Source organism: Faecalicatena contorta (assembly GCF_003149105.1).
Lineage (GTDB): Bacteria > Bacillota > Clostridia > Lachnospirales > Lachnospiraceae > Muricomes > Muricomes contortus_C.
On record NZ_QGDS01000015.1, the window covers coordinates 57,672 to 100,443 of the forward strand.

The 42,772-nt window shown below is 39.7% G+C and carries 38 protein-coding genes and 1 pseudogene (1 of these 39 running past the window's edge); 30 read left to right on the forward strand and 9 right to left on the reverse strand.

Features of this window, described 5'->3' with window-relative positions:
• From A8805_RS18090 to A8805_RS18105, 4 genes are all read left to right on the forward strand, one after another.
• A protein-coding gene (locus A8805_RS18090; protein WP_242992472.1) for a sugar phosphate isomerase/epimerase family protein crosses the window boundary here: on the forward strand, positions 1-223 show its end. It extends 650 nt beyond the left edge of the window; 223 of the gene's 873 nt are visible here — the last part of the coding sequence; its start codon lies off the left edge, out of view; the stop codon is at positions 221-223.
• Between the two features lie 30 nt (positions 224-253).
• A complete protein-coding gene (locus A8805_RS18095) occupies positions 254-526 on the forward strand; it encodes a helix-turn-helix transcriptional regulator (RefSeq protein WP_109713767.1) in 273 nt (90 codons plus the stop codon).
• Positions 527-753: 227 nt separating this feature from the next.
• A complete protein-coding gene (locus A8805_RS18100) occupies positions 754-1,944 on the forward strand; it encodes an MFS transporter (RefSeq protein ID WP_109713769.1) in 1,191 nt (396 codons plus the stop codon).
• Between the two features lie 3 nt (positions 1,945-1,947).
• Positions 1,948-2,274, forward strand: coding sequence for an LPS biosynthesis protein (locus A8805_RS18105; protein ID WP_109713771.1), 327 nt, complete (start codon positions 1,948-1,950; stop codon positions 2,272-2,274).
• A gap of 162 nt (positions 2,275-2,436) precedes the next feature.
• Here the strand turns inward: A8805_RS18105 and A8805_RS18110 are convergent, their stop codons facing one another.
• Both A8805_RS18110 and A8805_RS18115 read right to left on the reverse strand, forming a co-directional pair.
• Positions 2,437-3,054, reverse strand: coding sequence for a manganese catalase family protein (locus A8805_RS18110; RefSeq protein ID WP_109713773.1), 618 nt, complete (start codon positions 3,052-3,054; stop codon positions 2,437-2,439).
• Positions 3,055-3,513, reverse strand: a complete 459-nt coding sequence (locus A8805_RS18115) for a spore coat protein CotJB (RefSeq protein WP_109713775.1) — start codon at positions 3,511-3,513, stop codon at positions 3,055-3,057.
• Between the two features lie 460 nt (positions 3,514-3,973).
• On the opposite strand from A8805_RS18115, the gene yedE reads away from it, so the two are divergent.
• The 9 genes from yedE (at position 3,974) to A8805_RS18160 (ending at position 13,936) form a co-directional block, all read left to right on the forward strand.
• The gene (gene yedE / locus A8805_RS18120; RefSeq protein ID WP_109713777.1) at positions 3,974-5,074 is read left to right on the forward strand and encodes a YedE family putative selenium transporter; all 1,101 of its coding nucleotides are present in this window, start codon (positions 3,974-3,976) and stop codon (positions 5,072-5,074) included.
• On the forward strand, positions 5,071-5,274 hold the full coding sequence (locus A8805_RS18125) for a sulfurtransferase TusA family protein (protein ID WP_109713779.1): 204 nt from the start codon (positions 5,071-5,073) through the stop codon (positions 5,272-5,274). Before yedE ends, A8805_RS18125 begins: the two co-directional genes overlap by 4 nt.
• 59 nt (positions 5,275-5,333) lie before the next feature.
• On the forward strand, positions 5,334-5,570 hold the full coding sequence (locus A8805_RS18130; RefSeq protein WP_109713781.1) for a DUF3343 domain-containing protein: 237 nt from the start codon (positions 5,334-5,336) through the stop codon (positions 5,568-5,570).
• A 282-nt stretch (positions 5,571-5,852) separates the two neighbouring features.
• Positions 5,853-7,472, forward strand: a complete 1,620-nt coding sequence (locus tag A8805_RS18135; RefSeq protein WP_109713783.1) for a response regulator — start codon at positions 5,853-5,855, stop codon at positions 7,470-7,472.
• Positions 7,473-7,474: 2 nt separating this feature from the next.
• The gene (locus tag A8805_RS18140; RefSeq protein WP_109713785.1) at positions 7,475-8,974 is read left to right on the forward strand and encodes a sensor histidine kinase; all 1,500 of its coding nucleotides are present in this window, start codon (positions 7,475-7,477) and stop codon (positions 8,972-8,974) included.
• Positions 8,975-9,124: 150 nt separating this feature from the next.
• Positions 9,125-10,189, forward strand: coding sequence for an ABC transporter substrate-binding protein (locus A8805_RS18145; RefSeq protein WP_109713787.1), 1,065 nt, complete (start codon positions 9,125-9,127; stop codon positions 10,187-10,189).
• A 141-nt stretch (positions 10,190-10,330) separates the two neighbouring features.
• The gene (locus A8805_RS18150) at positions 10,331-11,857 is read left to right on the forward strand and encodes a sugar ABC transporter ATP-binding protein (protein WP_109713789.1); all 1,527 of its coding nucleotides are present in this window, start codon (positions 10,331-10,333) and stop codon (positions 11,855-11,857) included.
• Positions 11,850-12,917 (forward strand): ABC transporter permease, encoded by a 1,068-nt coding sequence (locus A8805_RS18155; protein WP_109713839.1) that lies wholly within the window; start codon positions 11,850-11,852, stop codon positions 12,915-12,917. The genes A8805_RS18150 and A8805_RS18155 overlap by 8 nt, the downstream gene beginning before the upstream one ends.
• Positions 12,917-13,936, forward strand: coding sequence for an ABC transporter permease subunit (locus A8805_RS18160; RefSeq protein ID WP_181392905.1), 1,020 nt, complete (start codon positions 12,917-12,919; stop codon positions 13,934-13,936). The genes A8805_RS18155 and A8805_RS18160 overlap by 1 nt, the downstream gene beginning before the upstream one ends.
• Before the next feature lie 67 nt (positions 13,937-14,003).
• Here A8805_RS18160 and A8805_RS18165 read toward each other — a convergent pair whose 3' ends face one another.
• From A8805_RS18165 to A8805_RS18190, 6 genes are all read right to left on the reverse strand, one after another.
• A complete protein-coding gene (locus A8805_RS18165) occupies positions 14,004-15,062 on the reverse strand; it encodes a PTS fructose transporter subunit IIC (RefSeq protein ID WP_109713791.1) in 1,059 nt (352 codons plus the stop codon).
• Positions 15,063-15,377, reverse strand: a complete 315-nt coding sequence (locus A8805_RS18170; RefSeq protein ID WP_109713793.1) for a PTS fructose transporter subunit IIB — start codon at positions 15,375-15,377, stop codon at positions 15,063-15,065.
• A 5-nt stretch (positions 15,378-15,382) separates the two neighbouring features.
• A complete protein-coding gene (locus A8805_RS18175) occupies positions 15,383-15,835 on the reverse strand; it encodes a PTS sugar transporter subunit IIA (protein WP_109713795.1) in 453 nt (150 codons plus the stop codon).
• Positions 15,828-17,753 carry a BglG family transcription antiterminator gene (locus A8805_RS18180; protein ID WP_109713797.1) on the reverse strand — a complete coding sequence of 642 codons (1,926 nt, stop codon included), beginning with the start codon at positions 17,751-17,753 and terminating at the stop codon, positions 15,828-15,830. Before A8805_RS18180 ends, A8805_RS18175 begins: the two co-directional genes overlap by 8 nt.
• A 128-nt stretch (positions 17,754-17,881) precedes the next feature.
• Positions 17,882-18,499 carry a bifunctional 4-hydroxy-2-oxoglutarate aldolase/2-dehydro-3-deoxy-phosphogluconate aldolase gene (locus A8805_RS18185; RefSeq protein WP_109713799.1) on the reverse strand — a complete coding sequence of 206 codons (618 nt, stop codon included), beginning with the start codon at positions 18,497-18,499 and terminating at the stop codon, positions 17,882-17,884.
• 364 nt (positions 18,500-18,863) lie between these two features.
• Positions 18,864-19,451, reverse strand: a complete 588-nt coding sequence (locus A8805_RS18190) for a hypothetical protein (RefSeq protein WP_109713800.1) — start codon at positions 19,449-19,451, stop codon at positions 18,864-18,866.
• Positions 19,452-20,036: 585 nt separating this feature from the next.
• Between A8805_RS18190 and A8805_RS18195 the strand changes: the two genes are divergently transcribed.
• The 16 genes from A8805_RS18195 (at position 20,037) to A8805_RS18270 (ending at position 41,629) form a co-directional block, all read left to right on the forward strand.
• Positions 20,037-20,648 (forward strand): molybdenum cofactor guanylyltransferase, encoded by a 612-nt coding sequence (locus A8805_RS18195; protein ID WP_109713802.1) that lies wholly within the window; start codon positions 20,037-20,039, stop codon positions 20,646-20,648.
• A 20-nt stretch (positions 20,649-20,668) separates the two neighbouring features.
• Positions 20,669-21,496: a formate/nitrite transporter family protein gene (locus tag A8805_RS18200; protein WP_109713805.1), complete on the forward strand. Its 828-nt coding sequence runs from the start codon at positions 20,669-20,671 to the stop codon at positions 21,494-21,496.
• A 44-nt stretch (positions 21,497-21,540) separates the two neighbouring features.
• Positions 21,541-22,026: an NAD(P)H-dependent oxidoreductase subunit E gene (locus tag A8805_RS18205; RefSeq protein ID WP_109713807.1), complete on the forward strand. Its 486-nt coding sequence runs from the start codon at positions 21,541-21,543 to the stop codon at positions 22,024-22,026.
• A 20-nt stretch (positions 22,027-22,046) separates the two neighbouring features.
• Positions 22,047-23,309 (forward strand): complex I 51 kDa subunit family protein, encoded by a 1,263-nt coding sequence (locus A8805_RS18210; protein WP_181392906.1) that lies wholly within the window; start codon positions 22,047-22,049, stop codon positions 23,307-23,309.
• Between the two features lie 94 nt (positions 23,310-23,403).
• Positions 23,404-24,609, forward strand: a complete 1,206-nt coding sequence (gene glp, locus A8805_RS18215; protein ID WP_109713809.1) for a gephyrin-like molybdotransferase Glp — start codon at positions 23,404-23,406, stop codon at positions 24,607-24,609.
• Between the two features lie 88 nt (positions 24,610-24,697).
• Positions 24,698-27,421, forward strand: a complete 2,724-nt coding sequence (gene fdhF, locus A8805_RS18220) for a formate dehydrogenase subunit alpha (RefSeq protein ID WP_109713811.1) — start codon at positions 24,698-24,700, stop codon at positions 27,419-27,421.
• Between the two features lie 215 nt (positions 27,422-27,636).
• Positions 27,637-28,221, forward strand: a complete 585-nt coding sequence (locus A8805_RS18225; protein WP_109713813.1) for an SOS response-associated peptidase — start codon at positions 27,637-27,639, stop codon at positions 28,219-28,221.
• Positions 28,222-28,513: 292 nt separating this feature from the next.
• Entirely contained in the window at positions 28,514-29,230 is a 717-nt protein-coding gene (locus tag A8805_RS18230) for a LytR/AlgR family response regulator transcription factor (protein ID WP_109713815.1), read from the forward strand.
• Positions 29,227-30,555 (forward strand): sensor histidine kinase, encoded by a 1,329-nt coding sequence (locus tag A8805_RS18235; protein WP_109713817.1) that lies wholly within the window; start codon positions 29,227-29,229, stop codon positions 30,553-30,555. The genes A8805_RS18230 and A8805_RS18235 overlap by 4 nt, the downstream gene beginning before the upstream one ends.
• Positions 30,556-30,590: 35 nt before the next feature.
• Positions 30,591-30,740 carry a hypothetical protein gene (locus tag A8805_RS22215; RefSeq protein ID WP_181392907.1) on the forward strand — a complete coding sequence of 50 codons (150 nt, stop codon included), beginning with the start codon at positions 30,591-30,593 and terminating at the stop codon, positions 30,738-30,740.
• A 124-nt stretch (positions 30,741-30,864) separates the two neighbouring features.
• Positions 30,865-34,014 carry a type 2 lanthipeptide synthetase LanM family protein gene (locus A8805_RS18240; RefSeq protein WP_109713819.1) on the forward strand — a complete coding sequence of 1,050 codons (3,150 nt, stop codon included), beginning with the start codon at positions 30,865-30,867 and terminating at the stop codon, positions 34,012-34,014.
• A gap of 936 nt (positions 34,015-34,950) precedes the next feature.
• The gene (locus tag A8805_RS18250) at positions 34,951-35,373 is read left to right on the forward strand and encodes a lactococcin 972 family bacteriocin (RefSeq protein ID WP_181392908.1); all 423 of its coding nucleotides are present in this window, start codon (positions 34,951-34,953) and stop codon (positions 35,371-35,373) included.
• Positions 35,374-35,861: 488 nt separating this feature from the next.
• Complete coding sequence (locus A8805_RS18255; RefSeq protein ID WP_109713825.1) at positions 35,862-38,030, forward strand: hypothetical protein; 2,169 nt, start codon at positions 35,862-35,864, stop codon at positions 38,028-38,030.
• Positions 38,027-38,650, forward strand: coding sequence for an ABC transporter ATP-binding protein (locus tag A8805_RS18260; RefSeq protein WP_109713827.1), 624 nt, complete (start codon positions 38,027-38,029; stop codon positions 38,648-38,650). The genes A8805_RS18255 and A8805_RS18260 overlap by 4 nt, the downstream gene beginning before the upstream one ends.
• Positions 38,651-38,900: 250 nt before the next feature.
• Entirely contained in the window at positions 38,901-40,223 is a 1,323-nt protein-coding gene (locus tag A8805_RS18265; protein WP_109713829.1) for a transposase, read from the forward strand.
• Positions 40,224-40,387: 164 nt separating this feature from the next.
• The gene (locus A8805_RS18270; protein ID WP_109713831.1) at positions 40,388-41,629 is read left to right on the forward strand and encodes an IS256 family transposase; all 1,242 of its coding nucleotides are present in this window, start codon (positions 40,388-40,390) and stop codon (positions 41,627-41,629) included.
• Positions 41,630-41,809: 180 nt separating this feature from the next.
• Here the strand turns inward: A8805_RS18270 and A8805_RS18275 are convergent.
• A pseudogene (locus tag A8805_RS18275) lies at positions 41,810-42,424 on the reverse strand (IS3 family transposase); the annotation flags it as partial.
• A gap of 113 nt (positions 42,425-42,537) precedes the next feature.
• On the opposite strand from A8805_RS18275, the gene A8805_RS18280 reads away from it, so the two are divergent.
• On the forward strand, positions 42,538-42,772 hold a 235-nt coding region (locus tag A8805_RS18280), incomplete at its 3' end, for a transposase (protein ID WP_420319480.1).

The window sequence follows — 42,772 nt, forward strand, 5'->3', positions numbered from 1 at the left end:
TCATATCAATGACTGTGAAGATCTTCCGTTGGGAATTTTGGATCACTGCCACCGCTTAATGCCTGGTTTGGGAGCAATACCGGTAGCGGAGATTGCTAATGCAGTGAAAGCAGTTGGTTATGACGGTCCTGCTTGTCTGGAGCTGTTTAGACCGGAATATTGGAATATGGATGCAGAAGAGGTAATTAAAATGGGAGTGGAGACTACTAATAAATTTCTATAGCTTACACATTGAAACAACAAGCAAAAGGGTATGTTGCAAAAGCAATATGCCCTTTTGCGTCAGTATGTATTTACTGCAAGAGAAAATATCCAGTGTTTCCAGCGGAGTATTGGAATGTCACCGGTAAATTATCTTAATAATTGCAGGATACGCATGGAGGCAAAAATGCTGCTGCAGACGGCTAATCTAATTATGGATATTGGAGAGAACTGTGGTTTTAGCTCCAACAGCTATTTGGGGAAAGTTTTTCGTGAGACCTTAGGCTGTACGCCAAAAGAATATCGAAAGAAATTAGAGAAATAATTTAATAGGTTCTCATTAGTTGTAATAGATATTGCCTGGGGAACGTGGTATAGTAATAAGAGTAGAAAAATCAGTTGTATGTTAGTAAATACAGAGTATACTAGTCTACGGCTTGCAGAACTTGTAATTTAGAAATCTGCAAGTTGTTTTGATTTTGACGCACTGAGTTTATAAGAATAGAAGGAGAGAGGATCCTATATTAAGATGGGAGATCGAGAAAAATTATTATGTATTCACTTTTACTTGTCATTATTTACATAGCATTTATTAGTCTGGGGCTGCCGGACTCACTTATTGGCTCTGCATGGCCTGTAATGCAGACAGAACTAGGCGTTCCTGTTTCTTATGCAGGGATAATTACAATGATCATAGCGTGTGGTACGATTATTTCAAGTCTGCTATCCGACAGGCTCACGAGGAAGCTTGGAGCGGGGCCTGTAACAACAATCAGTGTTTTACTGACTGCAGCGGCTCTTTTTGGGTTCTCCATATCCCACTCCTTTGCGCTTTTATGTTTATGGGCAATACCGTATGGACTTGGAGCGGGAGCCGTTGATGCTGCGCTGAACAATTATGTGGCGCTGTATTATGCATCCCGCCATATGAGCTGGCTCCATTGCTTCTGGGGAGTAGGTGCGGCCGTCAGTCCTTATATTATGGGCTACTGCCTGACCGGTGGTTATGGCTGGAATAAAGGATATCAAGTGGTTGGTATCTTGCAGATTATATTGACGGTAATTCTCTTTATCAGTCGGCCTCTTTGGAAGAGGAGAAATACAGAAGAGGCAGAGGGGGGGATTCCGGCGGAGCCTTTGATTCTATCACAGGCCTTGAAAATCAGGGGTGTTCCCCTGGTTTTGATTACATTTTTTTCATACTGTGCGTTAGAGCAGACAACAGCGCTTTGGGCAAGCAGTTATCTGGTACAGTATAGGGGCGGAGATACCAGTATTGCTGCCCGTTTTGCTTCTTTGTTTTTCTTTGGAATTACATTCGGACGTTTTTTGTGTGGGTTTATTGCGGATAAAGTTGGGGATAAGTTGTTAATCCGCTTTGGTATTATCACATCAATAGCAGGTGCAGTTTTTGTTACACTGCCTGTGAAATCTGATATACTGACATTGAGCGGCCTGATTATTATAGGACTTGGATGTGCGCCTGTATATCCCGCAATTATTCATTCTACGCCATTTAATTTTGGAAGAGAAAACTCCCAGGCAATCATTGGAATTCAAATGGCAAGTGCCTATATGGGTACAATTTTTATGCCGCCACTATTTGGAGTGATTGCTTCCCATATCACTATAGGGCTATATCCACTGTATTTGTTAGGTTTAGCAGTTATTATGCTGCTTATGTCGGAGCGGCTCAACAAGGTTGTAACCACACCTGTAAAGATGGAAACGGAAAGGAGATAGATTATGATTATTGATGGCAATTCAAAAGAAAAGGAAGCAATGGCAGCATTTCATAGAGGAGACAGAGCAGAGGGGCTCCGCCTGCAGGAGGAGTTTGCATCAGCCTTCCGTGAGGAATTTAAAGAAAAGGATCATTGCTCTTGTAAAAAGGCCTGTCGCTATCACGGGAATTGTAAGGAATGTGTAGCGATACATAGAGCGCATCAGGAGCATGTACCAAATTGTATGCGCCCAGTTATCAATAAGAAAATAAAGCTGTTATCGGAACTTACGGAGCATACAATAGCGTATGAGATTGAACCGCCTGAGGAGATATTGAGAAAAGAGTGAAGGCATTTTTACTCTAATATTAAATTTCATTTTACAGCAATATTCTAGCAAAATCAGCAAGCAGAGGGCAAAGCTCAAAATGGCTTTGCCCTCAGTAAATAATGGTATATCTTACATTGTTTTTATGGTTTACAGAAACTTTGAAACTTTATTTTACAAATACTATAACTTACCGTGGAACATATCTTTATCAAATTCTGGGTTAAAATAATAAAAGTTTTTACTGTCCAGCTTATCTTTTGTTTTTTCCAAAGCTTCTCCAAATCTTTGGAAATGAACAATTTCCCTGGTCCTTAAAAACTTTAATGGTTCTCTGACTTCAGGATCTGGAATCATACGAAGCAGGTTATCATATACTGTTCTTGCTTTTTGTTCTGCTGCGAGGTCTTCTGTCAAATCGGTGATGGCATCTCCTTTAGACTGAAATTCTATTGCAGTGAATGGCAATCCTGCTGCCGCTTGCGGCCAAAGTGCTGTGGTATGATCGATATAATACGCATCAAACCCCTCTGTCTTAGCCTGTTCAACCGTTAAATTTTTTGTCAGCTGGTATACCATTGCACATATGATTTCCATATGCGCCAGCTCCTCAGTACCAATATCTGTTAACAGCCCTCCTACATCTTTAAGCGGCATACTATAACGCTGCGACAAATAACGCATAGAAGCTGATAATTCTCCGTCTGGCCCGCCATACTGGCTCATAATAAGCTTTGCAGTTTTTGGACATGTTTTCGTAATTTTTACCGGATACTGAAGTCTCTTTTCATATACCCACATTTATATGCACGCTCCTTCCCATGGCATTGGGCCATCCTGCAAACAAAAGCTTATTTCACCACTCTCACAATACGGAACACATAATTTAGTTAAAGGATAAAACTTCTGTGCAAACTGCTTTCTGAGTTCTGCACACTCTTGTGCTTTTTTATGATAAAGTGTAAGCGCTTCAGTGTCTTTTTCATGTGTGTCCAAATAAAGCGTCAGATCATCCAGAAAAAAACTTACCTGATTGATTTGGGTTATCAATTGTTCCCTATCGCTTTGCTCCTTTGAAATTCCTAAACTTTCCATACCACTTGCAATAGGATTAGTGGTCTCCATTACAGATTCAGCCGCGTAAAATGGCATATTCAAATCTTGAAATATTGTACCCACGTTAAGGGCTTCTTCTTGTGTATATAATCCACCCCACTGTTGTATAGGCACATTTGCAATTGCCAAGTGATTTTCAGACATATAAAAATCTCCTTTCTTGTAAATACTATCTTTAGTAACAAATTTTTTTCGAAAAAAATTACAATATTAGTATCCCTCAAAAAACAGTTTTTACATTGGGAAACTTGTATCAGGTTTACAGTAATTACTATATTTTTGTAGTCCATTGACCAGAAATATAGCTCTCTCTCAAATAAAAGGGGGAAATTACATTATCTACATATTTTTAATTAAAATTGTAACTGCGCTTGTAAAGACAGGAATTTACAGATATAAGTACATAGAAGTCGTCTATAAATCTCTTCTCTTATTAAAACTTTCGATTGGACCGGGAAAGACATGCATCTTATAATAATTATATGGAAAAATATGGAGCAGGGGATAATGTGCTCCAATTTTTCATTTTGAGGCAAAAGAAGAAGCAAATATCGCAATTTGGGAGTCTTCAAACTGTCTGAATTGTGAGGAATGGAGAGAGTGTATGAATTTATCGGATTCAAAGAAAAAATTAGCACTGGCAGGTGTGCTGTGCGGACTGGTTGCTGTATGTCTGGCTGTTTTTGGAAATCCTGCAAACATGGCATTTTGTATTGCCTGCTTCGTTCGTGATACCGCAGGTGCGTTAGGATTGCATCAGGCAGAGGTTGTACAGTATGCAAGGCCGGAGATTATTGGTTTGGTGTTAGGTGCATTTATTATTTCCGTGGCAACGAAGGAATACCGTTCTATGGCGGGGTCTGCTCCAATGATACGGTTTGTGCTTGGCATCATTCTTGTTATCGGAAGTTTGATATTTTTAGGCTGTCCGCTGCGTATGATAATCCGGATGTCAGCAGGGGACTTGAATGCATGGGTAGCATTAATTGGATTCATTCTTGGGGTGGGGACAGGAGTCATTGCTTTAAAGAAAGGGTTCAGTCTTGGGCGTGCCTATGTGATTCATAAGCTGAATGGCGGAGTATTCCCTGCATTAATGCTGGGTATTTTGCTGCTCGCATTATTTACTTCCCTGCTGAAAGCAAGCGAAAGCGGACCTGGAAGTATGCATGCTCCGTTAATCCTTTCATTGATTGGGGGATTGATTTTTGGAGCGGCTGCTCAAAAGTCCAGAATGTGTTTTGCAGGCAGCATCCGTGATGTAATACTGATGAAAAACTTTGACCTGCTGACTGTGATTGGAAGTTTATTTGTTGTAATGTTAATCTTCAATCTTGTAAGCGGCAGGTTTGTGCTTGGATTCAATACTCCTGGTATTATTGCCCATTCGGATCACTTGTGGAATATTCTTGGGATGTATGCAGTTGGATTTGCAGCAGTATTGGCCGGCGGATGCCCTCTGCGTCAGTTAATTCTGGCAGGACAGGGATCATCTGATTCGGCAGTAACAGTGCTGGGAATGTTTGCAGGCGCAGCAATCAGCCATAATTTTGGACTTGCCTCCAGTGGAACATCATTAAATCCTGAAACTGGGGAACTTGTTGCAGGTGCTGTAACAAGCTATGGTAAGATTGCATTAATTATCTGTATTGCTGTATGTTTTATTATTGCATTTACGAATAAGAGGGAAGGTGCAAAATCATGAGAGAAGTAGATGCCAGAGGGCTTTCCTGCCCCGAACCTATGATGCTTACTGCAGAGGTATTGAAAAATACGACAGAACCTGTTAAAATTCTTGTAACTGAACCACACCAGAAGACAAATGTGGAAAAATATGCAAAGGATCACGGCAGGACGGTGGTTTCCAAGGAGACAAAAGATGGATTTGAGATTACTATTTCCTGATTATAAGGAAATAAGATTCTTATAAAAAGCACCGGTTAAATATCCTGCGGACTGGATAGATGAGAAAAAAGGAATTAAAATTAGTTGTTACATTTCATACAACGGCAGATGCTATGGCAATGGAAAAGGCCTGTAAGGCACAGCAGGTGCCGGGGCGGTTAATTCCGGTACCCCGGGCTATCTCTGCAGGATGCGGACTTTCCTGGTGTTCAGATATAGGGGAACGGGAAAAGCTGGTAAGAATTATGCAGGAAATAGAGGTAGAGCGGGAAGCCGTCCATGAATGTATGGTGTAACGTTTTGCTGTAATGACACATCTTTAGGTAAGACAGAAAAGTAGTATAGTTTGAAAGAAAACACAAAGCCAGCTGATTTTCAAGACACGGAAATCAGCCGGCTGTTTTTATGTATATAATAACGCAAAAAGAGTCGATGAATATGTATATCAGAGCATTCGTCCGGCATATTAGAAAATCATAAAAATACACACCTTTTTTGAAAAAAATACAATTGTTGCGTCTAACATATAGCTGTAGAATAGTAATAAGAGTTTAAGGCTCAAAGGAGGAGGCTGTATAATGACAAAAGTATTTCTTGTGGAAGATGAGATTGTTATCAGAAGCGGAATAAAAAACAGTATAGATTGGCAGAAAGAAGGATATGAGTTTTCAGGAGAGGCAAGCGACGGGGAACTGGCCTATCCGATGATACTGAAAGCAAAGCCTGACATTTTGATTACGGATATTAAGATGCCTTTTATGGATGGGCTGGAATTAAGCAAGATGGTAAAGGAAGCGCTGCCTGAGATTAAAATTCTGATTCTCAGCGGCTACAATGAATTTGAGTATGCGAAGGAAGCGATACATATTGGAGTAGCAGACTATCTGCTCAAGCCCATTTCATCCGCCAAGCTTCTGGAGGCTCTTGGGGGTATCGCGAAGCAGATTAAGCAGAAGAGGGAAGAGCAGAGCCTCAAAGAGCAGTATCAGCGTGATAATCAGGAATATATCGAGAATGAAAAAGTGAAGCTGTTCACGGCACTGGCAGCAGGCAATATCTCCATGGGCGATGCAGTAAATGAGGCAAAAGCCCTGGGTATGGACTTAAGTGCACAGGTGTACAATGTCATGCTGTTTAAGGTTTCGATGAGACTCAATGATTACCAGTCGCCGGAACAGGCAATGGATGTTTTTGGTGAAATAGAAGATGTGAATCATGCCGTACCGGGCACATTTTTCTTTAGGCGGGGAGTGGAAGGCTGGGCATTTCTTGTGACAGCGGAGACAGAAGATAACGGGCGCGAAAAGATGGGGCATTTGAAAAAATATCTCTTTTCTGTAATGGAAAAATACCTTGAAATTGAATATTTTGGGGGGATCGGTGAGCCTGTGCGGCGCATCAGGGAATTGGGCAGTTCTTATGAAAAGGCTGGAATTGTTTTCTCAACCCGCTTTGTGAATGATTCCAGGCAGATACTGGACTTGAATGATATTCGGATTCTGCATGAAAAAAGTACGATTAATGTGCAGAGCCTGGATTTGATGGATAGAAACCGTACATTAATGGATAAGTTTTTGGTGAAAGGGAATCTGGAAGAGGTGGAAAGTTTTATTACTGCTTATTTTGAAGAGATGCCTAAGGAAAATCTGGAGTCTTCACTGATGCGGCAGTACATTACTATGGATATGTATATTGTTGCGGGGGCATTTTGCGACAGGCTTGGAATACCAAAGGAAGAACGTACTAAAGACGCAGAGGAGCTGGAGAATGCACTGCGCATGATGACTACTGCCCAGGGGGTGCATAAGTATGTAAGGCAGCTGCTGAAAAATACGATTGAACGGCGTGATATCGTCAGTGGCAGCAGGTATTCGGATATTATTGAAACGGCAAAGGATTATATTGCTAAAAGCTATATGTCGGACGAGGTGTCTTTAAATACGGTAGCCGCTGCCGTGAATATGAGTCCCAGCTATTTTAGTTCTGTATTCAGCAGAGAAGTAGGAAAGACATTTGTAGAATATCTGACAACTGTGCGTATGGATAAGGCAAAAGAACTACTAATGTGCTCACCACTGAAAACCTCAGAGATTGGCTATGAAGTTGGTTATAAGGATCCGCACTATTTCAGTTATATATTTAAGAAAACGCAAAATTGTTCTCCCAAGGACTACAGGCAGAGAGGAAAGAGGGGATAGGGATGAATACACAGAAAAAGATTTTATCTCTAAATAAGCGGATTGCACTTATTCCCTGCTCGGTTTTTATTCCAATGCTGTTAGTAGTCATTTACCTGGTAGTAACTTTGCTGAAATCAGCGGATGCATACAGTGCAATTACGGAAAGCGTTTCTTATGCCAACTTCTATTCAAAAGAGTTCAAAGAGCGCATGGATTACAGCATGTATCTGGCATTTATCAGCAATAAGACAACAGAGGAGCTGGGAGACGGCAAAACGACGGTTAATGGGGTTGTGACAGTTGACCCATATAAATATATAGATGAACTTTCCGGTGTCTGCGATGAATTATCTGATATGGCCACAGCATCTATTAATAAGAAAAAGATTATACAGGTTAATAACAGTCTGAAGTCTCTCAGAAAATGTGTGACCGAGCTGGAGCGCATGATTATGGACAGCAGCAGTACTTATGAAGAGAAACAGGCATATTGGGATGAAAATATAAGTGGAAACAGCGGACTGACTCAGTTGATCCAAGGAGCATTACAGGAGTATGTCTACAATGAAACGAAAAATTTTGAAGCAGCAAAAAATGAGTTAAGGAAGAAGACGGGACAAGCTGTGGAACTTACGGTTTTTGCATTATGTATTACTGTAGTAATTGTGGCAGGGTTATCGGTCATGACAGTACAAAGCGTTACCCGTCCTATAAAAAAGCTGTGTTCCCAGACCAGAAAAGTAGCCAGGGGAGACTTTACGGCTAAGACAAAGATTGAGACTGTAGATGAGATAGCAGTACTCACAGACAGTTTTAATGATATGACAGCGGAAATCGGTATATTAGTTGAGGATATTAAAAAGAAGGAAAAGAATCTCCGGATGACAGAATCAAAACTTATGCAGGCACAGATTAACCCGCATTTCCTATATAATACGCTGGACACCATTATGTGGCTGGCAGAAGAGAAAAAGACAGACGATGTTGTGACTATGGTAAATTCTCTGTCCGAATTTTTCCGGACGACACTGAGCAGGGGAAAAGATTACATTACAGTAAAAGAAGAAAAATCCCACGTGGAGAGTTATCTTGAAATCCAGCAGTTCAGATATCAGGATATTATGGATTTTGAAATTGACATGGCGGAGGAGATTTATCCTTATATGATTCCGAAGCTGACACTTCAGCCGTTAGTGGAAAATGCCCTGTACCACGGAATTAAGAAAAAAAGAGGGAAGGGGCTTATTCGGATTACCGGATGGAAAGATGGCGGACGGATCTATATCAAAGTATCAGATAATGGAATCGGCATGAGCCGGGAGGCATTGGATAAGCTTCGCAGGAGCACATATGGCATTCATATTGAAGATGATGAAGGCGGTTTTGGGCTGGCGAACGTAAACCAGCGCCTGCAGTATTATTACGGTGAGGAATATGGGGTATTCTTTGAAAGTAAGGAGAATGAGGGGACAGAGGCTACTATTATCATCCAGGCAAAAAATATTACCCCTTTTTCGTAAAAAATCCTATTCCTGCCTGCAATACAACTTTAAAATCTTAAAATATCATAAAAAAGTAAAATGATAGTCTGTTTCTTATTTTTTATAAAATCTGTAAGATATAACCAAGATGATTGAAACACAGACAATCAAAAAAGGAGGATTTATAAAATGAAAAAAAGGATATTGACAGCGTTTATGTGTGTTGCAATGTCAGCGGCATTAGTAGTAGGATGTGGAACAAAAGGAAACACAGGTGATGCAGAAACAACGGATACAGGAAGTGACAGCGGAAACAGTGTTATTACGGTAGGGTTTTCACAAGTTGGTGCAGAGTCAGACTGGCGTACTGCAAACTCACAATCTATGAAGAATACATTCAGCAAGGAAAATGGGTATGATCTGATTTTTGATGATGCACAGCAGAAACAGGAGAATCAGATTACAGCAATCCGTAACTTCATACAGCAGGAGGTTGATTACATAGTATTGGCTCCGGTAACAGAGACGGGATGGGATACCGTATTACAGGAAGCAAAAGATGCAGACATCCCGGTTATCATTGTAGACCGTATGGTAGACGTTTCCGATGACGATTTATTTACAGCATGGGTCGGTTCAGACTTCGAACTGGAAGGTAAGAAGGCATGTGCATGGCTGAACGCTTATGCAGAAGCAAAGGGCATGAAAGAAGTTAACATTGTAGATATCCAGGGAACAATCGGTGCTTCTGCCCAGATCGGACGTACAAAAGGTCTGGAAGATGCAGTAAAGGAGTACGGATGGAATCTGCTGGCATCACAGTCCGGTGAGTTTACACAGGCAAAGGGTCAGGAAGTTATGGAATCAATGCTGAAGCAGTATGATAACATTAATGTCGTATACTGCGAGAACGATAACGAAGCTTTCGGTGCAATTGATGCAATTGAGGCAGCTGGCAAGACAGTTGGCCCTGACGGAGATATTCTTGTTATGTCATTTGACTCAACAAATGCGGGGCTGACAGATACATTAAGTGGAAAAATCATTCTTAATACAGAGTGTAATCCACTTCATGGACCACGTGTAGAAGAAATCATCCAAAAGCTGAAAGCTGGCGAGACACCTGACAAGCTTGCATATGTAGACGAAGGAATCTTCTCACATGGGGCTGATGTAGCATCTGTAACAGTAGACGGAAAAGACTACGCAGTAACGGAAGTAACGGAGGACGTAATCTCACAGCGTGCATACTAAAAAATGAATAGACTGGCGTGGTAGAGAACAGGGGCAGATTTACCTGACATACTGCCACGCCATTTTTGTGCTCAAAATCAGAGTGCATCGGAATGAATTTTCAGACACATTCCAGGAAAATGAGAAAGAGGTGAACCCAAAATGGAAAATAATACCGTGTTGACAATGAGAGATATCTCGAAGACATTTCCCGGAGTAAAAGCTCTGCAGCATGTGGACTTTACATTGAGGAAGGGTGAGATTCATGCACTGATGGGAGAAAATGGAGCCGGAAAATCCACACTGATTAAGGTGCTGACTGGGGTGCATGACTTTGAATCCGGCGAAATCAGAATAGATGGGGGTGAGGGAGCAGTAGTGAACCGTTCTCCCCAGGATGCTCAAAACATGGGCATCAGTACAGTTTATCAGGAAGTGAACCTATGCCCGAATCTAAGCGTAGCTGAGAATCTGTTCATAGGCAGGGAGCCGAGAAAAGCAGGGATGATAGACTGGAGAACAATGAATAAAAAATCAACTGGGATATTGAAGGAGTTGAATATAGATGTATCAGCTACCCAGAACCTGGAGGAATGTTCCATTGCAAATCAGCAGATGATTGCCATTGCAAGGGCGGTTGATATGAAGTGTAAGGTATTGATATTGGATGAGCCTACTTCATCACTGGATGATGATGAGGTGGAAAAATTATTTACCTTAATGAAGAAATTGAAAAATGAAGGTGTTGGAATTATATTTGTCACCCATTTCCTGGAGCAGGTATATGCGGTTTGTGACAGAATTACAGTCCTCAGGAATGGCGAACTGGTTGGGGAATATGCAATTAAGGACCTCCCACGTGTCATGCTGGTTGCTAAGATGATGGGAAAAGATTTTGATGACCTGGCAGATATCAAGAATATGGACGGAGAAAAGGACTACCGGAATGCGGAACCGGTCATTGATGCAAAAGGTATTGGCAGGAAGGGGGCAATCAAGCCATTTAATCTGAAAATCCGTAAGGGGGAAGTGATTGGGCTGTCCGGACTGCTTGGCTCCGGCCGGTCTGAACTGGTGCGGGCAATTTATGGTGCGGATAAGCCAGACAGTGGTACGTTGGAAGTGGGTGGAAAGCCTGTAAAAATCAACTCCCCGATAGATGCTATGAAAAAGGGGATGGCATATCTGCCGGAAGACAGGAAGAGAGATGGAATTATCGCTGATTTGTCTGTACGTGAAAATATTATAATCGCCCTGCAGGCAAAACGAGGAATGTTCAAGCCGATGAGCCGGAAAGAGATGGAAGAGGCGGCTGATAAATATATTAAATTACTCCAGATTAAGACGGCAAGCCGGGAGACACCAATTAAGAGCCTGTCAGGAGGTAACCAGCAGAAAGTGATTATCGGCAGATGGCTTCTGACAAATCCGGAATACCTGATCTTGGATGAGCCTACCAGAGGTATTGATATTGGAACGAAAACAGAGATTCAGAAATTAGTGCTTGATTTGGCTGCCCAGGGGATGACTGTGACCTTTATTTCTTCTGAGATAGAAGAAATGCTCCGTACCTGTTCACGTATGGCAATCCTGCGTGATGGAAAAAAGGTTGGAGAGCTGGAAGGCAGCGAACTGTCACAGGATGGCATTATGAAAGCAATTGCTGGAGGTGAACATGAGAATGAATAAGAGATTTGATATAAAAAAGATTACGGGCATGCGTCTGTTTATGCCGCTTGTATGCCTGCTGGCAGTATTATTGATTAATGTCATAACGACACCGGGATTTTTTAAAATATCCGTGAATAATGGCGTTTTGTATGGCTATATCATTGATGTTATTAACCGTGCATCAGAACTTGTCGTACTTGCAGTTGGCATGACACTTGTAACAGCAGCTTCCGGCGGGCAGGATATTAGTGTAGGTGCAGTTATGGCTGTGGCAGCGGCAATTTGCTGTCAGATACTGTCAGGCGGCGATGTATCTACAAATTCATTCCAGAACCCATTTGTACTTGCAGCTATTGTATCACTTCTCGGAGCAGCACTGTGCGGTGCATTTAATGGATTTCTTGTTGCAAGGCTGAATATACAGCCTATGGTTGCAACATTGATTCTTTTTACAGCAGGCCGCGGGATTGCACAGCTGATTACAAAGGGGCAGATTACATATGTTCGTGTGGAAAGTTACAAGTTATTGGGAGGCTATATTGGAAAATGCCCAATCCCAACGCCAATATTTGCCGCGGTTATTGTCATCGGTATTATACATTTTATATTGAAAAAGACAGCTCTTGGCTTATACATAGAGAGTGTAGGCATCAATGCGACAGCATCAAGGCTGGTGGGACTGAATTCTACTATGATTAAATTCCTGACCTATGTTATCTGCGGATTCATGGCAGGAATTGCAGGGCTGATTGCATCAAGCCGTATTTATTCCGCGGATGCCAACAATATAGGGCTCAATCTGGAAATGGATGCTATCCTGGCAGTTGCCCTTGGCGGTAATGTACTTGGAGGCGGAAAGTTCAGCCTGATGGGATCTGTCATCGGTGCATATACAATTCAGGCATTGACCACCACGCTTTATGCAATGAATGTATCTGCCGACCAGCTTCCGGTTTATAAAGCAATTGTAGTTGTTGTTATTGTAACATTGCAGAGTCCGGTCTTTAAAAAGGCTGTTGCAAACTTGAAGATAAAACGCAGCACAAAAAAACTTGCGGCGGAAGGAGGTAACCAATAATGAATAAGTTGAAAAACAGAACGAAATTAAATGGAAGCAGTTACCTGCTTATGATTACGGTCCTTCTTTTTATTGTAATGTATACGGCGGGAATGATTGCATTTAGCGGAAAGGGATTTGCAAAGCCTCAGATGTTCCTGAACCTGTTTATTTCCAATGCCGGGCTTCTGGTAATTGCCATGGGACAGACAATCGTTATGATTACGGCGGGAATTGATATTTCTGTGGGTTCTGTGACTGCACTTGTGTGTATGGTCGTTGCCAATCAGATGGAAAACCATGGCGCAAATGCTTATGTGGCAGTGGCAATGGCCCTGGGGATTGGGCTGGCATTTGGCCTTGTGCAGGGATTCTTAGTTGCCTATCTGGATATCCAGCCATTTATTGTAACATTAGCGGGAATGTTCTTCGGAAGAGGAATGACCTCTATGATTAGTACAGAGATGATCTCTATCAAGAATGAAACATTTTTAAAATGGGCTAACTATAAGATTTACCTTCCAATTGGCTCTTATAGTAAGCGGGGAAATTTCCTGCCGGCCTATATCTATCCCACGGTTGTGATTGCATTGATTGTGCTTGTAGTGATTATCGCAGTTATGAAATATACAAAGTTTGGCCGTTCTGTTTATGCTATTGGAGGGAATGCACAGAGCGCAATGATGATGGGGCTGAATGTCAGGAAGACAAAATTGAAAGCTTATCTGCTGGATGGATTTTTAGCGGGGCTTGGAGGCTACTTATTCTGTCTGAATAGCTGCTCCGGATTCGTAGAGCAGGCAAAGGGGCTGGAAATGGATGCGATTTCATCGGCCGTTATTGGCGGTACACTGCTCAGCGGCGGTGTGGGTGCACCGTTTGGGACGTTGTTTGGAGTGTTGATTAAGGGGACTATATCGAGTCTGATTACCACACAAGGAACACTGTCAAGCTGGTGGGTTAGGATTACATTGTCAGCACTGTTGTGTTTCTTTATCGTGCTGCAATCAGTATTCGCAAGTATGAAGAAAAAGAAATAAAGGCCGGCATAATAAAAGGTCTCCTAGGATTATTGATTTTATCATAGAAGACCTTTTTAATTTTTATCTACGCTGTTTCCGCGCTTTTTTCTTCCGGCAGCGGTTTTTTCAATATTTTCAGCATCAAGGCTGTTACGATTGAACCAGCCAGAATAGCTATTACGAACCAAATCCTGTTTCCGACAACTGGGAGTACGATAAATCCACCATGGGGAACGGGGCAGGTAACAGACCCAATTGTTCCTATAATGGCACCGACCACATTTCCGATAATGGTTGCGGGATAAACCGCCTTCGGATCTTTCAGTGCGTAAGGAATTGCACCTTCCGTAATTCCCAGGCATCCCATGATGCCGACAGCAACACCATTTTCTCTTTCTTCAGGAGTATATTTGTTCTTTGCAATAAATGTGGAAAGGAAAATTCCAATCGGAGGTACTGCAACTAAGATTCTGAATATACCATTCGGTCCCATAACTCCTTCATTAATCAGAGCAAGTGTAAACATGGAAACTGCTTTTGTCACAGGTCCGCCAAAATCAATCTCTGCAAAGATTCCCATAAAGACTGCCATTCCATAGGAACTTGTCCCATTTAGATTGGTCATAAAATCAGTCAATGCTGTCATTAAGAAGGAAATCGGGATTGCTATGATGAAATAGTAAGCAAAACCTATAACAAGTACTGTAGTAACCGGAATGACAATGATTGGCATGATAGAACGGAACGCTTTCCCAACATTCAGCCCCTTCATCCACTTGACCATATATCCTGCAAGAAGACCCAGCAATAAGGCTCCGAGAAAACCGGACTTTACTTCATTTCCATTGATTACGATTGCACTGTTGGCAATATATCCAAGAATAAATCCTGGAGTCAGACCCGGTTTACCGGAAACGGAATATGCAATGTAGCCGGAGAATACCGGAATCATTAAAGTCATACCCGCTTTTCCTAATTGGTTCAAATATGTCATCAATGCACCATTGGGCACCAGCCCGGTTTCTGTCTGCTGCGCTCCCAGCAACGAAATTGCCAGAAGTACCCCTCCTGCAACTACAATAGGCATCATGAAGGAGACACCGCTAAGCAGATGCTTTTGTAATTCCTTTAAAAACTTTTTCATCTATTTTCCCTCCGCCAAAGCTACTGCACGATCTACTAACTGTGCAACCTTTGAGATTGCTTCATCAACATCTGTATTGATAATAGGTTTTCCTTCAAATCGTTCTTCTCCCTCAATTACAACACTGACTGCAAGAATGACTACGTCTGCACTGGCTACATCTTCCTCAGTCAGTTCATTCTCTATTCCAAGTCCACCCTGAGTCTCAATCTTTACCTCAAAACCTCTTTTTTTGCATTCCCGTTCTAAGCACTCCTGCGCCATATATGTATGCGCGATTCCTGTTGGGCAAGCTGTAATTCCAATAATTTTCATAATATTTACCTCACTTTTTCATTAATATCGTTCATTAATTTGTAAATTTCTTCACTGGATTCTGCCGTTCCCAATTCTTCTCTGAAATTGTCATCTATCAGCTTTTTGCTGATTTCAGATAGAAATTGTAAATGTAAATTCCCGGCACTGGCCTCCGGTACGCCAATCAAAAATACCAGATTAACTAAGTTTTCACTTCTGACATCCCATGAAAACTCTTCTTTTGTTCTTAAAAATGCGACAAATGGCTCTTTCACTCCATCACTTTTTCCGTGTGGTATTGCTACTTGAAAGCCTACAGATGTAGGCATTGTTTCTTCCCGGGCTTCTACTGCCTTTTGGTATGTCTCTTTATCATTTAAAAGACCCAGCGCATCTGCCCTATCAATAATCAGGCGTAATGCAGAATCTCTATCAGTAACATCACTATCTAAAAATATTAGCTCTTTCTTAATCAACGTTTATTCCTCCGGCTATATGTGTAATTAGTTCTTCCTTTGTTTTAGCAGCGGAAAGCTTTTCTATAATTTCTTTTGATTTTATCATGGAGAAACCATTTTCAAGCACCTTCTTAGTATTTTTCATATCTTTTTCTGAAAGTGCGAAAAATACAATTACCTTCACTTTGTACTTGGTCCATTTTATCGGCTCATCGTTCACCCAGACGGCCAGACAGGTCTGCTTTACCGTTGACACCGCCCCGTGAGGGAGGGCGCCGCCGAATGCATTGTCGGTTCCGCCTTCGTTCTCTCTTTCAAAAATAGATACCTGAAAACCACTTTCTACCATACCGTCCTGTTCTAATTTTTTGCAGACGGTTTGAATTACTTCTTCCTGCGTGCACTTCCCTTTATGGAAGAAGATATGTTCCCTGCTTAGATATTTTTCTAACTCTTTATTCTTAAAGTTCTGTCCGCTTTCTACAGGAAGCGGTAATTTGCTTTTGTATACTTTTTCAATTTGCTCCAGGTCCTTCTTATTTAGAAGCATTGAAACAACTACAACCAATACATCTTTCACATTTAGCGGTACTGTAGATACGATAAAATCTATATTAGAATATTCAAATGTCTCCACTTCCTCTAACGAAGCAACCTCAATGATATCCAGCGGCGGGAGCACTCCCCTGATTCTGTTTGCAATTAATGTAGAAGTTGCAATTCCGTTTGGGCAGACAACGAGGATTCGTTTGCTCTTCTTTTGTTTTTCCAAAGCATTTTGAAAATGCAGCATTAGAAATCCAACTTCATCTTCAGTCATGGCGATGTTCAGCTCTTTGGTCAGAGAATCCACAACTAACCATGTCAATTCAAACATCAGGCGGAATTCCTTTTTGATTTCATCCAGCATAGGATTCTCGACATAAATGTTATTTGTCAGCCGATGAATCATAGGAATCAGGTGAAGACAGATGTTCTCGTATAGTTCATTGTCATTTCGCAGGTCCACATTAGCACAGCTTGACATCCGGTCTATCATGTCTCTCACGATTTTTTCAAACCGCGAGCCCAAATTAGTAGCCGTTGTTTTGAAAGTGATCCGGTTTGCTTTTAAATATATAGACAGAAAATAAATATCGCTGGTTTCAAATGTAATATCCTGATTTTTCGTAACGAGTTCCAGAAGATCTTTGGCAATTGTATAGCACATCAGGGTCATGATTTGGTCAGAATAAAATTCATTGTGTTCCATGATGTGATGATGATGCTCACTCAGCCGCTGCACTAAAACAAGAAGTACGTTAAATACATTTGAGAGATAGTAATCCGCTACATAATAAATATTGTATTCCCGCAGAGAACTAGTGATATGGTAACAGGCCTCAACCAGCTCGGGATTATAAAATTCGCACAATAGATCGCGCCCTTTTTCTTCGCGGAAACTTAAACCTGCATTTTTCAGCAGATATTCATTACAGGAAATCATCGTTTTCTGCCACTGTGCCTCGCTTCCTTGAAGCAGAGTCCCGTTTTCGGCTCCAATAAGTTCCGCGCAGGAATCATTCAAAATATATTTTTTGATATGGTTTACATCTGCAATAATTGAGCTGGGGCTGACCATAAACCTTTCGGAAAATGACTGGTACGTAATTGTTTTTCCCAGAAACAGCAGTTCCTTTATTAACTGCTTCCTGCGGTACTCAGGGCTGAAAGGGTCCAGATCTGCTGATTCCTGTTCAAATGCTGCAGAACGTAAACGGATTCCCACACCAGGCTTTTTCTCAAAAGAGATCCCTTTTGATTCCAGCCGCTGCAGGTCGCTGTGTATTGTCCGTTTTGAAACCTGAAGTTCCTTAGACAGATACTCAACTGTCATATACCCGGATGTATATTTGAACATTTCTAAAAGCTTTTTTTGCCTCAATGCAACTTTCACTAAAACTGCCTCCTGCTTATGTTACTCATACTTATTGAACTACTAATGTTCAATAAGGTAGGCTTGGTTTTTTCACGCCTTAGTCACATGGATGTTTCCATATGCTGGACCTAGGGTGAGCTGGATGATTAATCACATCTTAATTGCTCCTCAAATCGAGCAAGACTTTCCATCAGGTTCTCTTTGTTTAAAGAAACAATGTCTTCTTTCTTAAAAAGTCCTCCGGCTGTCCCTACATACTGATAACCGGATTCCAATGCCTCTTTTACATTGTCCCGGCTAATTCCGCCGACAGCCATAAGCGGCAGGTCACCCATAGGTTCACACACCTTTTTTGCGTAACTCAGGCTTACCTCATTCGCGGGGAATACTTTTACAATATCTGCCCCATCTGTAAAGGATTCTGCAATTTCAGATGGTGTAAATGCCCCCGGAACAGATATAATGCCATTTGTTTTACAGTAGTATAGCATGTCCTTTGTCATCATTCGAGGGGACAGTACAAATTTGGCTCCCGCTTCGACTGCTTTTAGCAGCTCATCATAAGTCTGGACTGTTCCTGCTCCAATATTGAGCCTGCCTTGAAATTCATCTGCGATTTTTTTGATGGTTTCATATGCACCTTCTGTATTCAAAGTGATTTCCATATTGCAGATATATTTGCTGTCCAGTAATACTTCTGCCACACATCGTACCTGTTCATAGGTATAACCTCGCAGGATCATTGTGACTGGTGATAGTCTCATCTTCTTACCTCCTTTTGTTCGTACTTCTTGAACTACTAATGTTCAAGAAGGTATACTTATTGAACTACTAACGTTCAATATGGTATGAGTTCATGTTACCACGGCAAAGGAATTAGGAAAATCTCATCTTTCTGCAACATCATTGTTGCAAGATGTGGGCATATTTTACAAATAATCCGCGCAATATTAATAATGATTGATAGTTTTTCACAATGTATTTCTAAATATTCGCTTTTTTACTTACAGGGAATAAAAAATGCGTATAATAGGTGGGGAAAACAGCGGCAAAAACGGCTGTTGTGGAATAGTGCAGCATTCTGTAAATAAAGGGCACTTCCGTTGAGTGGGAAGTGCCCTTTTTCTGTCAGAAGCCGGTTTGGAGTTTTTGTGAAAGTTCGCCGTAAACAAACTCAGCAAAAGATTTTTCATCCTGGGGCAGGATTACATCAGCATATTCCATAACTGCCTCTGCCGTTGGTTTTATGACAGAGGCTGTGCTGCTCTGAATCATAACGAAGAAAGCCGGTTTTGATACCAGGCGTGCGCTGTTGGACTCACATAGAATCAGTGCATCTTCCGGCACAAGCTTCAGTGCATCTTCCAGGGCTTCTTTTATATTTTCTTTAAAGGCCCGGATTAGATAAACTTTTTGAGCTCCGGCCTTTTTCAGCAGCATTGTATCTTTTGTACCAGTTCCGTTCTCTTCCCTTATATCAAAGCAGCCTTTCAGACCCTTGCAGATTCCGCAGCCCTGCCCTCCCCTGGGACATATGTCACCATGATTTCTTATAGAAATCAACTTGAATGCGACAATCGGCATTTTATCTTTAAAGGCATCAATAATCTGAATAGCCAATGTTGTTTTGCCGCTGTTTCGACCTGTGGCTCCAATCAGTACCATATGTTTCACTTGCAAAAGCTCTGTATTTTCTATATTTGTCTCTATATTCATATATACTCCTGTCCTGTGAATTCACCATATTGTTTTAATAAAAATAACATTTTTTGCTTTACAATAAACTTATCTTTATGAAATTTTTATAAAAAAACTGGCTTGGAATAAAAAATTTCTTTTATTATAACGCTTTCCGAGCTGAGTTTCAACATGGGGAAAATCCGGAAAACCCTTAAAAAACGTGATTTCTTTAACAAGACTTTTGCTCCTAGATTAGTATAGTAGTTCCTTTTAGGCAGTGAGTGAGAGTATATTAGTTTAAAAAGCTTAAGCAGAAACATAATGAACAATAATTTCGTTAGAAAACTACTTATATTGTCTGAAAATTATAAAGTTAATGTGAAAGAAGATTGAGAAAAATGTAACAAGAAAAAAGCTACATTCCTTATAATTGTGCATTATAAATAAAATAAAAATATATAAGCGCGATTATTTATTAAAAGTTGACATGTTTTAAATGAGATGATATCATAAGAAATAATCTAAAAATTTTTTAGCTTGAGAGCTTATAACCTAAAAAATTTTTAGGTTGTCGTTACCGGTGGAGTTCACAAAAAATACGATTGGAGATTTTCTTCAAAGATGAGTGAAAAAATCAAAAATGTAACAGCCGCCGTTTTATGCGGCGGAAAAAGCAGGAGAATGGGTTTTGATAAGGCATTTCTGATGGATGAGGAGCAGTATTTGCTGCTGCAGACAGTCAGAGAACTGCAAATTCTGTTTGAACAAGTCGTTCTGGTCAGCAATACTAAGGCCAAGTTTGAAGACCGGACGGGTTTCAGGGAGATTCCCATTTTAGAGGACTTTTATATTGAAAAGGGTCCTATAGGCGGAATAAGTACTGCGCTGCAGGAGGTTCAAACGGAATATATTTTTGCTATGGCTTGTGATATGCCTTTACCGGATGTCAGTCTTATAGGGCGGATGTACCGGAAACTTGGGCGGAAACAGGTTTTAGTGTGCAGTCATGAGGGGAAATTGGAACCTTTGTTTGCTTTTTACCATAAATCCTGCCTGCCTGCTTTTGAGGAACAGATTCGAAAGAATGAACTAAGGCCCCGCAGTGCATTTTCTTCTCTGGAAGTTGAAATGTATCATTTAAGTGGCGAGGAGAAAAGAAGTATCGTGAATCTGAATACACCGGGAGATGTTCAGAAGTGGAATGAAAAAACGGCAAAAAATGAAAGAGATTAGTTAGATGGGAGGCCAAACATATGGGATTTTTTAGTCAGACAGAAGTTGTAGATATTTTAGGGGATAAAGCGAAAGCAAAGAAAGAGTTATCTTTTATAAAATTATTTTTACTTTCTATTTTGGGTGGCGCATTTATTGCATTGGGTTTTTTAGCTTGTATACGAGGTTCAGGAACTATACCTGCCGAGTGGGGAAGTTTCGGAACTTTAATAGGAGGCTGCCTTTTCCCCATAGGGCTTATAGGAATCGTGCTGGTAGGAGGAGAGCTGGCTACCGGTAACATGATGACTATGGCTATTGGAATGTTTCAGAAAAAAATTTCTTTTATAGATCTGATTTATAACTGGGTTATGGTTATGTTGGGAAATATGGTGGGATGTATTCTTGTTGCTTATCTCTGGGGGCACGTTGTAGGTATGACAGAAGGTGCTTTTCTCGATAAAACTATGGCTATTGCAAGCGCACGTATCGGTGATGCGCCATTGGTGGCATTTATTTCTGCCATAGGCTGCAATATTTTTGTCTGCATGGGGGTATGGCTTGCTACAAGTGCTAAGGATTATCCGGGAAAGATTCTGGGAGCCTGGTTCCCGGTTATGATTTTTGTAGTAATCGGATTCCAGCACGTTGTGGCAAATGCTTTCGTTATTCCGGCAGCAATCTTCTCAGGAGAGTCTGCTATCACATGGTGGGCTTACTTGCAGAATACAGTGATTGTTTTTCTCGGAAATGCTGTGGGAGGAGCTTTGGCATTTGGTTTGCCCTGTTTTTTGATGTATGGCAGGAAAGAGAGCACTGATACTGAAAAGGTGCTTTCCAAAGCTGCAAATGCTGCATCGGAGAATTAAGAAGTAATGACAGGTAAGAACAAAGTATAGAAAGGATCATTACGATGGATATAAGAGAAAGAAATGAAAAGCTTAGAATTATTCATCAGGATGGAGGAGAGCAGGAAAACATCCTGGAGATTTTAATTGATCTTCAATTCGCTTCGGAGGAAGGATATATCGACGAGGAGACTGCAGCACTGGTAGCACAGGAGTTACATATGACGGAAACCAGGGTCTATGAAATTGTAAGTTATTATGCAATGTTAAAGGAAAAGCCACAGGCAAAATTTGTCCTGAAAGTCTGCAACAGTTCACCCTGTCATTTCTCCCGCTCGGAAGAGGTTATTTTATCTCTGGAGAAAAAGCTTGGTGTACCTATAGGAAAGACCACGGATGACGGTCTTTTCGCTTACCACTACATTCCTTGTGTAGGAGCTTGTGATATCGGGCCTGTAGTTAAGATCAAGGACACCGTATTTGGCAGTCTCGACGATGATAAAATATCATCTCTGATTGATGATCTGCGAAACGGCGAAGTGGTTGTATAGGCGAAAGGAGAGAAATAAAAATGGCATTGAAAGAACCAGTCCTTTTAAAACGAGTGGGAAAAATGACAGACCCCACCTCTGTTGAGGAATTTACGAAATATGGCGGTTTTGACGCATTGAAGAAAGCCGTAATTATGGATAAAGAGACGATTTTGGATGAACTGGATACGGCACAGCTCCGGGGGAGAGGGGGTGCCGCCTATCCCCTGGGACGGAAATGGCGCCATCTATATGGAAGCCAGAATACGCCCAAGTACATAGTCTGCAACGCGGACGAAGGGGAACCAGGAACTTTTAAGGATAAGATGCTTTTGGAAAAAGACCCTCTCAGTGTGATTGAGGGTATGGTAATCGCAGGTTATGTGTTTGGCTCAAACCACGGCTACATCTATATCAGAGGAGAGTACCGCCATATTCAGGCAGTATTTCATCAGGCGGTAAGGAATGCCCGGGCAGCAGGATACCTTGGGAAAAATATTATGGGGATTGAAGGATTTGACTATGATCTTCATATTATTTCCGGCGGCGGCGCTTATGTCTGTGGTGAGAACTCCGCACTCCTCAATTCTGTTGAGGGAAAAACAGGACGTCCCAGGGTAAAACCTCCCCATTTGGCAGATGTTGGACTTTACTTGAAACCTACGCTGGTGAATAACGTGGAATCCTTCGCATGCGTTTCGGCAGTTATCAATATGGGCGGGGAAGCGTTTTTAAATCTGGGAACAAAAGACGGAGGCGGAACAAAGCTCATCTGTCTGTCCGGACATATTAAAAACCCTGGTGTCTATGAAGTTGAACTTGGCATGCCTCTTGACGAAATACTTTACAGTGAAGAATATGGCGGGGGGACCTCCACAGGAAGGCCTATTAAGTTTATTCATTTCGGAGGACAGTCAGGTCCTATCGGGACGAGTGAGCAGATTAAAGACCGGCTGTATGACTACGGGGATTTCTGGTATAACAAGCTCGCAATAGGCTCAGGAGCTATTGTGGTAATGGATACCAGCGTAAATGCTATAGATTATATGACCAGTGTTATGGAATTTTTTGTGCATGAGTCCTGTGGAAAGTGTACTCCGTGCAGGCTTGGCACCACCCGGCTTTTGGAGTTATTTAAAAAATTTCAGCGCCATGGAGGGAAACAGGGCGATATTGAAAAGCTTGAAAAAATGCTGGAACACATTACGAATCTCTCCGCCTGCGGCCTGGGACAATCGGTATCTGTTTCCGCCAGATCTGCTTTAGCAGGTTATAGGGAAGAATTCGAAGCTTGTATCAACTAAGCTGTTACTGATGATACCGTGTGTTTTTGAATACAGAGTATGTGCGGCAGATATAAGGCTCGTCTAAAGCGGGACTGAGAAAGGAGGAAGCGGATTGATTGAATTAGAAGAGGCCCTTGACCTGTTGGTGAACAGCGTAAAGACAAACACAAAAACAGAAAAGCTGGATATTTTATCTGCCTTTGGAAGAATCTGCGCAAAAGATGTGACAGCTGGAATTCCTGTTCCTCATTTTCCAAAATCAGCAATGGACGGATATGCGGTCAGAAGCCAGGATACAAAGGGGGCTTCAATGGAAAATGCGATTTGCTTTCAGATAGCCGGTGAAATATGTGCAGGGGATTATCTTTCTCCGGCAGCAGAACCCTTCACGGCAGTACGGGTCATGACCGGGGGTATAGTGCCGGATGGCTATGACTGTGTGATACGCCAGGAAGATACAGACTATGGGCAGGAACAGGCAGAGGTATATGTGGAAGCAAAGCCCTGGGAGAACTATTGCCGGATTGGAGAGGATATTGAGGCCGGAAGGCACATCATATCCAGAGGAACCCGTTTGAGATCGGGGCATATCGGTATTTTAGCCAGTTTAGGAATTGCGGAAGTTATGGTGTTCAAAACCCCAAAAGTCGGCATCATTTCCACCGGAAATGAACTGGTGCCTCTTAACCGGCCGATCGGAAAAGTCGGAGTATACCCAAGCAGTGCCTATACGATTGCTGCCAGATTGAAAGCGAAGGGCATTGAGGTACCTTTTATGGAAATCTGTGCTGATGATTCCAAAATATTTTCAGATATGCTGGATGAGAAAATCAATCAGGCAGACCTGATTATTACTACAGGGGCAATCTCTGTAGGAAAAAAAGACTTTCTGCCGGAAGCATTGGAAAAAATGGGAGCAGAAAGACTTTTTCAAAGAGTAAATATGCGTCCCGGGACACCTGTTATGGCGTCCAGATACAAAGAAAAGATAATACTTAGCTTATCAGGTTATCCCTTTGCGGCCATGGTTAATTTTCAGATGTTTTTCTGGCCGGTTCTGGCCAGACTGGTGGGAGATGATTCTCTCTCATGGAAAAAAACGAAGAATGTCGTGGCAGAGGGAAGTATTAAAGTTTCCAAAAAGAGACGGTTTCTCCAGGCGTTTACTGATGAGGACGGGGTTCATATATATGACCGGAACCAGCATTCCTCCGTTTTGTCCGAGATTATTCATTCAAACTGTATTATTGACCAGAAGCAGGGAACGGGTATTTCACCCGGTGATACAGTCGATATAATCTATTGGAGTGAAGAATAGACGAAGGAAGACACATATTACTAACATTTAATGATGAAACAATAAGATGAACATAAATAAGATTAATTCAGAAAGGAAGTATGTTTAGATGGTTACAGATTCTGCTATCAAAACGGTTACACTTACCATAGATAATAAGTCTTGTATTGTACCAAAAGGCACAACGATTTTAAAAGCGGCCCAAAGCATAGGCATTGATATCCCTACGCTTTGTTACATGAAGGAACTTGTCCCGGACGGCTCTTGCCGTATATGTGTGGTAGAGATAGAGGGAGGGCGGAAAGGTGGTCTTGTCCCGTCCTGTGCCGAGCATTGTGCCGAAGGCATGGTCGTTTATACCCGCTCCCAGCGGGTTGTAGAAGCACGTAAATTTATACTGGATCTGCTTCTTAGCGACCACACTCTGGAATGTTTTTCCTGTGCACGCAATGGAAGCTGTAAACTACAGGAATATTGCCTTGAATATGGCGTTGAGAGAACCAGTTTTAGAATAGGCAAGCGTACACCATTTGGAAAAGGAGACACCAGCAACCGCTTTTTCGAGTTCCGGCCTGATAAATGTATTATGTGCCGGAGATGTGCACATGTATGTGAAAAGCTGCAGGGGCGTGATGTACTTAGTATAGCCGGGCGGGGCTTCGATACCCATATCTCTACATGTTATGATATTGCACGCACTGATCCGACCTGTGAATCCTGTGGAAACTGTGTCTCTGCATGTCCTACAGGAGCCCTTTCTTCCTACGACCAGAAAAGAAATTACCGCTCCTATGAGGTGGCTTCGACACAGACTACCTGTCCGCATTGTGCGGTAGGCTGCCAGTTCAATCTTCTGACGAAGAATGGCAAGATAGTTGGAGTCGACCCTGTGGATGGTCCGACAAACAAAGGATTGCTTTGTGTGAAAGGAAAATACGGTTCTTATAAATTTGTTCATTCAGGTGACAGGCTGACAACTCCTCTGATAAAGAAGGACGGAAAATTTGAACCGGCCACATGGGAAGAGGCATTAGGCCTTATTGTAAATAAACTTACTCAGATTAAGAAAAAAGAAGGAGCAGATGCAATTGCAGGTTTCTCCTGTTCCCGCTCAACAAATGAGGACAACTATATGTTCCAGAAAATGATGCGGGCAGCGGTAGGAACCAATAACGTAGACAATTGCGCCCGCGTTTGACACAGCCCTTCAGTTGCAGGTCTTGCAACTACGTTGGGTTCGGGTGCCATGACAAACCCGTTTGATGACATTACTGCTCCTGATGTGGATGTCATTATGCTTGTAGGTTCCAACCCGGAGGAAGCACATCCGGTACTGGGAACCAAAATCCGCCGCGCGGTGCGCGAGGGATGTAAATTAATCGTCGTTGATCCCAGGAAGATTGACCTGGCTAAAAACGCTGAGATTCACCTTCAGTTGAAACCAGGAACAAATGTGGCCTTTGCCAATGGCATGATGCATATTATTCTGGAGGAAGGTCTGGAGGATGCAGAATTTATCAAATCCCGTACAGAGGGATTTGAAGAACTTAGAGAAATTGTGAAAGACTACACACCTGAAAAGGTGGCGGAAGTTTGCAATATTGATGCCGGGGAGCTTCGCAAAGCGGCACGTTTGTATGCCAAAGCAAAGAAAGCTCCTATCATGTACTGTCTGGGAGTTACAGAACACTCTACTGGTACCGAGGGGGTAATGAGTTTGTCCAATCTGGCAATGATGGTAGGTAAGATCGGACGTTCCGGATGTGGAATCAACCCCATACGGGGACAGAATAATGTGCAGGGTGCCTGTGATATGGGATGCCTGCCGGGAGACTTCCCCGGTTACCAAAAAGTGAAAAATGAAGATGCGCTGAAGAAATTCTCTGAGCACTGGGGAGTACCACTTAACCCTGCAGTTGGTATTACAGCTACCCGGATGCCCGGTGCGGTAGCAGAGGGCAAGGTGAAGGCGCTGTACATTTTCGGAGAAGACCCCATGCGCACCGACCCAGATATCGGCCATATTAAAAAGATGCTCACAGGCTTAGAATTCCTTGTAGTTCAGGAATTGTTCATGACAAAAACAGCCGAACTTGCAGATGTAGTTCTTCCGGGTGTATCCTATGCAGAAAAAGAAGGAACATTTACTAATTCCGAGAGACGGGTGCAGCGTGTCCGTAAAGCAGTGGAGCTTAATCTGGGAATGAGGCCGGATGTGGAAATATTCTACGACATTATGAATCGTCTGGGATATCCTCAGCCAAGACTTAGTGCCAGTGAAATTATGGATGAAATTTCAGAACTCGTACCTTCTTTCCGTGGTATAAACTATGCCCGCCTTGATGCAGGAGAAAGTCTGCACTGGCCGTGTATGGATGAAAAGGATATGGGTAAAGCTATTCTACATGTTGGAAAGTTTACCAGAGGGCTTGGATATTTCTATCCCGCACAGTATAAGCCATCAGCGGAACTTCCAGATGAAGAATATCCATTTCTTATGATTACAGGGCGTATGCTGTACCACTACAATGCCGGTGCTATGACACACCGCACAGAGGGAATCAGTGAACTTCATTCATCCTCTTATATGGAGATACATAAAGGAGATGCTGAGGCTCTCGGAATTAAAAACGGGGACCGTGTAAAAGTAGCTTCCCGCCGAGGTGAAATTGAGACAAGGGCAGTTGTGGGAGATAAGGTAAACTACGGTGAGGTATTTATGACCTTCCATTTTGATGACGGAAACGTCAACCATTTGACAAATGCAGCCATCGACAGTTTCGCAAATGTGCCGGAATATAAAGTCTGCGCAGTACGTATCCGGCGTGCATGATAAATAATTAAATAAGCACAAGCTTTTAACCTTGTGACTTTATACTGCAGATAAAGCTTGCTTTTGAGGTATAGCATTGAATATATAGGAAGGAGTATTCAATGCTATACTTTTGTATTTATGTTTGATACAATTAGCCAATAAACACCCGGATATGAAATGAAAATATAGAGTTAAAAAACAAAATGTGAAATGTGGGTTCAAAGGAGTACAGCATGTGCGGCAGATATTATATAGGGAAGTCTTTGACATATAGGATGGAGGAGATTGTCGGGGAGGCTGACTGCAGGATTGAAGAGGAACAGTTTAACAGAGATGTTTATCCTACAGATTTGGTGCCTGTGATTGTTGCCGGGCAGCAGGGATTAAAACTGACCTGTCAGCGCTGGGGGTATCCGGGGTATCAGGGGAAAGGTGTAGTTTTTAATGCCAGAGCCGAATCGGTTATGGAAAAGAAGATGTTTCATAATGGAATCCGATACAACAGAGCAGTGATTCCTGCGGGCGGATTCTATGAGTGGAATCAAAATAAAGAGAAGATTACATTTTTGCGAAAAGATTCGCCTGTTATATATTTGGCGGGCTTTTACAGCCGGTTTGAAGATGGAGAAAGGTTCGTTATTCTGACAACCGCAGCCAATGAATCCATGGTAAAAACTCATGACAGGATGCCTTTGATTTTGGAGGAAGACCAGCTGGAGGGATGGATTAGAAACAACGGGATGACTGCAGAGATTTTAAGGCAGATTCCGGTCATGCTGGGTAAAGAGGTGGATTATGAACAGCAGACGTTGTTTTAAAAGGAAAAATAAAGCGTTCAATTCTCAATGAGAAAATGAAAATTTTATCTGAAGTTACAGAACATGCCATAGCATATGAAACTGAACCACCTAAAGAATCATTGGAAAAAGAGTAAGGATTCTACCGTTAAAGGTCAAAAAATTACATTTGAGGGTCAGAAGAGTGAAAAAAAGTAATAAATATGTTATAAATAATTTGCTTATACTGTAAAACAGGAGATGAAAGTTTCAAAATCAGCAATTGTTGAGATGATAAGCATCAAACAGTATTTGTTTGATTAGAGGAGTACATATGATTAGAATAGGTATCGTTGATGATGAAGAACCAATGCTGGGGATTGTCCAGTATTATATTGAAAAATCGATAGAGCCTGGGGATAAGGTAGAAGTTTTTACGTTTTTGAATGGGGATATATTTTTAAATGAAGTGAGACGTGGAAGTAAATTTGATATATTATTTACAGACATTCAAATGACAGTGATGGATGGAATGGAGCTAGGAAGAGAGATAAAGCAGCTGCAGCCAGATTTGTATGTTGTGTTTATTACGTCCCACATGGAATATGCGGCGGAAAGTTATGTGATAGAGGCCTATCAATATATTCTGAAACAGGATATGGAATGTAGGCTGCCAATAGTCGTACGGCGGTTGATTAACAAAATCAGCAAAGATGAGGGCGGAGAATATAGATTGGCAGGAACAACCAATATACAGAAGGTTTTTTATCGGGACATCATTTACATTTGTAAAGCGAAAGGCTCTAAGTATATTCAATATTTTACTGTAGATAATGAATACAAAGAACGTGCAACTTTGGAGCAAATATTTCGTGAATTGCACAGTAAGGAATTTATACTGGTAGAACGCAGCTATATTGTAAATATGAAACATATATACAGAATAAGTGGAAATACGATTTATTTAAAAAATGATATTCAGGTTGCAATCAGCAGGGCGAGGCTTTCAGAAGTAAAGAAAAAAATCAACGAGTACTGGGGGCAGTTATGACAGGGAAAATTGTAATTTTACAGGGACTGCAGACTGCGGTAAGTATTTTTGAAATATGGCTGTTATACCAGATTTTGTACAATACTATTATTGAGAAACAGTATCTGAAGAGAAAAGAAATCTGTGTAATATGGGGTAATATTATTATTTTAGGAGTGCTGTCATCAATTAATCGTAATCTTCTCTTTTTTTCTCATAGCATGTTTATAGTGCTTGTTATAATCACGATCTTTTGTATATGGATTATAAAGAGAAAACATTTAGCTTTAATTATGGGGCTTACACTTACATATTATTCTTTTATAGCCCTATTGGATTTTCTGTTTGCTTTTGCAGGAATATCCTTTTTAGGCAGGTTGTTTAACCACACGGTATATTTTCAGGGAATGACTCTAGAAAAGCTTGTTATATACATATGTTCACGTATCATTGCGGGGACCATAGTTATAGCAATTAAAAAGCAGCATCATATTAAAATGCATATTTTAGAATTCCAGAATATTCTCTTGGTGATTAGTATTATGTTCTGTGTATTGGTAAGGCGATATCAGGTGATTTTAGCCGAAATGGTATTTCGTATGAGACAGATGGAAGGGAAAAACACCATAATTTCACTGATGATAATGATTATAATTGTAAGCTTTATTGGAATCTTGCTCGTCAAAAATAAAATAATACAAAAAGAAAATAATTTTCTTATATTACAGGATGAGATGGAACGGCAGAAATATGAAGACTTATCTTTGGCTTTAGAGAAAAACAGAGAATTGGTTCACGACATTAAGAATCATTATCTTGTTTTAAAAGAATATGAAAGTACAGGTGATTATGAAGGTCTAGGTCAGTACTTAGAAGAAATCAGTAAGGATTTTGTAAAAGTGAACTGGCAGGAGCATACAGGTATCCGGATACTTGACTTAATTCTGTGTCAGAAGCGGATAGAGGCAGAGCGAAAACGAATAGACTTTGAGTTATGGACAAAACCATTTTCAGATTTATCTCTTGTTGACAGTGAAATCTGTGCCCTGTTTGGCAATTTGTTGGACAATGCAATTGAAGCATGTGAGCGAATTGATTCAGGAGAGAAAAAAATTAGTATTAGAATTGAAAAACAGAAGTATCTGTTTTTTATAGAGATCTGGAATACTATCAGTAAGGTGCCAAAGAAGAAAGGTGAGGGGTTCCTTTCTTCAAAATCGAACCGTGATATACACGGATATGGGTTAAAAAGTGTCAAACGAATTGTGGATAAATATGATAGCGTTATTTCATACAAAGTGGAAGGGAAAAAGTTTATTGTAAGTGTATCTTTCTTTGATGTGTGAAAACGTTTCATAAATAAGAGGCAGGAGGGATAAAAATGCATTTGGAACAAAATTTAGATTCCGCAGGGGATTTGTTTATGGAGTTGGATGAACAAAATAAAATAATTCCTGATGAGGATAATGTGGAGATGGGAATTTCTCACACCTCAGGGTGCGGCGTGTTTTTAACTATTTATTGTTGTTAGAGTATGTAATACTAACGGGCAGAATGTTGTCAGAAAACATTCTGTCCGTTAGCATTTTATGCTCTAAGATGTAATTTTTAAGTAATATAATGGATCTTTTCATGTGATTTGAGGGGAGGCGGAAATGGATAAGAATAGAAGTTATCTATCAGAGCGGAAATATACAAATAATATAAAGTTACAGCAAAATGGTAAAAGTCAAAAATATGAGTATTGGAAAAAGATATTGGGAGAAAAATCTTTTGCTTATCTGCTAGAGAATGATAGTAATTTTAATGGATTTATAGAGGATAAAGATTTCAGTGAGTCAGGGGATGTAAGGCCTCAATTTTTTCTGAAAAACAGTGCAAAGTGGAAACTGGGAATTAACACATCATTTTATTATGAAAACAGTGAGGGGAAAGTGCTTTTTGAGGAGTTTTATAACGGATATTTACAACACAGTATTGATAAGTTAAAGACAAATTTTAAAGAAAAAGGGGAGTATTTGACAGAAGAAGCCTATTCAGATTTTGCGATACACTTGGCAGAGCAGCTGCAGGATATTTGTCTAAGGACTCTGATTGCGCAACTGCATTTTTATAAGCAGGCTGATAAATTGCGGGGAATAAGCATTGAGGAAGAGTATGATTATTTCTGCCGAAAGTGTATCGGGACGGAATCATTCGTAAAGCATTTGTTTGCAAAGTACCCTGTTTTATACAGATGCATAGAAGATAAAATAAAGCAGATGGTTCATTATTATACGGAAGTAATAAATCACTTTATAGTGGATAGGAACAAAATCCGGAAATATTTATGTGGAGGAAATCCCGTTCATAAGATAATAGGAATTAAGGGGAATTTTTCAGATACACATAATAATGGCAGACATGTTTTGAGAATTCAATTGAATAATAACATGGAAATTTTGTATAAGCCACGCTCTATGGAAAATGAAAAGGTATATCACCAATTATTGGACTGGCTAAGCCAGGAAACAAAAATAATGCAGTATAAGTATCTTTTCATTTCCGGTTCTGATTATAGTTGGAGTTCTCTTGTTGAATATAAATCTTGTAAATCACAGAAACAATTGAAAGATTATTATTTAAGGCTGGGGGTACAATTATTTCTCACTTATTTTTTAGGTACAAAGGATTTGCATTGTGAGAATGTGATTGCTTTTGGAGAATACCCGGTTTTAATTGATTTAGAGCTGCTGGTAAATATTCCGGGCTCTAAAGAGAGAAAGACGGTAAATAAGGAAATATATCATCAGCTTTCACAGTCTGTATTGTATACAGGCCTTTTACCCTTTTATTATTGGAATCAGAATGGCGAGGGAATAAACAGCAGTGCGATAAATGGTCTGAGCGGGCAGCAGTATCCATTTAAAGTGCCTTTTATTGCAAATGAGAAGACGTCTGAGATGCGAGTCGAATATCATTACCCGGTTTCAAAAAATGTACAGAACTTGGCAAAAGTTGATGGAATATTTTATGAGCCGTACTTACATAGAAAAGAACTTCTGGATGGTTTTATAAAAGCGTATCAGCAGGTGGTTTATAATAAAAGTGGATTCCGCAAACTATTAGAAAAATTATGTGTAGTAAAGAGCAGATTTTTGGCGGCAGATACACAGCGGTACAGTATGATACTATCGAGTTCTTATCATCCGAGTTTGTTGATGGATGGAGCGGCTAGAGAAGTTTTCTTATACACTTTATGGAAAGGAAGAAATCAGCAGGATAAGAAGATTATAAAAAGCGAAGTGGAAAGTTTATTAAAAGGAGATATTCCCTACTTTTACTATTATGTAAACGAAAGAAGACTATTAGACAGCCAAGGGGAAATCGACAAAAATTATTTTTCACATACAGCAATAGGAAAATTATATGATAGACTGGATGCTTTAGGTAAGGAAGATATGCAAAAACAAATGGAATATATTGAATTGTCTCTGAATCTGATGCCTGATGGTAAGGAAGGGTACATAAATAGAGTGTATTCTGTGAAAAGAAATACATCAACAGACTGGAATATAGACACAGAGAAAAAAAGTGTACTGATGAGCAGGAAAATGACCTGGGAACGGCAAATCGTAGAACTGACGAGGCGTATTCTAAATAATGCGATCTGGAACCAGTCCGGTACAGAGGTAAGCTGGTTCACAGTACAATTATCTGCATACGGAAAACCAAACTGGGAAGTGAAACCTATGAATTTCTATTTATATGATGGGTTGTCTGGTATGCTGCTGATTATGTATGAATTGAACGGGCGGCAGCAAAATGAAGAAGCTAAAAAAATTTATGAAACGCTGAGAACTATGCTCTTTCATTATACAGATGCGGGAAACAAATCTTTAGCTCACTTGAATTCCAGAAGTACAGGGGCTTATGAGGGGGAAAGCTCTGTAGTATATGCGTATTTACTTCTGTATCAGATAAGCCATGAAGAAATGTATCTAGAATATGCTAAAAAGCACATCCAGATAGTGGAGCAGTTATTAGATGAGGACAGCAGATATGATTTACTTACAGGCAATGCCGGCGCGGCATGGGTCCTTATTTGCTTAAATGAAGTGACAAATGAGAAAAAATATTTGAAGCTGGCGCAGCGGGCGGTAAACCGATTGAAGAGAACAGCGAAAAAGCAGGAGAAGGGGATTGGATGGATTGTTCAGCCAGAAATGCCGGCGATGTCAGGTATGGCTCATGGGAACAGTGGAATTTTAATATCAGTGATTACTTTGTGGAAATTAACCACTGAAGATAAATATGCACAATTGGCTGAGCAGATATGGCTGTATGAAGAGTCTCTTTATCATTCTGAGAATCATAACTGGGAAGATGTTCGTGCAAGAGATGAAAAAGAAAAGGATATAGGTACAGTTGCATGGTGTCATGGAGCGGCAGGGATTTTGCTATCGAGGATACGATGCTATGAGGTAGTAGAGGATTTGGTATGGAAAGAAAGATTTAAAAAGGATATTTTGAGAGCATATAGAATATTAAAAGAATACTGGAGACGTGACAGCTATAGCCTTTGCCATGGAACGTATGGAAATCTGTGGATATTAGAAATTGCGGAGCAGAACATGCTACGGTACGGAATTCTTGAGAGAAACTCGGAGACAGGGCGTCTGGACGAAGAATGGGATATAGAGGGTGCGGTTAAGCTCCTGCCTCAGGAAAGGATGAATCCGGGACTTTTAAATGGATATGGAGGAATTTTATATTATTTGTTGAGGAGATTAAAAAGTAAAGAAGGTTGTTTTGATAATCAGTAAGGGGAAGGGTAAGTATCAGGGCAAATTTTTTTCTAAGCTCCATTCGAGGTCAGAAAAGTGCAGCTTAGGGTCTAGGGCTTGTTTTAAAGCACCATGATGTTATTATGTGATTATAAAAAGTTCATCCAATTAAGGAGGTGGCTATGAAATATTTGGAGAGATTTTTGAGGGTAATATAATTCTGTTAGTTGTAAATATCCGACACTAAAGAATGTTCCCGTCAAAAGACTGGCATAAAGGATTCTAAATGGATTTCACCCCCACTCCGTGGCAGATTGCTGAATGGAAGTTTTATTTCGGATAAAAAGTTTGTGAGTTTTATCATCTGAACCACTACCGCAAAAATATCATTCGGGATATTACACCACAGAAAAGCAGAACTAAAAGTTTTTACAAAGTTCCGGTTTTTGGCTTTCATCCTATATTTCTGACATTTTTGGTGGTACGGAAGAAACATTATTCAGTTCCTTGCAGAGCAGGGGTCTATTAATAAAGAGATATTGAACGATTGTTCGAAAACCAAGATCAGAAAGGGCATTGATGAAACACTTTTTGCAGTAAATAGAGCACTCTCAAGTCATTAGTATACTTATTTGTCGGCATGGTATTGGAGAATCAAGCAAAAGAAGGGATTAAAAAGTGATTGTCGCTTTAGTCCGAAAACTTCTCATAATCATCTATACCAAGCTAAAACAGGAGACTTTATTGATATTATGCCTTTATGAATGCTGAAAACATTTAGTGTCAAAGAACAATGTTTATTACAAGCCATTTATTTTTGTAGCAAAGAATATAAGTAGATATGTAGAGAAACGGCGGAGGCTCATAGAGTTAAGACATAACAATAACGTGGCCAAACGATGTAAAATGCATTTACATATAGCATGCCCGTTGGTTGCAAACAGCAGGCAAATGATAAAACGAAAGGAGAAAAGTATGAAAAAAAAGATTATTGCAATTTTAGGATGTATGTGTGCATGCTTATTAGTGCAAGGAATCCCTGTTATGGCGGCAGAGCAGAATGACAAAGAGGTTGTATACGCAGAGCAGGAAGTAAATTTGGATGAGTATATGCAGGATCAGACTATGCCTGCAGTACCAACTGTGATTTATGGAGTAAAACCAACTTTGGAGAGGGGGAGGCCAAGTTCCCCTAATGCTGACGGAGGATACTTTTGGGTAGAGTGGGGCGCTGAAAGGCATTATTCCCTATTTGACCATTCTTACAAGGTTCATAGAACATCAGCAGGAAATTCAAAGACGACGGTACGTGGTGATTGGACGGCACAAGGATATAGAGCAAGTACATGGTGCTATTCAACTCTCACAGGTAATACTGCGTACTGGGCAACGCAATAATTAAGGAAATATTTACTGATATATAACCGTTAAGTGCAATAAATTTATCTGATGGTTATCTGGTAAGTTGTGGGTTGAATAAGCCCAGTTAAACCTGGGAAATGTAAGAGATATTAGTCATCTACTAGGCAGGCATCAGGTATATGGTAATTGTTACACAGAGAAGTCATCTTTCCCCTTATATATAGGTGTCTAAGCAACTATTTTAAGAAGGAAAGATGATTTCAATGGTGAAGAAAGTTAAGTCATATACAAATGTGAAAAGGATATGTAAAAATTATATACACAAGTTGGTAAGTACGCTACTTAAATTGAATGCATCGGGCTTTATGTAATTGTTGATCTCTTGGGAGGCTGGTAACAAGTGCAGAATCTAGTGATTTGAACGAAATGGTGTCCGACGCTGTGAGAAGTTGGCTCAGTAACAAGGCTTATAATTAAAATGTGAGCCACTTGTTAGATGGGCACAGTGTTTTATAGGGAGAGTTATGAAGAAGTTTATTAGCTTAGCTTTAATATTGATTTTATCAACAATTAGTTTTCAGGGGTTTATTTTTATCAATAATGAAAACTTTGTTGATCGAGTATTTAAAAAAACAAATATTAAATTTAATTTTATCAATAATGAGAATGAAGCATTTGATTTAGAAGAATTTACGAGAAAGCTTTTTGAGTTTTCAAAAAGAAACGAGGTTAACATCTCTCAATATGAGTTTGTTGATGACGCAATATTGAATATTTATTCCACCAAAAGAGAAATAGAATGGAAACCTGTCAATAAGGGAGTGTTGGATCAGGAAACGTATTTGACAAACCATACACGGAATAAGAGTAACCAAGCTGTAAGAATGTATTTTCCAATTACTAATATGGACATAAATATTTATGATTTTAGTAAGGTTAAAAATGTTGGATTAGGGAATGAATTATATATTAATTCTACGGATTCATTAGTTATTAATAAATTTAAAAATGAATTTTCAATGTATGGTATAGAAGGTATAAGTGCCGTAAATATAAATAACTTATTACTAGTTAATAAATATTTTATTAATGGGGTCATATTCTGCTTTTTAATAACTGTTTTATTTATATTTATTTATTTATTTATGCATAATAAAGAAATTATACTTATGAATTTTTGGGGGTATTCATTACTAAAAATGACAAGTAGTTTTTTGAAAAAGTTTTTTGGGATTTTAGGCATAACATTTTCAATAGTAATAACTATAATGATATTAATAATTTCAAAATCTGCAGGAATTAATCAGGTTCCATACTATTTGCTACGTTTTGTATTTATATATTTAACAATTTTGTTATTCATGTTTATGCTTATTATGCTATTTACTAAAGTTATTTTATTTTATAGTAGAAATGTTGAGGGAACTAAAGGGAAAAAAGCATTTTTATATTCTAAATGGATAGTCATAGTTTTAAAAGTTGGGATTTATTTTTTGTTTTTGTCTACGATAGTAACTGCTTATTATAATGGAGAGAGATTGAAAAGCAAAACAGATGAAGGCAGTTACTGGAATAAAATGGAGGATATATATAGAATTCAGTACAGTCAATTAGATGAATCGGTTGACAGTAATTTAAAAGCGGACAATGATTTGAATTCAAGACTGGAAAAATTTTATCAATTATTAGATAATAAAAAAGGAGCATTTCTGATTGATGCAAGAAATTATTATCTCTTAAAGTATGAAAATAATTTGCCCAAGTACGCTTATGAAGTAAATGCTGATGCGTTTTATATGCGGAATGGGAAAAGAATAACAATAAACGAAAATTATCTAAAGTACAATCCTATTATGGATGCTGATGGTAAAGATGTTATAAACTCTGTGTATCATGATGATAAAGTGTTGAATATTCTAGTGCCTATTCAATATAAAAATTACGAAAATCAGATCATTGAAGAATATATTAATGAATTTTATTTTCAAAAAGTGGAAGTTGATAATATTTATAATAGAGAATTAGGATTCCTAGAAAATGAGACAAAAAAAAATGAATTATCAATAAATTTAATATATGTAAAAAGTAACCAGACATATTTTTCATATAATGCATTATTGGGTGATGATAAAAATTTTATTAAAGATCCCATTGTAGTTATATATACTGGTGGAATGAATAAGTCGTATATTGCAGCACTGGTAACGTCGTCACTCTATTTTGAAAATCATTCGGAAGGAAGAGCATATGAAAGTATAGAAGAGTTAATAGCACAAGCGAATGTGCCAGAAATTAGGCAAGTACGTTCAATTTATAGTGAATCAAATAATCAATTAGTAAGCTTAAAATATGAAACAGTACAGTATTATTTGAATTCAATGCTATTATTACTCTTTCTTATGTTTGTTTTAATTCTCTATATGTGGCTATATTATAGTTTAAACACCGTCACTATTGGAATAAAAAGTGTTTTGGGTTATTCGACATTCAAACTATTTTTAGATGCTTTAATATTAAATGTATTATTAGAAATTATGGTGGGTTTGATAATCTATTTTACATGTGGACAACTTCCATTCGTATTTATTGTAGTTGTGGTTATATTATCATTTGAGATAATATTATCGCAAATAATAATTAGAAGATTTAGCAATAAAAGTATAGGAACAATATTAAAAGGAAGGATGTTATGATTAATTTAAAACATATTTATAAAAGCTATGGCAAAAAAAGGGTTCTTTCAGATTTCAATATGAATATTGCAGAAAATGAGTTTGTAGCTATCGCTGGAAAGAGTGGGAGTGGAAAAACAACGCTTATAAATATAATTGGGTGTATTGATAAACCTGATAAAGGAGATGTGGAGATTAATGGAATAATTAATCCCAACCATAGAATGATTTTGAATTTAAGAAGAAATACATTAGGGTATATTTTTCAAAACTATGTTTTGATGGAAGAAGAAACCGTTAAAAAAAATTTGGAGCTTAGTAAGGCATACAATCCCCTTTGGAGTGTTGAAAGAGTGAATGAAATTTTAGAGCTTTTGGAATTAGATAAATTAATATTATCTCAAAAGGTTTATGAACTGAGTGGTGGAGAACAACAAAGAATTGCCCTAGCAAGAGCCTTGTTAAAACCTACAAATATTATTTTAGCCGATGAACCAACAGGAAATCTGGATGAGGAAAATACAGATAGAATTATTAAGATTTTTCAGTATATGCAAGAAAAAGGTAAAACAATAGTATGTGTTACACATAATGAAAGGATTGTTAATTTTGCAGATAGGAAAATTAAATTAGAGCCTTGACGCGACAGTGTAACTGACATCCTTTTTTTCACCAGCCTATAGTAATGAATTGAAGATGGGTTATCTTACAATGGAGAAAATGAAAGAGATGAAGAAGAGGGGGTACCAAAGCTGGTTTTTAGGCTTTGGTACATGTCCCGGGAGGGGGTGCGGAGAGAGTGTGAAAGTTTGGACCTGTTGACAAACTAACAAAATCAGCCTTAGATATGGTAAAATAGAAGTAGAAAACCATGTCAGGAGGCTGATTTTTATGATGGGAAAACAAGATACACAAATACAAATGGTAATTCTTAATCTTGATGCGATGATTCCATCGAATCATCTTCTGAGACAGATAAAAAACACTGTAAACTTTGACTTTATTTATGAAAAAGCAGCTCCCTACTACGCAAGTACTGGCAGGAAGTCTATCGATCCTGTTGTTCTGTTTAAAATGCTGTTAATTGGGTATTTATATGGAATTAAATCGGAACGAAGATTAGAGGAAGAAGTTTCTCTCAATCTTGCTTATCGTTGGTTTTGTGATCTCGATCTGATGCAGCGTGTTCCTGACCACTCAACTATAAGTCAAAACAGAAGACGTAAATTTCATGACAATAAGCTATTTCAAGAACTATTCAACGGTATTATTCTTCAATGTATCAATCTGGGACTTATTAGTGGTGAAGTTGCAGTTGCTGACGGCTCATTTCTCCCTGCTAATGTTTCCTTACAGAGTTCGATTGAATCTGTAGACTTAATAAAACAATCCACGATTCGCTATCTGGATGAGCTGGAAGAAGAGATGTCCTTACTTCCAGGATATCAGAAACCGAAAATAGTCGAAACACAAAAAAGAACGTTAAAAAGCCAAACAGATCCAGACTGTGGATATATCAATCAAAAAAGCAAAAAAGGACTTGGATATTTGACGGAAATGACGATCGATACCGCAAATGGAATTGTAACAGGAGTGGACTGCTATGCGGCAAACCATAGGGAAAGTGATTTGATCTTAAATCACTTAAAAAAACAAAAAGAAGTACTGGGATATGCTCCGGTGAAACTAGCTTTAGATGGAGGATATGATGTTGGTGCAGTGCATAGAGGGTTGGAACTTCTTGGGGTAGATGGGTATACTGCAATTCGTACCTACCAGAATAATGCTCTAAAAAAGGGATTTGAATATGATGCCGAAAACGACTGCTTTGTATGTGAAAAGGACCAAATATTAGCTTTTGAAAAACTGGTGTATAAAAAAGGCAGCATGAATTATTACCGCCTTTATAAACGCATGCGTAAGGATTGCATAGAATGTGAAAGGCTATCTCACTGTCAAATTGATCAAGGCAGTGTGCGGATCAATGCCAGTGGTAACTATCCAGCATTTCATAGAAATAAGCAAAAATACAAAACATCAGAATACTACCGTGTTATGAGGCTGCGAAAAATTTGGGCGGAAGGTACGTTTGCAGTATTAAAGCGTGAACATAAATTAAATAAAATTCAAAAAAGAGGCATTGGGAAGGCAACGGAAGAATGTCTGTTATCAGCTGCGGCATTAAACTTAAAAAGGATGGTAAAGGCTTTATAAATGGCGCTTTACCATCCCTTTTTCTATGTTATAAATTCAGGGAATTAATGCAAAGATATTGGAAAGCATAAATATGGGGTTTGTCAACAGGTCCAAGTTTTTCTGTAAATAAATGATTATAAGAGTCTTCTATGATAAAATAAAAAATCATAGGAGGCTTTTTTATGGCAAAACAAAAGAAACCTGTACACAAAGTACAAATGACGGAAGGAAAACGTAACATCATTCACCAGCTCTTAGAAGAATACGATATCCAAACAGCTGAAGATATCCAGGATGCGCTCAAAGATCTCCTGGGCGGCACCATCAAAGAAATGATGGAAGCTGAGATGGATGATTATCTCGGATACGAAAAATCAGAGCGTTCAGACAACGATGACTATCGTAATGGCTACAAAAGTAAGCAAGTCAACAGCAGTTACGGATCAATGGAAATCGAAGTGCCACAGGACCGAAAATCTGCCTTCAATCCTCAGGTGGTCAAAAAACGCCAGAAAGATATTTCTGACATTGACCAGAAGATCATCTCCATGTATGCAAAAGGAATGACTACCAGGCAGATATCCGAAACCATTGAGGATATCTATGGTTTTGAAACTTCGGAAGGTTTTATATCCGATGTGACCGATAAGATACTCCCTCAGATCGAGGACTGGCAGAGCAGACCCTTAGATGATGTGTACCCAATCCTTTATATTGATGCAATCCACTATTCTGTACGTGATAATGGCGTTATCCGTAAACTGGCTGCTTATGTAATTCTGGGCATCAATACAGAGGGGAAAAAAGAAGTGTTAACCATCAGTGTTGGAGACAATGAAAGTTCAAAGTACTGGCTGTCGGTATTAAATGAACTGAAAAATCGGGGTGTGAAAGATATACTGGTTATCTGTGCAGATGGTCTCTCAGGGATCAAAGAAGCGATTGCCACGGCATTTCCCAAAACAGAATACCAGCGCTGTATTGTCCATCAGGTAAGAAATACGCTGAAGTATGTTCCTGACAAAGACCGGAAGGCCTTTGCTGCGGATTTAAAAATGATCTATCAGGCGTCAGACGAAAAGAAAGCTTTGGCAGCACTGGACCGGGTCACAGAAAAATGGACGCCAAAATACCCGAATTCCATGAAACGCTGGAAGGACAACTGGGATGCGATTTCTCCGATATTCAAGTTTTCAGCGACTGTCCGGAAGGTCATATACACAACCAATGCAATAGAATCGCTGAATTCCACATACCGGAAACTGAATCGTCAGAGGAGCGTGTTTCCAAGCGATACTGCTTTGTTGAAAGCCCTGTATCTGGCAACATTCGAAGCCACCAAAAAGTGGACCACTACAATCCGGAACTGGGCTCAGGTCTATGGTGAACTGAGTATTATGTACGAAGGGCGGCTGCCAGAATAAAAGAAACGACCCATTCAAAACAGGCGGAAATGCGCCTGCTCTTGACATGCCCTTTCGTAGCTGTTATAAATAAAACAAGGGTGAAAAACTGATTTTTCAAGCCTTTCACCCATTCTTATCATAGAAGATTCTTATTTACAGACTTTTCTTCATAGTCCCGGTGCGGACATAAAGTTGGACTTACACTGATAATCCAAGGTTACGTCTATATTCCACTGGGCTCAATCCCCCAAGTGAAATCTTTATTCGTTTTTCGTTGTACCATTTAATGTAACTATCCAGGTCCTGAACGAAATGTTCTATGGAAATGCCAGCCCATGACTTTCCATAGAACATTTCATTTTTTAGTCTACCAAAAAAACCTTCACAAGCAGAGTTATCAGGTGAACAGCCTTTTTTTGACATAGAACGAGGTAAGCCTGCTTTTTCCATCTGCTCAATCCAACCAGGCCATCTATAGTGACAGCCACGGTCAGTATGTATGACCGGCAACTCGCCTGTTCTTAATCCGGAAATTGCCGCATCAAGCATGCTGTTTACAAGTTCTGCCTTAGGACTTGTTCCTATTGTCCAGCTAACTATCAATCCATCAAAACAATCAACCATTGGCGACAAGTATACTTTCCCGGCCGGAAGGGCAAATTCAGTGATATCAGTTAACCATTTTTTGTTCGGAACATCTGTATGAAAATCTCGGGATATGATATTTTTCACTTCCGGACTGATTTCTCCTTGATAAGACTGATATTTTCTTTTATTTACAAAGCGAACAACCAAAGATTCCTCTTTCATAATGGGAGAATCCCAAAGATTGTGTAAACCTCCAAACTGATGTAAGATAATTACAACAGTTTGGAGGTACTTTTATGCCAAAGAGAACAAGAAATGAATCACCACAGAAACAAGCAATGCGGGAAATGATGAAAGACTATCTGAAAAATAATGATGTCAAAGTAAAGGATGGGGCCGATGTCAACTCTGTTATGAGAGATATGATGTCCGTATTGCTGGAAGGAGTTCTAGATGAAGAACTCAATGAGGAATTAGGCTATTCTAAGTATGATTACCGCAATAAGAACACCGATAATAGCAGAAATGGTCATTCTTCTAAAACCATGCATACCACTTATGGTGACATGGATG

Coding starts and splice junctions, on each gene's coding strand:
- A8805_RS18095 (WP_109713767.1), top strand. CDS start 254: ATGTTGCAAAAGCAATATGCCCTTTTGCGTCAGTATGTATTTACTGCA.
- A8805_RS18100 (WP_109713769.1), top strand. CDS start 754: ATGTATTCACTTTTACTTGTCATTATTTACATAGCATTTATTAGTCTG.
- A8805_RS18105 (WP_109713771.1), top strand. CDS start 1,948: ATGATTATTGATGGCAATTCAAAAGAAAAGGAAGCAATGGCAGCATTT.
- A8805_RS18110 (WP_109713773.1), bottom strand. CDS start 3,054: ATGTGGGTATATGAAAAGAGACTTCAGTATCCGGTAAAAATTACGAAA.
- A8805_RS18115 (WP_109713775.1), bottom strand. CDS start 3,513: ATGTCTGAAAATCACTTGGCAATTGCAAATGTGCCTATACAACAGTGG.
- yedE (WP_109713777.1), top strand. CDS start 3,974: ATGAATTTATCGGATTCAAAGAAAAAATTAGCACTGGCAGGTGTGCTG.
- A8805_RS18125 (WP_109713779.1), top strand. CDS start 5,071: ATGAGAGAAGTAGATGCCAGAGGGCTTTCCTGCCCCGAACCTATGATG.
- A8805_RS18130 (WP_109713781.1), top strand. CDS start 5,334: ATGAGAAAAAAGGAATTAAAATTAGTTGTTACATTTCATACAACGGCA.
- A8805_RS18135 (WP_109713783.1), top strand. CDS start 5,853: ATGACAAAAGTATTTCTTGTGGAAGATGAGATTGTTATCAGAAGCGGA.
- A8805_RS18140 (WP_109713785.1), top strand. CDS start 7,475: ATGAATACACAGAAAAAGATTTTATCTCTAAATAAGCGGATTGCACTT.
- A8805_RS18145 (WP_109713787.1), top strand. CDS start 9,125: ATGAAAAAAAGGATATTGACAGCGTTTATGTGTGTTGCAATGTCAGCG.
- A8805_RS18150 (WP_109713789.1), top strand. CDS start 10,331: ATGGAAAATAATACCGTGTTGACAATGAGAGATATCTCGAAGACATTT.
- A8805_RS18155 (WP_109713839.1), top strand. CDS start 11,850: ATGAATAAGAGATTTGATATAAAAAAGATTACGGGCATGCGTCTGTTT.
- A8805_RS18160 (WP_181392905.1), top strand. CDS start 12,917: ATGAATAAGTTGAAAAACAGAACGAAATTAAATGGAAGCAGTTACCTG.
- A8805_RS18165 (WP_109713791.1), bottom strand. CDS start 15,062: ATGAAAAAGTTTTTAAAGGAATTACAAAAGCATCTGCTTAGCGGTGTC.
- A8805_RS18170 (WP_109713793.1), bottom strand. CDS start 15,377: ATGAAAATTATTGGAATTACAGCTTGCCCAACAGGAATCGCGCATACA.
- A8805_RS18185 (WP_109713799.1), bottom strand. CDS start 18,499: ATGAGACTATCACCAGTCACAATGATCCTGCGAGGTTATACCTATGAA.
- A8805_RS18190 (WP_109713800.1), bottom strand. CDS start 19,451: ATGAATATAGAGACAAATATAGAAAATACAGAGCTTTTGCAAGTGAAA.
- A8805_RS18195 (WP_109713802.1), top strand. CDS start 20,037: ATGAGTGAAAAAATCAAAAATGTAACAGCCGCCGTTTTATGCGGCGGA.
- A8805_RS18200 (WP_109713805.1), top strand. CDS start 20,669: ATGGGATTTTTTAGTCAGACAGAAGTTGTAGATATTTTAGGGGATAAA.
- A8805_RS18205 (WP_109713807.1), top strand. CDS start 21,541: ATGGATATAAGAGAAAGAAATGAAAAGCTTAGAATTATTCATCAGGAT.
- A8805_RS18210 (WP_181392906.1), top strand. CDS start 22,047: ATGGCATTGAAAGAACCAGTCCTTTTAAAACGAGTGGGAAAAATGACA.
- A8805_RS18225 (WP_109713813.1), top strand. CDS start 27,637: ATGTGCGGCAGATATTATATAGGGAAGTCTTTGACATATAGGATGGAG.
- A8805_RS18230 (WP_109713815.1), top strand. CDS start 28,514: ATGATTAGAATAGGTATCGTTGATGATGAAGAACCAATGCTGGGGATT.
- A8805_RS18235 (WP_109713817.1), top strand. CDS start 29,227: ATGACAGGGAAAATTGTAATTTTACAGGGACTGCAGACTGCGGTAAGT.
- A8805_RS22215 (WP_181392907.1), top strand. CDS start 30,591: ATGCATTTGGAACAAAATTTAGATTCCGCAGGGGATTTGTTTATGGAG.
- A8805_RS18240 (WP_109713819.1), top strand. CDS start 30,865: ATGGATAAGAATAGAAGTTATCTATCAGAGCGGAAATATACAAATAAT.
- A8805_RS18250 (WP_181392908.1), top strand. CDS start 34,951: ATGAAAAAAAAGATTATTGCAATTTTAGGATGTATGTGTGCATGCTTA.
- A8805_RS18255 (WP_109713825.1), top strand. CDS start 35,862: ATGAAGAAGTTTATTAGCTTAGCTTTAATATTGATTTTATCAACAATT.
- A8805_RS18260 (WP_109713827.1), top strand. CDS start 38,027: ATGATTAATTTAAAACATATTTATAAAAGCTATGGCAAAAAAAGGGTT.
- A8805_RS18265 (WP_109713829.1), top strand. CDS start 38,901: ATGATGGGAAAACAAGATACACAAATACAAATGGTAATTCTTAATCTT.
- A8805_RS18270 (WP_109713831.1), top strand. CDS start 40,388: ATGGCAAAACAAAAGAAACCTGTACACAAAGTACAAATGACGGAAGGA.